General features: G+C 34.0%; 54 protein-coding genes (1 of these 54 only partly in view). 20 read left to right on the forward strand and 34 right to left on the reverse strand.

The features are described 5' to 3' along the window. The 3 genes from TD18_RS12945 to TD18_RS12955 form a co-directional block, all read right to left on the reverse strand. On the reverse strand, window positions 1–527 hold the 5' portion of the coding sequence (locus tag TD18_RS12945) for an anti-sigma factor (RefSeq protein ID WP_040253349.1). Its footprint begins 274 nt before the window's first position; the window shows 527 of its 801 coding nt (coding positions 1–527); its start codon is at window positions 525–527; its stop codon lies off the left edge, out of view. Window position 528: 1 nt separating this feature from the next. Continuing rightward, window positions 529–1062, reverse strand: a complete 534-nt coding sequence (locus TD18_RS12950; RefSeq protein WP_040253350.1) for an RNA polymerase sigma factor — start codon at window positions 1060–1062, stop codon at window positions 529–531. A gap of 89 nt (window positions 1063–1151) precedes the next feature. Continuing rightward, window positions 1152–1778: a superoxide dismutase family protein gene (locus tag TD18_RS12955; RefSeq protein WP_040253353.1), complete on the reverse strand. Its 627-nt coding sequence runs from the start codon at window positions 1776–1778 to the stop codon at window positions 1152–1154. 198 nt (window positions 1779–1976) lie between these two features. Between TD18_RS12955 and TD18_RS12960 the strand changes: the two genes are divergently transcribed. Next, complete coding sequence (locus TD18_RS12960; RefSeq protein WP_040253356.1) at window positions 1977–2810, forward strand: universal stress protein; 834 nt, start codon at window positions 1977–1979, stop codon at window positions 2808–2810. 61 nt (window positions 2811–2871) lie between these two features. Here TD18_RS12960 and TD18_RS12965 read toward each other — a convergent pair whose 3' ends face one another. Further along, the gene (locus TD18_RS12965; protein WP_040253358.1) at window positions 2872–3291 is read right to left on the reverse strand and encodes a CBS domain-containing protein; all 420 of its coding nucleotides are present in this window, start codon (window positions 3289–3291) and stop codon (window positions 2872–2874) included. A gap of 118 nt (window positions 3292–3409) precedes the next feature. On the opposite strand from TD18_RS12965, the gene TD18_RS12970 reads away from it, so the two are divergent. Beyond that, window positions 3410–5272 (forward strand): CBS domain-containing protein, encoded by a 1863-nt coding sequence (locus TD18_RS12970; RefSeq protein WP_040253359.1) that lies wholly within the window; start codon window positions 3410–3412, stop codon window positions 5270–5272. A gap of 3 nt (window positions 5273–5275) precedes the next feature. Continuing rightward, window positions 5276–6439, forward strand: coding sequence for a M14 family metallopeptidase (locus tag TD18_RS12975; RefSeq protein ID WP_052461180.1), 1164 nt, complete (start codon window positions 5276–5278; stop codon window positions 6437–6439). Window positions 6440–6441: 2 nt separating this feature from the next. On the opposite strand, the gene TD18_RS12980 is transcribed toward TD18_RS12975, so the two are convergent. The 11 genes from TD18_RS12980 to TD18_RS13030 all read right to left on the reverse strand — a co-directional run bounded on the left by TD18_RS12980 (window position 6442) and on the right by TD18_RS13030 (window position 18188). Continuing rightward, the gene (locus TD18_RS12980; protein ID WP_040253360.1) at window positions 6442–6891 is read right to left on the reverse strand and encodes a pyridoxamine 5'-phosphate oxidase family protein; all 450 of its coding nucleotides are present in this window, start codon (window positions 6889–6891) and stop codon (window positions 6442–6444) included. A 17-nt stretch (window positions 6892–6908) separates the two neighbouring features. After that, window positions 6909–7739, reverse strand: a complete 831-nt coding sequence (locus TD18_RS12985) for a universal stress protein (protein ID WP_052461181.1) — start codon at window positions 7737–7739, stop codon at window positions 6909–6911. 88 nt (window positions 7740–7827) lie between these two features. Beyond that, window positions 7828–8529, reverse strand: coding sequence for a sulfite exporter TauE/SafE family protein (locus tag TD18_RS12990; RefSeq protein WP_040253365.1), 702 nt, complete (start codon window positions 8527–8529; stop codon window positions 7828–7830). An 82-nt stretch (window positions 8530–8611) separates the two neighbouring features. Beyond that, on the reverse strand, window positions 8612–9058 hold the full coding sequence (locus tag TD18_RS12995; protein WP_040253368.1) for a FixH family protein: 447 nt from the start codon (window positions 9056–9058) through the stop codon (window positions 8612–8614). Between the two features lie 289 nt (window positions 9059–9347). After that, window positions 9348–10772: a cytochrome c oxidase accessory protein CcoG gene (gene ccoG / locus TD18_RS13000; protein ID WP_040253998.1), complete on the reverse strand. Its 1425-nt coding sequence runs from the start codon at window positions 10770–10772 to the stop codon at window positions 9348–9350. Window positions 10773–10824: 52 nt separating this feature from the next. Beyond that, the gene (locus TD18_RS13005; RefSeq protein WP_040253371.1) at window positions 10825–11793 is read right to left on the reverse strand and encodes a cbb3-type cytochrome c oxidase N-terminal domain-containing protein; all 969 of its coding nucleotides are present in this window, start codon (window positions 11791–11793) and stop codon (window positions 10825–10827) included. Then, the gene (locus tag TD18_RS13010; RefSeq protein ID WP_040253373.1) at window positions 11790–11975 is read right to left on the reverse strand and encodes a hypothetical protein; all 186 of its coding nucleotides are present in this window, start codon (window positions 11973–11975) and stop codon (window positions 11790–11792) included. The genes TD18_RS13005 and TD18_RS13010 overlap by 4 nt, the downstream gene beginning before the upstream one ends. Before the next feature lie 6 nt (window positions 11976–11981). Then, on the reverse strand, window positions 11982–14171 hold the full coding sequence (ccoN, locus tag TD18_RS13015; RefSeq protein WP_040253374.1) for a cytochrome-c oxidase, cbb3-type subunit I: 2190 nt from the start codon (window positions 14169–14171) through the stop codon (window positions 11982–11984). 10 nt (window positions 14172–14181) lie between these two features. Then, entirely contained in the window at window positions 14182–14367 is a 186-nt protein-coding gene (gene ccoS / locus TD18_RS13020) for a cbb3-type cytochrome oxidase assembly protein CcoS (RefSeq protein ID WP_040253375.1), read from the reverse strand. Window positions 14368–14442: 75 nt separating this feature from the next. Then, on the reverse strand, window positions 14443–15807 hold the full coding sequence (hemN, locus tag TD18_RS13025) for an oxygen-independent coproporphyrinogen III oxidase (protein WP_040253377.1): 1365 nt from the start codon (window positions 15805–15807) through the stop codon (window positions 14443–14445). Then, window positions 15804–18188 carry a heavy metal translocating P-type ATPase gene (locus TD18_RS13030; RefSeq protein WP_040253378.1) on the reverse strand — a complete coding sequence of 795 codons (2385 nt, stop codon included), beginning with the start codon at window positions 18186–18188 and terminating at the stop codon, window positions 15804–15806. The genes hemN and TD18_RS13030 overlap by 4 nt, the downstream gene beginning before the upstream one ends. Before the next feature lie 188 nt (window positions 18189–18376). Here TD18_RS13030 and TD18_RS13035 point away from each other — a divergent pair, with 188 nt between their 5' ends. Continuing rightward, a complete protein-coding gene (locus TD18_RS13035) occupies window positions 18377–19054 on the forward strand; it encodes a Crp/Fnr family transcriptional regulator (protein ID WP_040254001.1) in 678 nt (225 codons plus the stop codon). 46 nt (window positions 19055–19100) lie between these two features. On the opposite strand, the gene TD18_RS13040 is transcribed toward TD18_RS13035, so the two are convergent. Further along, window positions 19101–22319, reverse strand: a complete 3219-nt coding sequence (locus TD18_RS13040) for a VPS10 domain-containing protein (protein ID WP_040253379.1) — start codon at window positions 22317–22319, stop codon at window positions 19101–19103. Between the two features lie 212 nt (window positions 22320–22531). Here TD18_RS13040 and TD18_RS13045 point away from each other — a divergent pair, with 212 nt between their 5' ends. The 12 genes from TD18_RS13045 to TD18_RS13100 all read left to right on the forward strand — a co-directional run bounded on the left by TD18_RS13045 (window position 22532) and on the right by TD18_RS13100 (window position 33553). After that, window positions 22532–23032, forward strand: a complete 501-nt coding sequence (locus TD18_RS13045; RefSeq protein ID WP_040253381.1) for a cytochrome c — start codon at window positions 22532–22534, stop codon at window positions 23030–23032. A gap of 9 nt (window positions 23033–23041) precedes the next feature. Continuing rightward, entirely contained in the window at window positions 23042–23623 is a 582-nt protein-coding gene (locus tag TD18_RS13050) for a fasciclin domain-containing protein (protein ID WP_040253384.1), read from the forward strand. Between the two features lie 26 nt (window positions 23624–23649). Then, a complete protein-coding gene (nosZ, locus tag TD18_RS13055) occupies window positions 23650–25620 on the forward strand; it encodes a Sec-dependent nitrous-oxide reductase (RefSeq protein ID WP_040253387.1) in 1971 nt (656 codons plus the stop codon). 113 nt (window positions 25621–25733) lie between these two features. Beyond that, window positions 25734–26333: a hypothetical protein gene (locus TD18_RS13060; RefSeq protein ID WP_040253389.1), complete on the forward strand. Its 600-nt coding sequence runs from the start codon at window positions 25734–25736 to the stop codon at window positions 26331–26333. A 30-nt stretch (window positions 26334–26363) separates the two neighbouring features. Further along, window positions 26364–26801, forward strand: coding sequence for a nitrous oxide reductase accessory protein NosL (locus TD18_RS13065; protein ID WP_040253390.1), 438 nt, complete (start codon window positions 26364–26366; stop codon window positions 26799–26801). Between the two features lie 4 nt (window positions 26802–26805). Next, window positions 26806–28041, forward strand: coding sequence for a nitrous oxide reductase family maturation protein NosD (locus TD18_RS13070; protein WP_040253391.1), 1236 nt, complete (start codon window positions 26806–26808; stop codon window positions 28039–28041). Continuing rightward, entirely contained in the window at window positions 28035–28742 is a 708-nt protein-coding gene (locus TD18_RS13075) for an ABC transporter ATP-binding protein (RefSeq protein WP_040253399.1), read from the forward strand. Before TD18_RS13070 ends, TD18_RS13075 begins: the two co-directional genes overlap by 7 nt. Next, window positions 28735–29517, forward strand: coding sequence for an ABC transporter permease (locus TD18_RS13080; protein WP_040253404.1), 783 nt, complete (start codon window positions 28735–28737; stop codon window positions 29515–29517). The genes TD18_RS13075 and TD18_RS13080 overlap by 8 nt, the downstream gene beginning before the upstream one ends. Window positions 29518–29537: 20 nt before the next feature. After that, window positions 29538–29993 (forward strand): hypothetical protein, encoded by a 456-nt coding sequence (locus tag TD18_RS13085; RefSeq protein WP_040253407.1) that lies wholly within the window; start codon window positions 29538–29540, stop codon window positions 29991–29993. Between the two features lie 44 nt (window positions 29994–30037). Then, window positions 30038–30430: a hypothetical protein gene (locus TD18_RS13090; protein ID WP_040253409.1), complete on the forward strand. Its 393-nt coding sequence runs from the start codon at window positions 30038–30040 to the stop codon at window positions 30428–30430. Window positions 30431–30533: 103 nt separating this feature from the next. Next, on the forward strand, window positions 30534–31394 hold the full coding sequence (locus TD18_RS13095) for a hypothetical protein (protein ID WP_040253410.1): 861 nt from the start codon (window positions 30534–30536) through the stop codon (window positions 31392–31394). Window positions 31395–31552: 158 nt separating this feature from the next. Continuing rightward, the gene (locus tag TD18_RS13100) at window positions 31553–33553 is read left to right on the forward strand and encodes a TonB-copper family protein (protein WP_040253412.1); all 2001 of its coding nucleotides are present in this window, start codon (window positions 31553–31555) and stop codon (window positions 33551–33553) included. 1 nt (window position 33554) lies between these two features. Here TD18_RS13100 and TD18_RS13105 read toward each other — a convergent pair whose 3' ends face one another. The 4 genes from TD18_RS13105 to TD18_RS13120 all read right to left on the reverse strand — a co-directional run bounded on the left by TD18_RS13105 (window position 33555) and on the right by TD18_RS13120 (window position 36578). Further along, window positions 33555–34016: a hemerythrin domain-containing protein gene (locus TD18_RS13105; RefSeq protein WP_040253415.1), complete on the reverse strand. Its 462-nt coding sequence runs from the start codon at window positions 34014–34016 to the stop codon at window positions 33555–33557. Next, on the reverse strand, window positions 33988–35199 hold the full coding sequence (locus TD18_RS13110) for a hypothetical protein (protein WP_040253417.1): 1212 nt from the start codon (window positions 35197–35199) through the stop codon (window positions 33988–33990). The genes TD18_RS13105 and TD18_RS13110 overlap by 29 nt, the downstream gene beginning before the upstream one ends. Window positions 35200–35365: 166 nt before the next feature. Beyond that, a complete protein-coding gene (gene ric / locus TD18_RS13115) occupies window positions 35366–36097 on the reverse strand; it encodes an iron-sulfur cluster repair di-iron protein (protein ID WP_040253420.1) in 732 nt (243 codons plus the stop codon). A 46-nt stretch (window positions 36098–36143) separates the two neighbouring features. After that, window positions 36144–36578, reverse strand: coding sequence for an RrF2 family transcriptional regulator (locus TD18_RS13120; protein ID WP_040253423.1), 435 nt, complete (start codon window positions 36576–36578; stop codon window positions 36144–36146). Window positions 36579–36714: 136 nt separating this feature from the next. Between TD18_RS13120 and TD18_RS13125 the strand changes: the two genes are divergently transcribed. Together TD18_RS13125 and TD18_RS13130 are read left to right on the forward strand one after the other, a co-directional pair. Next, window positions 36715–37842 (forward strand): vWA domain-containing protein, encoded by a 1128-nt coding sequence (locus TD18_RS13125; protein ID WP_040253425.1) that lies wholly within the window; start codon window positions 36715–36717, stop codon window positions 37840–37842. A gap of 91 nt (window positions 37843–37933) precedes the next feature. After that, complete coding sequence (locus TD18_RS13130) at window positions 37934–39400, forward strand: MoxR family ATPase (RefSeq protein ID WP_040253427.1); 1467 nt, start codon at window positions 37934–37936, stop codon at window positions 39398–39400. Between the two features lie 33 nt (window positions 39401–39433). Here the strand turns inward: TD18_RS13130 and TD18_RS13135 are convergent, their stop codons facing one another. Then, on the reverse strand, window positions 39434–40075 hold the full coding sequence (locus TD18_RS13135) for a hypothetical protein (protein WP_040253430.1): 642 nt from the start codon (window positions 40073–40075) through the stop codon (window positions 39434–39436). 29 nt (window positions 40076–40104) lie between these two features. Continuing rightward, entirely contained in the window at window positions 40105–42504 is a 2400-nt protein-coding gene (locus TD18_RS13140; RefSeq protein WP_040253432.1) for a TonB-dependent receptor domain-containing protein, read from the reverse strand. Window positions 42505–42692: 188 nt separating this feature from the next. Between TD18_RS13140 and TD18_RS13145 the strand changes: the two genes are divergently transcribed. Then, a complete protein-coding gene (locus tag TD18_RS13145) occupies window positions 42693–43739 on the forward strand; it encodes a sensor histidine kinase (RefSeq protein WP_040253433.1) in 1047 nt (348 codons plus the stop codon). Further along, window positions 43736–44464 (forward strand): LytR/AlgR family response regulator transcription factor, encoded by a 729-nt coding sequence (locus TD18_RS13150; protein ID WP_040253435.1) that lies wholly within the window; start codon window positions 43736–43738, stop codon window positions 44462–44464. The genes TD18_RS13145 and TD18_RS13150 overlap by 4 nt, the downstream gene beginning before the upstream one ends. Here TD18_RS13150 and TD18_RS13155 read toward each other — a convergent pair. From TD18_RS13155 to TD18_RS13210, 12 genes are all read right to left on the reverse strand, one after another. Further along, on the reverse strand, window positions 44461–44946 hold the full coding sequence (locus TD18_RS13155; protein ID WP_040253437.1) for a YdeI/OmpD-associated family protein: 486 nt from the start codon (window positions 44944–44946) through the stop codon (window positions 44461–44463). The two genes, TD18_RS13150 and TD18_RS13155, sit on opposite strands and share 4 nt — an antisense overlap. 5 nt (window positions 44947–44951) lie before the next feature. Beyond that, complete coding sequence (locus TD18_RS13160; protein WP_040253439.1) at window positions 44952–45527, reverse strand: YdeI/OmpD-associated family protein; 576 nt, start codon at window positions 45525–45527, stop codon at window positions 44952–44954. Between the two features lie 3 nt (window positions 45528–45530). After that, window positions 45531–46859: a M28 family peptidase gene (locus TD18_RS13165; RefSeq protein WP_040254002.1), complete on the reverse strand. Its 1329-nt coding sequence runs from the start codon at window positions 46857–46859 to the stop codon at window positions 45531–45533. A gap of 2 nt (window positions 46860–46861) precedes the next feature. Further along, on the reverse strand, window positions 46862–47332 hold the full coding sequence (locus TD18_RS13170; RefSeq protein ID WP_040253441.1) for a DUF6265 family protein: 471 nt from the start codon (window positions 47330–47332) through the stop codon (window positions 46862–46864). 8 nt (window positions 47333–47340) lie between these two features. Beyond that, the gene (locus TD18_RS13175) at window positions 47341–48606 is read right to left on the reverse strand and encodes a nuclear transport factor 2 family protein (protein WP_040253444.1); all 1266 of its coding nucleotides are present in this window, start codon (window positions 48604–48606) and stop codon (window positions 47341–47343) included. A gap of 105 nt (window positions 48607–48711) precedes the next feature. Further along, complete coding sequence (locus TD18_RS13180; RefSeq protein ID WP_040253446.1) at window positions 48712–50520, reverse strand: acyl-CoA dehydrogenase family protein; 1809 nt, start codon at window positions 50518–50520, stop codon at window positions 48712–48714. Between the two features lie 43 nt (window positions 50521–50563). After that, window positions 50564–50809 (reverse strand): four helix bundle protein, encoded by a 246-nt coding sequence (locus TD18_RS13185; protein WP_316931635.1) that lies wholly within the window; start codon window positions 50807–50809, stop codon window positions 50564–50566. A gap of 138 nt (window positions 50810–50947) precedes the next feature. Then, window positions 50948–52141: an acetyl-CoA C-acyltransferase gene (locus tag TD18_RS13190; RefSeq protein WP_040253448.1), complete on the reverse strand. Its 1194-nt coding sequence runs from the start codon at window positions 52139–52141 to the stop codon at window positions 50948–50950. A gap of 5 nt (window positions 52142–52146) precedes the next feature. Further along, on the reverse strand, window positions 52147–54555 hold the full coding sequence (locus tag TD18_RS13195) for a 3-hydroxyacyl-CoA dehydrogenase/enoyl-CoA hydratase family protein (protein ID WP_040253450.1): 2409 nt from the start codon (window positions 54553–54555) through the stop codon (window positions 52147–52149). 1 nt (window position 54556) lies between these two features. Beyond that, on the reverse strand, window positions 54557–55012 hold the full coding sequence (locus tag TD18_RS13200) for a MarR family winged helix-turn-helix transcriptional regulator (RefSeq protein ID WP_040253454.1): 456 nt from the start codon (window positions 55010–55012) through the stop codon (window positions 54557–54559). 160 nt (window positions 55013–55172) lie between these two features. Next, window positions 55173–55571, reverse strand: coding sequence for a hypothetical protein (locus TD18_RS13205; protein ID WP_040253456.1), 399 nt, complete (start codon window positions 55569–55571; stop codon window positions 55173–55175). 103 nt (window positions 55572–55674) lie between these two features. Next, the gene (locus tag TD18_RS13210; RefSeq protein WP_040253459.1) at window positions 55675–57447 is read right to left on the reverse strand and encodes an AMP-dependent synthetase/ligase; all 1773 of its coding nucleotides are present in this window, start codon (window positions 57445–57447) and stop codon (window positions 55675–55677) included. Between the last annotated feature and the right edge of the window lie 224 nt (window positions 57448–57671).

Raw genomic sequence — 57671 nt, forward strand, 5'->3', positions numbered from 1 at the left:
TATACTTTGGCATAAGAGTTTGCAAAATTACCTTGACCACCTAGTGGCACTGATATGATATCTTTATCACGTAAGATGTTCAGTAAATTTTCTTTCGCAGCTAAATCGGTTTTAGCATCTTCAATTTGCGTTTCTAAATAAGCGTTTTCAAGATCAGCATCACTTAACTGAATTTCCAGTTGTTTATTTTGGTTAACAGTCCATAACAACCCAACTCCGGCAATAAGCGCTGCAGCCCAGCCTGTATAAGTAAACCAATTTGTTCTAGATTTTGGTAATTGCACAACTTTAGAACTTTCTGAAGTAAATTCAAGTTGTTGTTTTATTAATTGTATGGTTGTTTTACTAACACCAGGAGACACAGAAGCACCAAGCTTGATTAACGCAGCTTCAATAGCTAAAACTTCATCAAGTATTTCAGGATATTGTTGCATAAGCTCATAGACCTCCTGATTTTCTTGTTCAGAAAGCTGACCTGTAACGTATAGTTCCAAAATCCCAGAGTCTATATATGCTTTTATATCCATGTTATGAGCCTAATACCATTTGGCGTAATTCTTTTATACAGTTTCTATTTCGTGTTTTTATAGTGCCTATTGGCATATTTAAAGTTTCAGAAGCTTCCTTTTGAGTATATCCTTTAAAATAAAGGAGCTCTATAACTTCAATACATTTTTTTGCCAACTTCCCAACAAAATTTTTGATACCGATGGCATCAGTTTTGTCGTTTAAGCTTTCACTTGTTTCTAAAATATCTACGAAAAATTGGGCGTCAAGGTTTTTACCAGAATTTTTAAAAGCCTTTGAGCGTGTTTTGTCTATAGCTGCGTTTCTGGAAATATTGAGAATCCAAGTGAAAAACCGACCTTTACTGGCATCATAACTACTGGCTCTATGCCATATTTTGATAAAAACATCTTGCATGACTTCTTCTGCAATGTCATGATCTCTCACAATATTATATATCACACCATGCATACTATCACTATACATATTGTATAATTCCTCAAAAGCTTTCTCGTCTTTCTGTTGAAATCGAGAAATGAGTGTTTCTAGTTGCATGTAATAATTGTAATTAGTTGCGTAAATATATAAAGAAAAAAGCTACAATGTTATATTATAGCTTTTTTCATATTATTTCGTTAGTGGTATTATTCTATAATACCACCACAGCTCACTCTGGCACCAGCAGCACCTGAAGGCTGAGAAGTAAAGTCATCTGCACCTTGATGCACGATTATAGCTTTTCCAACAATATTTTTATTCGTGTCATCACAACCAATACACCATTCGTCAGTAATTTTAGTAATGGTTCCATGTCCGTTTTCGTCAGCTATAAAATTTCCTATATCACCTTTGTGATAACCTTTAGCATCTCCCCATTTTCCATGAGGTTCAGCGGTAGGATTCCAGTGTCCTCCAGATGATGAGCCATCATCAGCAGAACAATCTGCTTTTTCATGAATATGAATAGCATGTTCTCCAGGAGTCAATCCACTAAACACAGCTATCATAGTAACAATGCCATCCTCTTGTTTAAATACAACACTACCAGTTGCACTACTTCCACTTTTGGAATCTAAGCGCATAGTAAGTTTGCGGTTGTCTGAAAAGTGAGCTGGTTTTTCTCTTGTTTGAGTTGCTGTAGATGATTTAGTGGTTGCCTCAACTTCTGTAGTTTTATCTTCAACATCAGCTTTTGTTTCCTTTTTATCGCTTTTACAAGATACAAAAAGACATAACGTCATAATTGCAAGTCCTAAAATTTTGTGTTTCATTGTTTAGTGTTTTTAGTAGTTAATTTAAATTGAAAGGTAATGAATATTTAATTCGCATTAAAATAATTACCTTTAAAAATATGTATGAGAATTATCATTTTTATTCTGAGCTAAAGTCAATATCTTTACGGAATAATTAAAAGGTTAGTTTGCCGTTATTGGTAAATAACTTTAATACAAACCAATTAAAACCTAATCATGAATAAAATTATTGTACCAATTGATTTCTCCAAACATTCTGAATATGCGCTTGAAACAGCAGCAATTCTGGCAAAGAAAAATAATTCTGAAATTATCGCATTGCACATGTTGGAAATGGCTCATAATGTGCTCACAGATTCTGATGATGATCAACAAATGCAAACGGTATTCTTTTTAAAACTTGCCGAGACAAAGTTTCAAGAGTTTTTGGAACGAGATTACTTAAAAGGAATCAATGTTACTCCAGTTGTAAAGCACTTCAAAGTATTTCGAGAAGTTAATGATGTTGCCGAACAACACCATGCTGATTTAGTGGTTATGGGTTCTCATGGTTCTAGTGGTCTCACCGAGATTTTTGTTGGATCTAACACCGAAAAAGTTGTAAGACACTCAAATATACCAGTCCTTATTGTCAAAAAAGAGCCAGTTAATCTACAATTCGATACGGTTGTTTTTGCTTGTGATTTTTCTGAAGAAATGGTTGAGCCATATTTAAAGGCTTGTCAGTTTTTTGACAATTCAAGTTCTACCTTAAAACTGTTATATGTTAATTTGCCTGGCGAACGCTTCAAAAGTTCTACAGAAATGGAAGCTACTGTAGCAAAGTTTCTTGAAAAGGCAGATGGAAACTTAGATAAAATTAATGACATTCATTACATATCAGATTATACTGTGGAAGAAGGCGTGTTGACCTTTGCTAACATTGTTGGTGGTGATTTAATCGCTATTCCTACTCATGGACGACGAGGTATCTCTCATTTTTTTAGTGGAAGTATAGGTGAAGACATTGCTAATCATTCAACTTTGCCAGTGATTACTTTTAAGATTTAAATGGTATCGTATGTAGAATAAAAAAGAGAGTTACTCTCTTTTTTATTCTAATCTTTTGCCACTAAAATTGTTCAATTAAATAATTTATTAAGTCTGTAGATGTAACGATACCTACTAGTTGACCGTCATCCACAATTGGCAAGGCGTGAAATTCATTTTTAGTTATGATTTCTGCCACATCTTTAATAGTAGTTTCAGAACTTACAGTAACTACATTTTTCGTCATAACCTGATCAATAGTAAACATGTTATAAACTACAGTATCAACTTCTGTTTCATCTTCGTTTATAGCATCTGCAAAACTTATTCGTAGTAAATCGGTATAACTTAACATGCCAATAATTACATCTCCAGAAACTACAGGAATGTGTCTTATGTGGTGTTGTTTGAATAATCGTTCAGCAGTTTCTAAATCATCAGTTCTATTTACTGCAATAATATTCTTTGTCATAATTTGTGACACTGGGATACGCTTTCTCATAATGGTTTAGGTTTTGATTTCTTATTAAAGATAGCTATATACCATACTGAAAACTATGATAAATATCATATAACCTACGGAAGTAATAGCTTAAATTTGAGGATATTGCATAGATATCATGGGATCACAATCGGTAAAACCAATCACTAATAAAACTGAGCGGAAGGCCTTTATAAATCATTTATTAAATGATATCGAGGCTCTGGACATGATGATTAAAGCTGGCGTCTTCGAAAAAGGTATTCAGCGTATAGGTGCCGAACAGGAACTATGTATTGTTGATCGGTATTTCAGACCTTCATTTAATGCTTTAGAAATATTAGAGAAAATTAATGATTCTCATTTTACTACAGAATTAGGACTTTTTAATCTGGAAGCGAACTTAGATCCTTTGGAATTAAAAGGAAAATGTTTTTCTCAATTAGAAAGCGATCTCTATAACTTAATTGATAAGGCACACAAAGCCGCAGAATCAATAGATTTTAATAAAATCATACTAACGGGAATTCTACCCACATTTAAACGAAAAGATCTAGTATTTGAGAACATGACACCTCACCAGCGCTATAAGGTGCTCAACGATGTGATGAGAACTGTTAGAGGTGATGATTTCAGAGTTAAAGTTAGAGGCATTGATGAACTCATTTTAGATCATGAATCAATTCTTTTTGAAGCTTGCAATACCAGTTTTCAAGTGCATTTGCAAATAGATTTAGATCACATTATCGATCAGTATAACTGGTCTCAGGCAATAGCTGGTCCTGTGTTATCTGTAATGACCAATTCACCCATGTTATTGGGTAGAGAATTATGGAGTGAAACACGTATTGCCTTATTTCAGCAAAGTATAGATTTACGAAATACATCCCAATTACTAAGAGAGCAGAAAGCGCGTGTGAGCTTCGGAAATGATTGGGTAAGAGATTCAATTTTAGAGGTCTTTACAGATGATGTAGCACGTTATGCACCTTTAGTTACTGCAGATTTATCTGGCAATCCCATTGAAGATCTAAAAAAAGGAATTAAACCAGAATTGAAAGCCATCGGTTTGCACAACGGCACTTTGTATAAATGGAATAGAGTCTGCTATGGTGTTCATAATAATGTTGCTCATCTGAGAATAGAAAACCGATACATTCCATCGGGACCAAGCATTAAAGACGAAATTGCTAATGCTATGTTTTGGGTTGGTGTGATGTTAGGTATGCCAGATGATTGTAAATCCATATGGAAGCGTATGGCTTTTAAAGACGCCAAAGGAAATTTTATAAAAGCAGCAAGAACAGGAATGGATACTTATTTCAATTGGTTTGGCAGAGGAATTTCAGCAAAAAAACTGGTAAGACAAATTTTGTTACCTATGGCTCATGACGGACTCATAAAGGCTAATGTTGACCCTGTAGATATTGCATTTTACCTTAATATCATTAAACAACGTATCGAGAATAATATTTCTGGAAGCAAGTGGTTGGTGAGAAGCAGCAGAATGCTACAAGAAACCGTTTCCAGAGAAGAAGCAAATATTTTATTAGCCTATCACATGCATAAAAACCAAATGGAAGATTTGCCTGTGCATGATTGGGAATTAGCAAAACCTTTAGCAAGGAAAGAAGCCAGTTCCAATGATAAAGTCCATAAGGTAATGTCTACACAAATTTTTACCGTTGATGAGAATGACTCCATGAGACTCATTAAAAACATCATGCAATGGAAACGAATTCACCATATTCCTGTTATTAATTACAAGCATAAAATTGTTGGAATTATTTCAGCGAGTGATGTTTCTGATGTTGATAAATTTGATGACTACTCTGCAAGTCAAGTGATGCAGAGCGATATAAAAACTGGATATCCAGACATGTGTATCAAAGAAGCGAGTAACTTAATGCTTAAACATCACATTAAATGTTTACCAATAGTCGATCATGACGAATTGGTTGGGATACTAACCAAAACAGATTTGGAAAAACTTAATCTATAAGAAATGATAAAAGAAGCTGTCAAACCTATGACATATACGGATAAGGATAGAATTTTCTACAGCCAGAATAATGATGTCCATGCAACCACTTTAATCTGTATTGGAGGGATTCATGGTAATGAACCTGCAGGTGTTTATGGATTGCAAAAAGTTATCAGTGAAATTATTGTAAATGACATTACATTTAAAGGTAATTTTTATGCGCTGTTTGGCAATATGGATGCTCTAAAAGCTAATGTGAGATACAAAGATTTTGATTTGAACAGGCTCTGGACCAAAGAGGAAGTTGAATCATTGTGCAGTGCAGATGATAGTTATGAGTTTGATGAGCAAAAAGAACAATGTGAACTTTACGAAACGATTAAAGACATTTGTAATGCTAATAAAGGCGATTTTGTATTCGTAGATTTACATACCACATCATCACCAACTGTACCTTTTATAACCATAAGTGACTCGTTAAATAACAGAGCACTAGCAGATAAATTTAATATTCCAATTGTATTAGGTATTGAAGAATATCTCGACGGACCATTATTATCATTTATTAACGAATATGGCCATGTATCTATTGGTTTTGAAGCTGGACAACACAATGATGAAAAATCAGTACTGTATTGTGAGGCATTTATTTGGATGGTTATGGAAAAAACAGGTTTGGTATCAAAGCACGATTTTGAATATAAGGCTTTCAACCGAGTTCTGAATATTGAAAAAGGATTTTATGAAATTATTTACAGGCATTCTTTATCTGAATCCAATCAGTTTAAGATGAAGCCTGGTTTCAAAAATTTTAAGCCCATTCTGAAACATCAATCACTGGCTTTCGACGGCATTTGCGAAGTTAAAAGTCCGTTAAACGGATTGATATTTATGCCTTTATACCAAAAGCAAGGTGAAGATGGTTTCTTTGTGGTTAGAAAACTTTCCAGATTCTGGCTTGTGGTATCAGCAGTTCTAAGGCATTTAAAATTTCATCAACTCTTAAGATTACTTCCAGGAATTAAACGCCATCCAGAAAATGAATATTGCTTAGTTGCAAACCGAAGAATTGCCTTGTTTTTAACTACTAAAATATTCCATTTATTTGGTTACAGAAAAAAGATTATCGTAGATGATAAAATTCATTTTATAAAACGTGATCGTAAAGTTATACCATTTGGCTAAGCTTATCTGCGACGCATTTTTCCAGTGATGGCTTCAACGTTAATTACAAATACAATTGGCATATCGTTGTTTGCAATTTTTGCTGAAAACTCACTTATGAAGTTCAATCCTCTGTGTTCTTTTTTTAGAATAATATCTTTGATGCCCAAGGAAAACGCATGAAGCAAAGCCTTAGCAGAGCTGCCTTCAAATTCTTCATATGTCCCATGAACAGCAATAGATTGCCAATGGTCAACCGATTCAATATCTGAAACTTCAAGCGCAATTGGAGCATGTTTACGCATGGCATCAATTTTATGTCCTTCACCTGAATAACAAATAACTCTATTATCTTCGTAAAAATAAGTTATCGGAATCACATAAGGTCTGTCGTTATAGATATAGGCCAAATGGCCAATATAATTTTGTTTTAATAGGAGTTCGCAATCTCCTTTGTCTAAATTTTTAATCATAACACATCACATTTAAATTAATTTTTTCCACTATGAAATATCATTAAAGGTAATTTGATAACCTTGCTCAATTCAATGGTTGGGGATTCAGTAAAAAGACGTTGTATAAAGGATTTGTCATGTACAATTAAACCCGTCATATCAATAGTATTCGTTTTAAGGTAATTGGTAACCGCTTCATAAAATGTAGCTTCTTCTTCAGTAGCATAAGTACAATCAAAATCTTTTAATTTATCTTGATCATCGGCAAGATTTTGAGTAATATCATCTTTTTTTCCTACTCTCAAGACATGAAGTTTTAGTTTAAAGGTATTTACAAAGTTATTTATCACGCCTAATTCTTCGTTTTCAATAGTATCATCAGATTGTAAAGGCAACAAAAAATTGGAGATGGGTTTATAGTCATAACCAGCGGGAACTACAAGCGTTTTGCAAAACACTTGTCTGATTACATTAATAGTATTGCTTCCAAAAATCACTTCTGCAGCTCCTGTTTGTCCATTCGAACCAATTACTACGTAATCAATTGAATGCTGATTTATCGCTTGTTTGACAGCATCTGTAAACACATCAAAATCGACAATAACCTCGTAGAAATGCTTAGGATTAGGATACATTTTTTTTAAATCATTAATAAGCGTTTTAAGTCTTCTCTTAGGTTCTTTGGTGAATGATTCATATATGTTTTCCGTAGGAGACGTCATCAAATCATCTGAAATAAACGTACCAGCCTTATGAACATGCATAAGGTAAAAAACACATGATTCAGATTCAAAAAATCGCATGGCATAATGAATCGCATTAGTGGCACTTTTTGAAAAATCTGTAAGAATGAGTATCGATTTCATCTGTTTAGTTGTTATAAACTAAAAATACAGAAAATGACTTGAAAAAACTATGACGAATATCACTTTAATAAAAAGCAAAATAAATCATCTAATGGCAATCGATAGTACTGGTCGCTACGTCAATAATAGGAGAAGGAGAGAGGTATGGAATACCTAATCCCATGCCACGAATAATAAAGAGCAAGCCTATGATAATTACTGCGACAGGAATAGCTTTTTGAATACGTTGCTTAACTGATGCATTTAAAAATTTACCTACATAAATCGCAGTGGTCATAAGTGGTATAGTTCCTAATCCAAATAACATCATATACAAGCTACTTTCAAAAGCACTTGGCATGGCTAGAGATGCAAAAACAGCCATGTACACTAAACCACATGGCAAAAAACCATTCAAAAACCCTATAGTTAAAAAGGTGTCAGCTGTTTTCTTTTTAAGAGCTTTTCCTAAAGACGATTTTACGTTTGAAATGAGTCTGTACAACGGTTTTGAAAAGTTGTATTTATTAAATGTTTGCGCAGGAATAAGCACAACTACAATCATAAGGATTCCGATAATGATTGACAATTGCTGCTGGATTCCAAAAATGTAAAGACTTTTGCCTATAAGTCCGAAACATAAGCCTATAATCGCATAAGCGAGCAATCGACCAATATGGTAGGTTGAAATCTGAGATACTTTTTTTATAGAATTACTACGGTCAACAGGTAGCATAAAGGCAATAGGACCACACATACCAACGCAGTGGAAGCTTCCTAAAAGACCAAATATGAGTGCAGACCAAAGCATAGATTATTGTTGTTTATGTCAGGTCGAGCCCAGTCGAGACCTTGTTATTAAACTTTTGACTGAGTTCGAGGAGACATTCTATTTAGTAAACAATTTCTTTTTTGTATAGATATGAATTTCCATTATATTGCCAATCCACTTTAATGTTCCAACGACCATCCAACAAGCGTTTGTCAGGTATGAGCAAATTATGGTTAGACAGTGAAATTGAGCTTTCAAAGTCTACTTGCTTGTTAGATGGTCTATATAGGAACACTTTTCCTTCGATTTGTTCGACATTTAATTCTTTTGGAAACGAAATAACCAATCCTTCAGAGGTGCGTTTCCAAGTTATATTTGAGGCTAAATCTTTAGCATTTTCCTCTTTATTGATATCGGTTTGATATTCTAGTTCAGCTTTATAATAATCTTCGGTCACTAAATCATGGTCGTATTTGTCGTTAGTATTCATACGAATCACAAAAAACATGATAAAGCTTATAAAACCTATAAAAGCTAAAACAATTCCAGTTCCCCAGTTTATTTTCATAATATATTTATTTGTCTTCCTGAACTTGTGTATTCATAGATACTTATTTTGTATTAAAGTATTCATGAATCTTTGATTTCAAGATCTCATTTTTTTTTTTTTGCATTACCCTTTTTCATTACAATCAAAAGTGTCAGGCTTTCGGTAGTCGCTTTTCATGTTGTTATTTTTTCGTTACTCTCAATAAAACAACATAAAAGAGCTTCAACAATACCTCAATCCTTAATGCGCTTATTAGTTGTAATTTAAAACTCATATAATCTTAGTTTATCAATGTTTAACCAACAGCTTAGTTATAACTCCTAGGACCTAAAAAGTTAACCGTTGTCGTTTCAATCAACTCATCACCACTATACACATCAATCATCAATTTATTTTTATCGCTTTTGAGTTCTCTTTTATCAATTTCGATAAACATTGTGCCTTCGGCTAATCCTTGTTCAGGAACTTCAACTTCTCCTGTATTTGATACCAATTTAATTTCACCGTTATATTTACGCAATTTAAAGTTCACGTCTTCAATTTTTACAGTGGTCTTATTTATAAGCTTATAAGTGAACACATTACTAATAATGGTTTCTCCTTTGTGCTCATAAAGCTGACCAGGTAAACGTAATACACGAGCTTCAATATCATTACGTAACAGTAGCATACCGATTAAAACCCCAATTAAAATCACCAAAACTGCTGTGTAACCTTTTAATCTAGGCGTAAATTCGAATTTCTTTTTATTCTCAATATTCTCCTCACTTGCATAGCGAATCAAACCTTTAGGAAGGTTGATACTTTCCATAATATGATCACATTCGTCAATACAAGCCGTACAATTTACACACTCCAGTTGCGTACCATTTCTTATGTCGATACCTGTCGGACATACATGTACGCATTGCAAACAGTCAATACAATCGCCATGACCAAGAGCCTCGCGATCTTCGTTCTTTCTAAACTTCTTTCTTCCATTTTCACCTTCACCTCGTTTGTGATCGTAAGCTACAACAATAGATTTATTATCTAGCAACACGCCTTGTAATCTGCCATACGGACAAGCAATGATACATACTTGTTCTCTAAACCAGGCAAACACAAAATAGAATACTGCTGTAAAAATGAGGAGCGGAAATAAAGTTCCTAAATGCTCAGTTGGACCATCTGTGACGTATTTTAAAAGTTTATCGCTTCCTATTAAATAGGCTAAGAAGATGTTAGCAATTAAAAAAGAAATCACTAAAAAGATGAACCATTTTAAAACACGCTTTCTAATTTTCTCAGCGTCCCATTTTTGCTTTTGCAGTTTTCGTTGTTTATTTCTGTCACCATCAATCCAATATTCGATGCGTCTGAATACCATTTCCATGAAAATAGTCTGCGGACAAATCCATCCACAGAAAATACGACCGAAACCTACGGTAAATAAGGTGATAAAAATTACACCTATTAACATAGAGATCACGAACAAATGAAAATCCTGAGGCCAAAATGGAAATCCGAAAATATTGAAACGTCGTTCTAAGACATTAAACATTAAAAACTGATTACCATTAATTTTAATAAATGGCGCAGCAAATAAAAATGCCAATAGAATATAACTGACTAATTTTCGCTTTTCATAGAACCATCCACTTGGCTTTTTGGGAAAAATCCAAGCGCGCTTACCATCTTCATTAATTGTTCCTATGGAATCTCTAAATGTTTCGTTTTCAGGAGTATGCATGATAGTTTTGTTTTGAGGCTCAGCAGATTTCACTCTGTAAAGTCAATAAATATCAATCTTCTTTTAATTCAGGTATAACAATGTCAATAACAGAATCTGTTTTTACTTCCATAGCTTCTGTTGGGATATCTTCAGCTGGTGCATTTTCTGGGGTCCAAACGTCACCTTCAGCTTCTTTAGGTTCTGCAGGAGTTGTACCCTGAAACTGTAGTACATAACTAGCAACCTGAGCCATTTCAGAAGGTTTTAAACTTTGTTTCCAGGCAATCATACCTTTTCCATCACGTCCACCTTCAGAAATTGTTTTAAAGACGTTTTTAATTCCGCCTCCTAGAATCCAGTGTTTATCGGTTAAGTTAGGACCAATTCCACCACCACCATCAGCTTTATGGCAGGCCACACAGTTAGTTTCAAAAATTGCTTTTCCAGCTTTTAGGTCAGCAGCATCAGTTAAGACTTCAACCGTGTTAAAGTCAACTAAATCCTTAGCCGTTTTTTTGTATTCTTCAATATCAATTTTTGCCTGAGCTAAATCAGATTCAAGTTCATCGTATTGGTTCTCGCCATTGAAGACATGAAAACGTACCAGATAGACTGCCCCAAAAATGATACTAGCATAAAAGCCATATAACCACCAAGGCGGAAGATTATTATCTAATTCTTTGATTCCATCGTAATTGTGGTCTAAGATAATTTCGTGCTCTTCAGTTATTGGTTTAGAACCTAATAATTTTTTATACGTTTCATTCATCCATACAATGGCAGCAGGAGTTTTAGCTTTAGAAGCATCAAATCTTGCTTTGGCTTCTTCATCTAAACTTTGATATAATACATTTTTTATGGAAGCTACTATGGCTTCTATAGCAATGATAATTAATAGGACTAATACTAAGAATAAAAACACCATTGGTTCTTCAATAAATGCTGGCTTAGCACCAGAATCGATAGTGTATTCGACGATACCCATAATAATGAAGAATACAATAGGTACTCTTATCCAAGAAGGAATTGAATTTCTCATAATTCTGTTGTGTTTTGGTTGTCTAAAGGAAGGCTACTCACCTTGTTGATATAGTCTTTTTTTGCAGTAATAACCCACCAGAATAAGATGACGAAAAAACTGAAAAATATAAGTAAGGAGATCAAAGGATAAATTTCAATACCTGTGATGCTTTCCATATGGTTTTTTACAAATTTTAGCATGATAATTTAGTTTTGAGTTGTAGTGACTTCGGTATCTTTCACTTTAATATCTGTCCCTAAGCGTTGTAAGTACGCTATAATAGCAACGATTTCACGGTTACGCATTTCTATAAAATCTTGTCCGCCAGCTTGTTTGTCTGCTTCATAAGTAGCTGCGAAATCTGGATCTGAGTACAAATTTTTCTCAATTTGAGTACCTTGTTCCAACATGGATTGTTGTGCATTAGCAATGTCTTCATCTGTGTAAGGAACACCAAGTTTGACCATCACTTTCATTTTATCCTCTGTTTGAGATTTATCCAATTCATTTCGTACCAACCACTGGTAAGCTGGCATGATGGACCCAGATGAAGTACTTTGCGGATCATACATGTGGTTAAGATGCCAGTTATCTGAATATTTTCCACCGACACGGTGTAAATCTGGACCAGTTCGTTTACTTCCCCAAAGGAATGGATGATCGTATACAAATTCTCCTGCTTTTGAATATTCACCATAACGTTCAACCTCACTTCTAAAAGGTCTAACCATTTGAGAGTGGCAACCAACACAGCCTTCCCTTATATACAAATCTCTACCTTCAAGTTCTAAAGGCGAATAAGGTTTTACGCTACTAATAGTCGGTATGTTTGATTTAACCATTATGGTAGGTACAATTTGAACAATACCACCAATTAAAATAGCGACGGTTGCTAAAATTGTTAATTTAATAGGCTTACGCTCTAACCAGGTATGCCATCCTTCACCAGCAACACGTCTTTTAGACACATTTTGTAACGCTGGAGCTTCTGCTAATTCATCGGTAACAGCACTACCTTTTCTAATCGTCACTATAATATTGTATACTAAAATTAGCATACCAGTGATGTATAACGTACCACCAATAGCACGCATCCAGTACATTGGAATAATTTCAGAAACGGTTTCTAAGAAGTTTCCGTAAACTAAAGTTCCATCAGGATTAAATTGTTTCCACATACTTGCTTGAGTAAAGCCAGCAACATACATTGGTAAGGCATACATAATAATACCTAAAGTACCAATCCAAAAGTGGAGGTTAGCTAAAGCAGTAGAGTGTAATTTTGTTTTTACTAAACGCGGAATTAAATAATAAATCATACCAAAAGCCAGGAATCCATTCCAAGCTAAGGCTCCAACGTGAACGTGAGCAATAATCCAATCGGTAAAGTGTGCAATAGCATTAACATTCTTAAGCGAAAGCATCGGACCTTCAAAAGTTGCCATACCGTAACCAGTAATAGCCACGACCATAAATTTAAGAACAGGATCTGTACGAACTTTATCCCAAGCACCACGAAGCGTTAAGAGTCCGTTAATCATTCCTCCCCAAGATGGCATCAATAACATCACAGAAAACGCAACACCTAAATTTTGAGCCCATTCAGGTAAAGCAGTGTATAATAAATGGTGAGGGCCTGCCCAGATGTATATAAATATTAAAGACCAAAAGTGCACGATAGATAGACGATATGAGTACACAGGTCTGTTAGCAGCTTTAGGTACAAAGTAGTACATTAAACCTAAGAAAGGGGTTGTTAAGAAAAATGCAACCGCATTATGACCATACCACCATTGTACTAAGGCGTCTTGAACACCAGCATAAACGGAATAACTTTTTAAGCCACTTACTGGTAGCTCCAAACTATTAAATATATGAAGTACAGCAACGGTAACAAATGTTGCTAAATAGAACCAAATAGCAACATAAAGGTGACGTTGTCTTCTTTTAATCATGGTACCAATTAAATTCCAACCAAATACAACCCAAATAACAGCAATGGCAATATCAAAAGGCCATTCTAATTCGGCATATTCTTTAGAGGTCGTAAATCCTAAAGGAAGCGTAATAGCAGCTCCAACGATTATTAATTGCCAACCCCAAAAATTGATTTTACTTAACAAATCACTAAACATTCTGGCTTTAAGTAAACGCTGGGTAGAGTAGTAAACGCCTGCGAAAATAGCATTACCTACAAAGGCAAAGATAACCGCATTGGTGTGTAACGGTCTAAGTCGACCAAAACTCAACCACGAAATTCCGTCAGTGAGGTTAGGGAATAAAAACATAAATGCTAGCAGTAAACCCACTAACATTCCTACGACTCCCCAAAGCATTGTTGCATAGAGGAAATTTTTAACGATTTTGTTATCGTAATGAAATTGTTGGACTTCCATAATAATTTAATTAGTCTTGTTTGGTTTTAATAGATGGTTTAGGTTGCTCTTTTACGAGCTCGTCTTCAAAAAGCATTCTAACAGATGGTGTATAACTGTCATCATACTGCCCGCTTTTTACAGCCGTAATAAAGGCAATAAAAAAGAAGATAGCAACGATAATACTGATACTCAATAAAATATATATAACACTCATACCTATTAGAAGTTATGATTCAAAATTACGTTCGTTTTTACTTAAATAACATGACAAATGTCATATTTGAAAAAATTATATGGTCATTGAAAATACTTGAGTTTCTGGTTGGCTTTCATGAAGCCTTAAATCAAACCCCATACATATATTTCTGATAAATGGTTTTGCCGCTTCAGGTACTTTTAAAGAATCGTTATCAACTACTATCAAGCCATCTTTTTGAGCCTCTTTTAAAGCTTCTAAAACCGCATTAATTTTTGAAAATCTAAGATTTTTAGTCTTCCAAGAGGTTTCTGACTGGCACATAATATTAAGAATATGCTGTCGGATTACCAAATCTTCTTTTGTTAAAATGTGACCTCTAAACACAGGGATTTCACCTGACGCTACGATGCTTTCATATTCTTTTACTGTTTTTACATTCTGAGCAAATCCGTACCAACTATCACTAATAGCAGACATTCCTAAGCCTATCATAAGTTGCGTAGTATTGGCTGTATAGCCCATGAAATTGCGATGTAATGTTTTAGTTTTAGTTGCCTTATAAAGGTGATCACTTTTTAGAGCAAAATGATCCATCCCAATTTCTTCGTAACCTAAATCAGTAAGGAGTTGTTTTCCTGTTTCGTATAGCGCTCTTTTTTCACCACCTTTAGGTAAATCATCTTCATTAAACCCACGTTGACCAACTCCTTTGACCCATGGCACATGTGCATAACTGTAAAATGAAATACGATCAGGACGCAAAAGTTTCGTTTTATTGATGCTTTCGGTCATGGTTCCAATATTTTGAAAAGGTAATCCGAATATTAAATCGTGACTTATGGATGTGTAACCGATTGCTCTAGACCATTCGGTTACTTTTTTTACTTGCTCAAAAGACTGGATACGATGAATGGCTTTTTGAACAGTTGCATCATAGTCCTGAATTCCAAAGCTAACACGTGTGAATCCTAAATTATAAAGCGTTTGTAATTGTTCTTTTGTGGTGTTGTTTGGATGCCCTTCAAAGCTAAATTCGTAGTCACTATGTAATTCTGAAAGATTTAACAAGCCATTAATCAGTTTACTTAGATTTTCCGAAGAGAAAAACGTTGGTGTTCCACCTCCCAAATGAATTTCTTTTATGACAGGTTTTGAAGACATTAAATTCATGTATAAGCGCCATTCTTTCAAAACAGCATCTATATAAGTGTCTTCCATTGAATGGCGTTTGGTAATATGCTTGTGGCACGCGCAGAATGTACATAAGCTTTCGCAAAACGGAAGGTGAATGTATAAACTAATGCCTTGTTCTTTATTGCTTTCTGCAAACGATGTTTTAAAAGTTTCCAGCCATTTTTGTTTCGTAAATTGAGCTTCATCCCAAAACGGAACAGTTGGATAACTTGTATATCTTGGTCCTGGAATATTATATTTTTGTATTAAAGTGGTATTCATGATTTTGATAATTTTCTACCAACAATATTGGTAGCTATGGTTGTAAATACGACAATGCTAATGGAACTTAAAGGCATTAAAATAGCAGCTACAACAGGTGCTAGCTGACCAGTGACTGCGAAATAAAGTCCGATGATGTTATAAATAAACGATAACACAAAACTCCATTTTATGATGGTAATAGCACGTTTTGAAGCTTTTATAAACTTGTAAAGTTGGTTAAATTTTGAGGCATCTAAAATAGCGTCACAAGCAGGAGAAAAGACATTTACATTTTCAGAAATGGCAATACCTACATTACTTTGTGCTAATGCTCCAGCATCGTTAAGTCCGTCACCAATCATCAATACTTTTGCGCCTTCAGTTTGATGGTATTTGATGTATTCCAATTTGTCGTCTGGCCTTTGATTAAAGATGAGTTTAGTTTTTGAAGGTAAGAGCTTCTTTAAATTTTCAAATTCTCCTTCATTATCACCTGAAAGGATAACCAAGTCGTAATGTTTTTTTAATTTGTTGAATAGTTTAGACAGACCTTTTCTATAGCTGTTATAAAATGTATATTTTCCCTTATATTGATTATTTGTACTAATATGAACAGTTGTATTCAATACAGATGTTTCTTTCGCGCCAACAAAACTTGCAGAACCAATTTTGATATGTTCATTGTTGTGAGTCGCTTCAATCCCTTTGCCTAAATGTTCTTCAAAATGATTTAAGGTTATGATATTATGTTCTTCTAGAATGTCATATAAAGTTCGACTTAAAGGATGGTTAGAGCCTCGTAGTGTATTTTTTAGGAGTAATTCTTCGGAAGGAGTTAATGCGATTCCATCATAATTAGCTGAGCTGCTTTTATTCGATGTAATCGTTCCAGTTTTATCGAAAATAATGGTGTTTATTGCCGCTAATTGCTCAATAACAGAAGCATTCTTGACATAGAATTTTAATTTTCCGAAGATTCGAAGCAAATTTCCAAATGTAAACGGAGCAGATAGAGCGATGGCGCAAGGACAAGCGATGATGAGCACAGCAGTAAATACGTTCATAGCTTTTGAAGCATCCACAAACAACCAGAATGTTGTAGAAATAATAGCAATACTCAATACGATATAGGTAAATCGTTTGCTGATGGTATTGGTTAAAGTCGTAAAACCGTCTTCTTTATTTTTACTAAAGACATCATTACTCCATAATTGTGTGAGGTAACTTTGTTCAACAGATTTAATGGCTTCCATTTCTATAACACCAGAGGTTTGTTTTCCGCCAGCAAATAATTTGTCACCAGATTGTTTGCTAACAGATTCAGATTCTCCAGTAACGAAGCTGTAATCAATTTTTGCTTTTCCGTTGATTAGGATGCCATCTACAGGAATTAATTCTTCATTTCTAATGAGCAAACGATCTCCTTTTTCAATGTCGTAAACCTGAATAGGAGTTTCATTGCCTTTTGAATTTATTTTAGTTATAGCTATTGGGAAATACGATTTGTAATCACGCTCAAAGGAAAGAAACGTATAGGTTTTTTGTTGAAAAAACTTTCCGAGTAATAAAAAGAATACTAATCCTGTTAGGCTATCAAAAAATCCCGAACCTAAGTCAAATAGTATTTCAACAGTACTTCTGAGGAATAAAACGGCAATACCCAGTGCGATGGGAACATCAATATTTAATAAATTGGAGCGTAATCCTTTGTAAGCTGAAACGAAATAGTCACGACCAGCATAAAATACAACAGGAAGTGAGAATGCGAACATAAGCCATCTAAATAAGTGCTTATATTGTTCTAGCCAGAATTCACCCACTTCAAAATACTCTGGAAACGATAAAAACATGACATTTCCAAAAGCAAAACCTGCAATGCCTAATTTATAAATGAGACTGCGATTGACGTTTTGGTTGCCAGTTTTAAAATCATCTAACGAGATATAAGGTTCATAACCGATAGAACTTAAGAGCAAAACCACGTCTTTTAATGAACAAGTTTCAGATTTGTAGGTCACACGAATGGTTTTCTTGCCAAAATTGACTTGTGAAGAGGTGATATTTGGATTTAATTTGTTGAGGTTTTCTAAAATCCAGATGCAGGAGCTACAATGAATATGTGGTATGTATAAAGTTGCAATTTGAGTATTGCCATCATCAAACTCGGTTAATTTTTCAATGATATTTTTCTGAGAGAGAAAATCGTATTTTCCTTCAATCTCTTTAGGAATTGATCCAGGAGCGGCTTCTAAATCGTAATAACAGGTTAAATCATTTTCAGAAAATATTTCATACACAGTTTTGCAACCATTACAGCAGAACGTTTTATCATCAAATGATATTTCTGTTTTACATTCGTCACCACAATGGTAACAAGACGTTTGTTTTATCTGATCCATTTTAGTTGTTTTAAAACAGTCAGAAATAATATGCCGAAAGACAGCCGTTTTGGAATCAAAAAGTTTACTTGACTCATCTCAGAAAATTTGCTCATTTATACCTATTGCAAAGGTTGAAAATGAAGGTTGTTTAAAATATGATTTTTATCATGTTTTTTAGTACTTTTGAATATAAACATTTTATAGGTATGAGTAAATGCGAACAATGCATTATTAGGCAATTTAATTCTCTTAAAGCCTTAACAAAAGACGAGTTAATCAGGATTTCAGGTTGCAAAACCTCCAGAACTGTTAAGAAAGGAGACATTATTTTTGAGGAAGGTGACAGTATTAACGGTGTGTATTGTATTAAAGATGGTGTTTGCAAACTATCAAAATTGAGTGCTAACGGTAAAGATCAGATTGTGAAATTGGTTGTGAAAGGTGATTTGTTAGGACAGCGTTCACTTATAGGTGATGAGTCGGCAAATTTGAGTGCTGTTGCTCTAAATGACATGGAAGTTTGTTTTATTCCTAAGAGTGAAATTATGAGTGACTTAGAAAATAACCCTAAGTTTACATTAGATATGTTACAACAAATGGCTCATGATTTAAAAGAGTCAGATAATGTGATTGTTGATATGGCACAAAAATCTGTAAAGAACAGATTGGCCGATGTATTACTTTATATCAGTGAACATTTTGGTACTGATGATGCAGATTATTTATCCATTACACTGTCAAGAGAAGACTATGCCAGCATTGTTGGTACTGCTACGGAATCTGCGATTAGAATACTTTCACAATTTAAAAAAGAAGGCTTAATTTCTACAAAAGGCAAACAGATAAGAATAGAAGATCATGAGGGATTAAGACGAGTAGAATAAAAAAAGCTCTAATTATTTAGAGCTTTTTTTATACCTATATCTTATATTAATCTAGTTTAAAAGTGTTAATCTCTTTGAAAGGATTGGTTTGGAGAGCTTGTATTTGGTTTTGATATGCTTTCCATGTGTCATTAAAAAAGGTATTCGTTTTTTTAAGTGCATCATTGACCGCATCTTCTGCATGTTTAAGCAATGTATTTTCTGTTGTAGTTAATCCATTTTGCCTTGAACCTACATACCAATTTGCAATGTCTAATCGATCTATCACAGAAACCACTGAAGTATTGGTAATACCTTGTCGTTCATCTTGTTTACCTAAATATAAATCGATGAGGTTGTCAATGTTTTTGATGACTTCTTTAGAAGCTTTAATGTCGTCTTTGTATTGCGCTTTATCTAGTTTACTTAATTCTTCTTTATATTTATGGGCAATCTCTTTGCTTTCAACCAATTGTTTTACAGCATCAGAACATGTTTGCTCCATCTTCTCTAATCTTTTAGAGGCATTGTACACTTCATTAATGTTGGATTGAGAAACTTCTAATCTAGGATCAGATACTATGGTGATCATTTCTTCAGAAGTTAAATCACCATAATGTAAAACAACTTTGTATGTTCCAGGTTTTACACTAACACCACTAGGTTCTCTCGTTTGTTTTCTGAGAGTTCGTGATGGACTTAACACACCTGCTTCATCCATATTCCATGACCATTTGTAAATACCTGTAGCGTCAGGAGTTTTAGTTTTTAGAGTTCTTATTAATCGTTCTTGATCATATATTTTCATGGTTAAAGAGTCCCATTTGACCTTTGATTCGTCAATTACATCATTAGTGTCATCGTCATCGTCACTAGTCTTGTCATCATCGGCTGTCTGCTCCTCTTTTTTTGTTTCATCTATTTTTACAAAATAAGAAAAGATAGCACCATTATCTCGATTTTCACCATGATACATGGCATCTGCTCCAAAACGACTTCCTGTTGGTTGTTGATAAGCTGCTTGATATGCTGTAGGTGGTGTGAATAATTCTAATTTCTGATTAATAATTTCTTTGTTTTTAGCTATTTCTCTAAGTGGACGAATATCATCTAAAACCCAAGCAGCGCGACCAAAGGTTCCTATAATCAAATCGTGTTCTCTTGGGTGGATTACCAAATCTTTTACCGATACTGTTGGAAAACCTTGTGTCCATTTAGTCCAGGAATTTCCAGCATCTATTGAAATATACAAACCATCATCAGTACCTAGGAATAATAAGTTTTTTTCTACAGGATCTTCAACAATTGATAAGGTGTAGCTTTTTACATCTGTAGCATCAATAATTCGTTGCCAAGTTTTACCATAGTCTTTAGTTCGGTAAGCGTAAGGTGTGTAGTTAAATCGTCTGTAATCATTGGCAATAAGTAGAGCCTCACCTTTATTTTTATTAGAGGCTTTTATTTGTGGAATCCAACTTCCAGAAGGTAAACCTTTAATGTTTTTAGTAACGTCTGTATACGTTTGCCCACCATTTTGGGTGTAATGTACTTTGCCATCATCTGTTCCCACCCAAAACATATTACGTTCTAAAGGAGAAGGCTCAATGACTAAAATGGAACAGTGATTTTCGGCTCCAGTTGCATCCATAGTTAATCCGCCACTTTCATTTTGTTTTAGTTTTTCAGGATCATTTGTCGTTAAGTCTCCCGAAATCACAGTCCATGTTTGTCCTTTATCTGTCGATTTGTGAACAAATTGACTTCCGAAGTATAAGGTGTTGTTATCAAAAGGATCAATATTAATAGCGGCATTCCAATTAAATCGTAATTGCACTTCTGGATCGGGATGTGTTGGTCGCACAGTATAATTGTTTCCAGTTTGCCAATCATAACGACTTACGTAACCTTGCTGGCTCATAGACCATCCGAAACGAGTATTGTCCTTATCAGGAACAACATCAAAACCATCACCAAAACTTATTTCTTGCCAATAGCTATTTCTTATACCTTGAGTACGCCAAACGTAAGCCGGACCTCTCCAAGAGCCGTTATCTTGCATGCCACCATAAACATTGTAAGGAATCTCATTATCCACATTAATATGATAAAATTGAGCAACGGGCAAATTACCTATAAAACGCCAGTTTTTACCACCATCTTTAGTGATATTCATTCCACCATCATTTCCATCAATCATGAAGTTTCCATTGGTTGGATGAATCCACCAAGCATGATGATCAGGATGAACACCATTACTTACACCATAGGCTGGCATTAGTTGCGAAAAGTTTTTTCCACCATCTTCGGAAACATTCACATAAGTATAAATAGAATATACACGATTTTCATTTTGAGGATCGACATAGATTTCAGAATAGTAAAACGGACGATTACCAATATCACTTTTATCATTTACTTTTTCCCAGTTAAATCCACCATCTTCACTCTTATACAGTGCATTTTTTTTAGCTTCAACCAGCGCATAAACAATATTTGGTTTATTGGCAGCAATGGCGACACCAATACGACCTAAATTACCTTTTGGAAACCCTTCTTTTTCGGTTATTTTTTTCCACGAGTTACCACCATCATAGGTTATGTGTAATCCAGAGCCTTCACCACCTGAATTAAAAAACCATGGATCGCGTTTGTGTTCCCAAAGCGCAGCAATTAATTTATTGGGATTGGTTGGATCCATGACTAAATCGGCTGCTCCTGTTTTATTGTTTGCAAATAAAATTTTTGTCCATGACATTCCACCATCAGTCGTTTTATAAACACCACGTTCTGGATGTTCTCCCCAAGGAGAACCAATAGCAGCAACATAGACGATATCCGGATTTGTAGGATCAATAATCACACGATGAATATGTCGCGTTTTTTCCAATCCCATCAATTCCCAAGTCTTGCCTGCGTCAAGCGATTTGTAAATTCCATATCCACCATTCAGGCTATTTCTAGGATTGCCTTCTCCAGTTCCAACCCAAATGACACTAGGATTAGATTGTTGTATGGCAACTGCACCAATTGAGCTTGTCGTTTCTTTATCGAAAACAGGATTCCAGTTAATTCCACCAGAAGTGGATTTCCATAAACCACCTGAAGCAGTTCCTACATACATAATGTCAGTATTTTTATGGACAACATCAATAGCTGTAACTCGACCAGACATACCACCTGGGCCAATATTACGAGGTTTCATGCTCTTGACTACATCCATAGAAAGTTCTTGAGCAAATAATGAAAAAGATGCTAAGAGCATCAGAAAGTAAAGTGTTTTTTTCATGCCTAAAACGTTAGCGAATTTTTAAAGTTGCATAAAGATAATCAAAAGTTTTTGGGTGTATATTTTACTTACCAATCTTAAAATACTTTTAACAATTATAGGTTACAAAAATGTATTATTGTTTAAATAAGACAAAATTACCCGAAATATGATAATTATCATATTTTTTGCAGCTTTTGATCCATACTTTTGTTTCATAAAATCCAATAAAAATGAAAATAACACTAAAACTCATGACCGTATTATTTGTAACACTACTATTAAGTTGTGGAGGCAAAGAAGAAAAGAAAAAAGAGCCTATCTCTTATGGTAGAAAAGAAGCTCCAGTAAAAACAGAGACACCTAAGGGAACTACAACACCAGCGTCCAAAAGAATAGACTTGACTAATAAAGGTGTTGGTCCTATTTCATCTGTAACATTAGAACCACAAATTGACCAAAATATGGCTACTAAAGGCGCTGAAGTTTTTAAAAACATGTGCACTGCATGTCATAGAACAGACAAGAAATTTATAGGACCACCACCAACGGGAATTTTGGAGCGTAGAACGCCGGAATGGGTTATGAATATGATTTTAGATCCAGAAGGGATGGTTAAAAATGATCCTTTAGCAAAAGAATTATTAATGGAGTTTAATGGTTCACCAATGGCTAATCAAAATCTTACAGAAGAGGAAGCAAGATCTGTGCTAGAATATTTTAGAACACTATAAAAACCAATTATGAAAACAACCAAAACAATCATTTTAGTTTTTACACTTATGGCATTTATATGGTCGTGCAAAAACGACAACAAAGAAAATGCCTCAACGAGCCCTACAGCTTCAGAACAAGAATCTGTATCTAATGAAAAAACAGGACAAGCCTTTATAGAGGATGATGAAGGGAAACCAACAGTGTTAAATATAGCAATTGGATCTAAAGATCACACAACATTAGTGGCAGCAGTACAAGCCGCCAGTCTTGAAAATGCTTTAGTTAATGCTGGTCCATTGATGGTTTTTGCTCCAACTAATGAAGCATTTGCTGCTTTACCTGAAGGGACTGTTGACAATTTATTGAAACCTGAAAACAAAGACGCATTAGCTAACATCTTAAAGTATCATGTAACTCCAGGGAACTATTCCAAAGAATTTTTGACCAAATTTAAAAAATTAGGTCAAGCAAACAATCAATATGTCATGGTGGAAGTTGTCGATGGTGAACCTATGATTGGAGGTGCTAAAATACTTGCCAGTGTGAAAGCAGGTAATGGAATTGTACATGTTATTGATAAGGTATTATTACCTCCAACAGAAGAATAAAAACACTAATTTAAATTTATAAACTAATGAAGAATGTAATCAAATCAACTCTAGCAATCCTAACTGTTTTTGCTGTAATTACGAGTTGTAATAATTCAAAAACATCCAATAACAAATCAGGTGCACTGGCAAGTAATGTCGCAGAGAAAGTGTATGTAGCTCCTGGCGAACATGACGAGTTTTATGCATTTATATCAGGTGGATATAGTGGTAATTTAACTGTGTATGGATTGCCATCAGGAAGAATGTTTAAAGAAATTCCTGTATTCTCTCAATTTCCAACTTCTGGTTACGGTTATTCTGAAGAAACAAAACCAATGCTAAATACATCTCACGGATTTATTCCTTGGGGAGATTCGCATCATCCAGACATTTCACAGACTAATGGAGAAATAGATGGTCGTTTTATTTTTATAAATGAAAATAATACACCAAGAATCGCTAAGATTGATTTAAAAACCTTTGAGACCACTGAAATTATTGAAGTTCCAAATAGTGCTGGTAATCACAGTTCTTCTTTTGTAACAGAAAACACAGAATATGTTGTGGCAGGTACGCGCTTTTCAGTGCCAATTCCGCAACGTGATATGCCAATTAAGGATTATAAAGGTAATTTTAAAGGCGCGTTATCGTTTATTAGCGTAGAGCCAGAGCATGGTCATATGGATATAAAATTTCAAGTGCTTATGCCAGGTTTTAACTATGATTTAGCGCATCCAGGACGTGGCGCTTCTCATGGTTGGTTTTTCTTCTCCACATATAATTCAGAAGAAGCAAGTACATTATTAGAGGTAAATGCATCTCAAAATGATAAAGATTTTATTGCAGCCGTAAACTGGAAAAAAATTGAAGAGTACGTCAATAATGGAGGTGGAACTATGATGCCAGCAGATTACGCACACAATGTTTATGATGAGGCTACACACTCTGCAACATCTACGATGATCAAAGAAGTGCTTGTGGTTAATCCTTCTGAAGTTCCTGGTGCCGTTTACTTACTACCAACACCTAAATCACCTCATGGATGTGATGTTGATCCTTCAGGTGAATACATTATTGGTAACGGTAAGTTATCAGCAAATTTAACAGTGCATTCATTTACTAAAATGCTAGACGCAATTAAAAATGAAAAGTTTGATGGAGATGCTTACGGCATACCTATCTTAAAATTTGAAGATGTTCTAGCAGGTTCTGTTGAGCAACCAGGCTTAGGACCTTTGCATACTGAATTCGATGATAAAGGAAACGCGTATACTACGTTCTTTATTTCTTCAGAAGTTGTAAAATGGAAGCTTGGTACATGGGAAGTGTTAGACAGACAACCTACCTACTACTCTGTAGGTCACTTGACAATTCCTGGTGGAAACTCTAGAAAACCTCAAGGTAAGTATATGTTTGCGATGAATAAAATCACAAAAGATCGTTATTTACCAACAGGTCCAGAATTAGAACATTCAGCCCAGTTATATGATATTTCAGGAGATAAAATGGAATTACTTTTAGATTTTCCTACACATGGTGAGCCTCACTATGCAGCAGCAATGCGCGCAGATATCATAAAAGAACGTTCTCAAAAAATATATAATTTAGAAGATAATAAACATCCATATGCTGCAAAATCTGATGCCGAGAGTAGAGTGGTTCGAAAAGGTAATGAAGTACATATTTATATGTCAACAATAAGAAGTCACTTCTCACCAGATAATATTGAAGGTGTTAAACTGGGAGATAAAGTGTTTTTCCACGTGACTAATTTGGAGCAAGATTTTGATGTGCCTCACGGATTTGCTGTCTTAGGTCAAAATACATCTGAATTATTAATCATGCCAGGACAAACGAAAACCTCGGTATGGGAACCTACGAAAGTTGGTGTATGGCCATTTTATTGTACAGATTTCTGTTCAGCACTACACCAGGAAATGCAAGGTTACATTAGAGTTTCTTCTGCCAATAGCGATACACCACTTAAATGGTCGCTGGGAGAGGATATTGAATAAACAATCTAGGAAAATTTTGTTTTAGTGTTTATTTTCCTATAAAAAGGCGAGGGTCAATTATTCGCTCTCGCCTTTCTTTTTAAAACACTAAAAAATCACTAAAAATTTTAAAGATGAAAAAGTCAAACATCATCATGCTGCTTGCAGCGATTCTACCCTTGGGATTATTTTTGTTTCCACTATGGAAAATCACCCTAGAAGCGCCTCAGTATCCGACACCTTTGGGAATGTATATACATATCAATGACTTTTCTGATGCCAATCCGCATGATATCAAAAATATAAATTTGATGAATCATTATGTGGGCATGAAATATATACCAGATGCTATTCCTGAGTTTAAAATTTTTCCATTAGGCATAATAATCACAAGTGTTATTGGTCTTCTAATTGCATTCAAAGGAAATTACAAATGGTTTTTAGGTTGGTTTATATTAATGATTGTTTTGAGTTCAGCAGGAATGTACGACTTTTACTTATGGGAACATGATTATGGTCACAATCTAGATCCTAAAGCTATTATGAAATTTACCAATCCAGATGGTACGCAAATGGGCTTTCAACCACCACTTTTTGGAAGTAGAGATATTTTAAACTTTAGAGCGCATTCCTATCCACAATTAGGTGCTTTATTCCTAACTTTAGGAATTGCTATGGGATTTATAGCTTACTTACTTGGAAAGAAAAATCATAAAACGTCTCAGGTTACTTAGCTGCCATCAAAACACTAAAACACTAAAATCATGCAAATACTCAAACATTATTCATTTATTGCATTGCTATGGCTTTTATTTAGCTGTAATGTATCACCAAAACCCATAGATTATGGTAGTGATGGTTGCCATTATTGTAAGATGACCATTGTAGATAAAGTCCATGCAGCCGAAATTGTAACTCTAAAAGGTAAAGTTTATAAATTTGATGCAACCGAATGTATGATTAATTTTATGGAAGAGTTTGAAACTTCCGAAATCGCGTTGTATTTATCTAACAATTATACTGAGCCTGAAACATTAATTGATGCTACCAAAGCGACATTCTTGATTAGTAAAAATATTCCAAGTCCGATGGGAGCGTTTTTATCAGCCTTTAAATCTAAATCTGAAGCGAAAAAAATACAGTCTCAAAAAGGTGGTAACTTATATACATGGAACGAATTACTAGCACATTTTAAAGACTAGTAATATGAAAACGAGATTCACTCTTTTCTTGGTCATTTTAATGACCAGCACCACTTATGCATCTCCATTAGAAGTTTGTAAACGTTGTCCTGTTTCCACATTAGAGGAAGCGATAAGTCAATCAAAAGATTTTGACACGATAGTCGTTAAAAAAGGAACTTATAAAGAACATGCTATTTTGGTGAATAAACCATTGACTATCATTGGTGAAAATTATCCAGTTATTGATGGCGAATTAAAAGGTGAAATTATAACTATTACAGCTGATAATGTTACAGTCGATGGTTTATTTATCATTAACGTTGGTACCAGTTATACTGAAGACTTTGCAGCTATTCGAGTGAAAAAAAGTAAACATTTTCTAATCCAAAATTTAGTTTTAGAAAAGTTGTTCTTCGGAATATATATTGAAAAATCAAGTTACGGAAAAATCTTTCACAATAAAGTTATTGGTGATGCTGTTGAAGAGTATAACTCTGGAAATGGCATACAATTATGGTATAGTAATCATATCGAAATTGAACATAATTATGTAGAGCATGTTCGTGATGGCATATATTTAGAATTTTCTGATGACTGTATCATCAAAAATAATGTGAGTGCTTTAAATATTAGATATGGACTTCATTTTATGTTTTCAAACGATGATACGTATCAAGACAATACGTTCGAAAATAATGGCGCAGGAGTTGCTGTGATGTTTTCTAAAAAAATTAAAATGTATAACAATATTTTTAAAGAAAACTGGGGAACAGCTTCCTATGGGATGTTATTGAAAGAGATCAACGATGCTGAAATTATTGGCAATACGTTTGAAGATAATACCATCGCAATTAATATTGAAGGTTCTAACCGAATCATCTATAAACATAACAATTTCATGAATAATGGTTGGGCAATTAAAGTGAAAGGTGCTTGTTATACCAATACATTTGTAGAAAACAATTTCTTATATAATTCATTTGATATTGCCTACAATAGTAAGATTAATGACAACAAATTTGATCGTAATTACTGGAGCAGTTACACAGGTTATGACTTGGATAAAGATGGAGTAGGAGATGTGCCTTATCGTCCTGTAAAACTGTTTTCCTATATCGTAAATCGCACACCAGAAACGATCATTTTATTACGTAGTATGTTTATAGATATAATTGATTTTTCTGAAAAAGTTTCACCTGTGTTTACGCCAGATAATCTATTGGATGCTAATCCTCTAACAAAACAAATCAAATGGTAAGTATTGAAGGTTTATATAAAAAATTTGGAAAAAACCATGTATTAAGTGGTTTGGATCTCAACATAAATAATGGTGGAATTTTTGCAGTTCTTGGTCCGAACGGATCTGGTAAAACAACATTAATAAAGTCTATTTTAGGGATGGTTATTCCCGATAAAGGTGTCATTCATGTGCTGGGTGAAAATATCAAGAAAAACCCTGAATATCGTCATAAAATTGATTATCTCCCACAGATTGCTAATTTCCCTAGTAATCTAAAAGTTAAGGAATTAATTAAGATGATTAAAGATTTGCGTCAATATACAAATGAGGAAGATCGTTTAATCGAACTTTTTAAACTAACACCTTTTTTAGATAAAAAACTAGGTAACCTTTCAGGAGGTACGAAGCAAAAAGTAAATATCGTTTTAACCTTCATGTTTAATAGTCCGTTAATAATTTTAGATGAACCAACCACAGGACTCGATCCCATTTCATTAATACGCTTAAAAGATTTAATCCAAACCGAAAAAGCTAAAGGAAAAACAATTTTAATTACGTCTCATATTATGAGTTTTGTAGAAGAAGTTTCAGATGAAATTGTCTTTTTACTAGAAGGTAAAATTTACTTTAAAGGCTCAATTTCAGAATTAAAAACCAAGACCAATCAGCCAGATTTTGAACATGCTATAGCGTCTATATTAACCGACAACCATGCTTAAAATACTAAAATATAGTTTTTTCGATTTAATGCGAAGCCGCTGGAGTTACGTCTATTTTGCATTCTATTTATTGTTAGGTATTGTACTTTTGTTCTTAAATAATGATTTATCTAAAGCAGTCATTACATTGATGAATGTCATAATTGTATTAGTGCCATTAATAGGTACCATTTTTGGTGTGATGTATTATTATAATTCTAAAGAATTTACAGAATTACTTTTAGCACAACCCTTAAAACGGTCGTCTATATTTCTCGGGCAATATTTGGGTGTGGCCTTATCACTCTCTATTAGTTTGATTTTGGGTCTAGGAATCCCGTTTGTGTTTTATGGTTTATTTGAGAGTAGTGCGATCTGGGATTTTTCACTTTTACTTATCACAGGAACATTTTTGACCTTAATTTTTACAGCTTTAGCCTTCAACATTGCGTTGTCAAACGAAAATAAAATTAAAGGATTTGGTTATGCCATCTTGCTTTGGTTGTTTTTAGCAATTATATATGATGGTTTGTTTTTAATGACATTAATTATGTTTGAAGAATACCCTTTAGATAAATTGTCTTTGGTTGGAACCATGCTAAATCCCATTGATTTATCTCGAACGCTCATCCTTTTAAAACTCGATATTTCAGCTTTATTGGGTTATACAGGAGCAGTTTTTAAGCAATTCTTCGGTACAAATTTCGGACTAGTAATATCATTCGTGATGCTTACAATTTGGGTGATTTTGCCAGTTCTACGAATTGTATTTAAATCGAAAAAGAAAGATTTTTAAATCCTTTTAATATGTTTAAAATGAATAAATATTTTGTGATTCTAGTTCTATTCAGTACAGTTGTAAGCTGTAAATCTGAATCAAAGCAAACGACTTCTAATCAGGATGCTGTAAAAGAAACCATTTCAATTGTTGATACGTTGCCTCTTAAATTAAATGTAAACAAAAAATGGATTGCGAATGTTGAAACTCATAAAGGTGTATCTAAGATGGATTCAATTTTGTCATCATTTAAGAGTAATTCAAAAAAAGATTATAAAGTATTAGGTGATCTCCTTTCGAAACAAACAAGTTATATTATTCAAAACTGTAGCATGACTGGAGAACCACACGACCAGTTACATGTGGTTTTAATTCCTATGCTTGATGAAATTTCAATATTGAGAGAAGAAAACAACGAGGTTAAAGCAGAGTTGTCAATTACTAATTTGGAAGCATTAATTAAAGCTTATTTTAAGTTTTTTGAAGAAAGATAATAGTCATCTTTTATGTCTCATCTTAGGTTTAGATTTGTTACACTATGACCATAGTAGTTCAAAAAATAACGGCAATTATTTTGGTGTTTATATTATTTGCACATAATATAAATACACTAACTATTATTGGAGATTTTGTAATTAATCAAGACTTTATCGCAAAAACGCTATGTATCCAAAAAGAAGCTCAAAATGGTTGTAATGGGAAATGCCAATTGCGTAAAGAACTCTCGGAGAGTACGACCAATTCACATTCTGAAACACCATTTCAAGAAAGCAAACAACGTGTACTAGATGCATTCTTTATTTCAAGTTTAAGTCAAATTGAAACATCCAATTTAAATCTGCAATCGCAACGACATAAGATAATTACAAGCACACCAAGAATTATCAAAATGTATCTCGACATAGATACACCTCCTCCAAATTTCTGTTAGTTTTTTAGATCCTAAAATCAGTTTGGTTTTACTCTAATTCTTACTTGAATCTACAAGTGAGCAAGGAGTTTTAAGTCCTATTTTAAACATAAAAATTAACATTATGAAATCAATTAAATTTATATACGTACTGCTACCAATATTGTTTTTATCCTTAGTAACAAGTTCTTGCTCTAAAGATGATGATGATAACCCAATAATTTTGAGCGAAGTTGACGGCCTTATTAAAATTCAGGAATTGACTAATTCAACACATACTATCGAATTGTTTAATAAAGAAGGCAATTTTTACACAGGTTATAATTCTGTAAGCATTAGGTTGAAAAATAATGCTTCAGATTTATATGTTGAAGACGCCTCGTTCTCATGGATGCCAATGATGCAAATGCCAACCATGCAACATTCTTGCCCAAGATCTGCTATTTCAAAAGTTTTAGGAAAAAATACAGTTTTTGAAGGTTATATCATCTATCAAATGACTAATACAGATGGTTCGGGATGGTCTTTAACAATAGATTACACTGTTGATGGCATAGATTATACAATGGCTGATACGATTGTAGTGAGACAAAACAACAATCAAAACGTTACTAGTTTTATGGGAAGCGATGCTACTCGTTATATCATTGCACGTATCCAACCGAATACTCCAATTATCGGTATTAATGATTTAATGGTTAGTGTACATAAAATGGAAAATATGATGACATTTCCAGTAGCAGAAAACTATACGATCACTCTCGATCCTAGAATGCCAGGCATGGGAAATCATAGCTCACCTAATAATACAGATTTAAACTACAGTTCGTCTGATGAGATGTATCATGGCGATTTATCATTAACAATGACAGGTTATTGGGTTCTAAACCTAAAACTAATGAATGCTAATGATGAAGTGCTCAAAGGTGAAGACGTAACCGATGAGAACAACCAAAGTTCATTGTATCTAGAATTAGAGTTTTAAATTAAAAAAATTAGACTATTTGAAAAGTGTCATTCTGAATAAAATGATGAATCTATTAGAATTGTATGTAATCAGTTTTAAAACAATTAAGATTTATTGCTTTACTCTTAATGACACTATACATCACTTTACAGATAAGCTTGTTAAAACATACACTTATGAAAAAGTTCCTCATCTATAGTTTTTGTATGCTTCTTAGCGGAATTACTGTCGCTCAAGAAGATGAAACTGATGTTAAAAAAGATACGACACGATTAACTGAGGTAATCGTTCTAAGTAGACGTAAATTAAGTAATCATCGACAAGAAAAAACCTTATCAAGTATTGATGATTACTTAGAAAAATCGAATAAGGTCGCCATGATAAAACGTGGTAATTACGCTTGGGAACCAACTTTGAATAATATGAATAGTGAACGATTAAGCGTCACTATTGATGGCATGCAGATTTTTGGAGCATGCACAGATAAAATGGATCCTATTACATCGTATGTAGATGTTTCAAATCTGGAAAAAGTCAGTATCGGCTCAGGTCAAACAGGTACCGAAAATGGTCATTGTGTTGGAGGAGGAATTGATTTGCAACTAGCGTCAAGTAAATTTTATCAATCTAGACTAAAAACCAATGTCGATTTAGGCTATGAAACAAATGGAAACTATAGAGTAGCTGGTTTAGATTTAGAATATTCTGGAAATACTTTTTATATGAATGCTGATGGTGTTTTTAGAAAATCATATAATTATGATGCTGGTGGATCTAATGAAGTCCTGTTTTCTCAGTTCCAAAAGTATAACGTGTCAATACAAACAGGCTTTAAGCTATCCGAAAAACATACACTAGACGCTAATATTATTTATGATAAAGCGACTGATGTTGGGTATCCTGCTTTGCCAATGGATGTGTCTCTGGCTGAAGCGTTAATTACTTCTGTAACACATAACTATGCTAATGATTCTACATTTATTAAATCGTTAGAAACAAAGCTGTATTTTAATACCATCACACATATTATGGATGATTCCAAACGACCTGATGTACCAATAAGAATGGATATGCCAGGTTGGAGTGATACTTTCGGTTTTTATTCTAAAGCAACGACAACAATTAAAAATCATCATATATTGTTTAATGTCAATGCGTATTATAACCGATCTTTAGCAGAAATGACCATGTATCCTAACGATTCGAATCAGCCCGCAATGTTTATGTACACTTGGCCTGATATCAGAACATTTTATTCTGGAATTTTCGCAAAGGATAAAGTCGTTTTGAGTGAAAAGGAACAACTTTCAGGATCTTTACGCATGGGATTTCAAAATAACAGAATTGCAGAAAACGTAGGCTTAGAAAGCCTTAAAATATTTTATCCTGATCTTACAGATTCAAAAAGTAGATTTTTAATAAGTGTAGCTTCCAATTATACTTATAATATTTCTAACTACGATTTTTCATTTGGTTTAGGTTATGGTGAACGAGCACCTTCGGTTAGTGAAGGGTATGGCTTCTTCTTATTTAATAGTTTTGATAATTATGACTACATTGGTAATCCAACGCTCAATAATGAAAAAGCCATTGAAGTAAATACCAAAGCTAATTATCATAAAAACAGATTTCATATCGGAGTTGAGGCTGCCTATTTCTATATCGAGGATTATATTATTGGTGAAATAGATGAAACATTAAGTGCGATGACTATTGGTGCTAATGGTGTTAGAATTTACAAAGCCTTATCAAATGCATCTATATTTGATGTCTATATAAATTCATCTTATAAAATATCTAATTCATTTTCGGTTAATGGTACTGTTGGCTATAATTATGGACGAGGAAGTAACAACGAGAATTTACCATTTATTAGACCCTTTACATATCTAGCTGAACTTAACTATAAAGCGAAACAATTTAATGCAGCAATACAGTTAGAAGGTAATGCGAACCAAAGTAGATATAGTAGTTTTTATGGTGAAGATGAAACGGCTGCTTATGGTGTTTTAAATTTGAATTTCGGAAATGTAATGTATGCCAACGATACAAAATTTATTGTAAAATATGGAATAGAAAATCTCTTAGATACCAACTATTCTACCTTTGCAGATTGGAATAATATTCCGAGACAAGGACGTAATTTTTATTTGAATTTGTCTGTAGTGTTACAATAAATTATACCCAAAAGGCATCAACAAAATGGTCTTTGAAATCATCAGGTTGGTGTATGTTTTCGATATGAAGTAGTTGTGCTTCAGTAGCTACTTTTTGAATTTCTGGAAAAAGAACGCGTTCTTCAAATCGGATATGTTGTTCTAATTCTTCTTCAATTTTACTTAATGTTTTGGTGTCGTTTTCAGTTTCAGTAAAAATACGTCTTAAGCGTCTGTGTTCAGCTAAAGCTCGTTTAATGAGTTCATGATCTGGTTCTAAAATTGGAAAAATAAGAGTTTCCTCTATTTCGAAATGTGGAATAAGATGATTTTGATAAAACCAATTAGCATAAGCTCTTATTCGTTCGGGTTCAATCTCTTTGTTAAAACCCGTTCTAATTTTCCATGACAACAGCAAACCATGATGATGCTCTCTACTTAAGGATTGTAAGGCTTTATGTCGTTTTAGTGGTTTGTGAGGCATGTGTTTTATGTTTAAAAATGTTTATAATTATGAGTAAAATTCCAAGAGGTAATAAGATACTGCTTGTAAACAGGATTTGATGATAATTTGATAGCATGCCGCTTCCAATGTAAAATTTTATTCCTTGAATTAATATAATGATTTCAGTTGAGAGAAAGCCTAATAGGAATATGAAACTACCAATATCCAAGGTTTTGTTAAAGACCGCCAGTTCATTTTTCAAAATAAATACAAACAAAAATCCAGTTATGACACCTAGCATAAGCAAATGGATAAAGCCAATCACAAAATTTCGATGCAGGTATATGTTTTCAGCAAATTCAGGAATTATGGAGACCAATTGTAGTATAGTTTTCATAGCTAAACTAAAAATGGCGAATCCAAGACTATAGGTTAAGAGCGGAGAAGACGATTTATTTAAATGTCTTATTGGTTGTATGGTAAGTTTAAAAAAATAGAACATGGCTACTAATTGTAAAAGTACACCAAAAGCATTCACTACCAATAAAATATTATTAGGCACAAACCATTGAATTGGCATGGCTAGTGTAAGTAGTGTTGATACTATTAAGAGCTTAAAAAAACGTCTGAATAATAAACTGTCTTTGATGTGTAATAGATGAAAAAAGACAGCTACTGCAGCAAATATAAACCAACCATTAAATTGAAAATGTAAAAAGTGCTGAATGGCAATTTGATAAAAACCTGAAGCTTTACCTAACATTCCAACGGCTGGTCCTAAACACCAGACACCAAATGTTGATAAGAGCATAAATAGGAGTGATGCTTTTAACAGCAAAGTTGTTGCTTTTGATGTTGCTTTGTGATGCTTCCAAATGAGATACACAAAATAGTAACTACATAAGATGTGTAGTGTAGAAAAAGAGATAGAAATTGCCCCATAACCTTGAAATGGAAAACTTAATATCATGCCAATTACGGCAAATTGCGTTAACCAAAATAAGCGATTATAAATTGGTTTTTGCTCAGGTACAAAATAGTGAACAATGCATGTGTACAGCATTAAATACATCCAACCTAACATGGCAACATGAGAATGAGCATGTGTTAAAAAACGATAGTTTACACCTATAGATTCAATAAAAGAATAACGTAATGCCAAACCCATTAACGCGGCTACTAAAAAATTTAGAAGACAAACAATAACGAGTTTTTTTTGCATTAAATATCTAAATATTGATACGATTAAAGGTATAAAAAAAAGAACACTTCTCTTGGTTTAAATTAATGTAATTCTGTTGTTTCCCTCGTAAAAATAACAGTATTTACAGTAGGTTAAGTAACTCAAGAGAAGTGTAACTTCGACTTAAAACCAAACTATTAATCTATTAACTAAATAACGTTTCTAGTTCTATCGCTTTTGGGAAAAGAATGTTGTTTTCTAAATGAATATGTAAATGCAGATCCTTTTCAAATTCCTTCAGCATTGCAAAAGTGACTTTGTAAGTGTTGCAAGCATCAGCTGGCGGATTATATTGATCTGTTAGTGCTTCAATTTTTCTAAAGCGTTCCCCTTCATTACCATGCTCATCCTTCATCATAGCTATCGGATTTTCTACTGTTCCAAACTGAGGAGGTTTCACAGCACCACAGTTTAATTTAGCTTTCACCAATTGTTTAATAAATGGAAACAGAACCAGTTCTTCTTTTTTCATATGTGAAGCTAAATCACCTGCAGAACTTGTAAATAATTCATTAATTTCATACAACTCAGGATGACGTTCACCATGCACACGACATAATTTATTTAAAAATTGTCGAAGAATAGGAATTTTTTCTTCAACGTACCTGTGATGCTTTTTTTCAATATAATCTACTAACAAATCTAAAGGCCAAGATTTGTAGTCAGTAGTTCCTCCTCGCTTCTCATTTAAAATGGTATTGATTTCATTCATTAAGATGGTCCTGTCAATTCCTTTTTTATCGCAAGCGTCATCAACCGTTCTGTTGCCATTGCAACAAAAATCAATATTGTATTTTGAAAATACTGCTGCAGTTCTGTAGTCTTCTGCAACAAATTCACCTATTTCTTTTAATGTCTTTTTTTCTATTGTCTCCATAATATTTTTATTTCGGATAAATATATCCTATTTATATTCAAATTTTTTAAACTTTCAAAAATGCCTCTCCATTTTTGATGCCAGTTGCTAATTCTTCTAAATTTGTAGTCTCTAACATATCTCTTAAATCATTGCGAATGGATTTGAATTTATCGTGCATCGGACAAGGATGTTGTTCATTACATTCTCTTAAACCTAAACCACAACCTGAATATATCCCATTACCATCTATGGCTTCAACAATTTGAGACAATTTGATGGTTGCAATAGTATCTTTATCAATTTCAAAACCACCATAGGCTCCTTGAACTGATTTGATGACATCATGCCTTACTAAATCTTGTAAAATTTTTGCCGTGAAAGCTTGAGGAGAATCAATTTCTTTAGAAATCTCCCTAGGACTAACGCGTCTTCCTTCACGAGAATTTTTTGCTATAAATATTGAAGCTCTAATTCCGTATTCACAAGCTTTAGAAAACATAAATTGTAATTTTATACAAATATCTGAATAATTATTTAAATAAGATATGTTTGTCTTATATAAAATTTCAATAACTTAAATATTTTATAATTGCTTTAATATATTTCAGTTTTAAAAGCCTTATTTTTATAGAGCTATGAAACACACTGAAAATTTTAAAAAGGGCTTCGTTTTTAAACCTTATGAAGCTCCAAATCAATCTCCTTTTGACAAACTCTTTGAAATTTTTAAAGAGCTCATCACGCATACATCAGGAGATTTTGATGAAGCCATATCTTGGTTGAGAGAATTAGATAAGGAATATGAGCTAACCACAGCAGAATATACCATTGACGATTTTATTGAAGACCTAAAAAAGAAAGGTTATATCAAAGAAGAAATAGATCCTGATGGAAAAGGTGGTATGGCTATAACAGCTAAAACAGAACGTGCTATCCGACAGCAAGCTTTAGAACATATCTTTGGAAAAATTAAGCGAAGCGGACAAGGTAACCATAAAAGTAAAAGTCCGGGAATAGGTGATGAACACACTGGAGATTTTAGAAATTATCAGTTTGGAGATGCTTTAGATAAAGTGTCTATGACCGAAAGTTTGCGAAATGCGCAAATTAACCATGGTATTGGAGATTTCAGTATTACTGAAGACGATTTGGTTGTTGAAGAAACTTTGCACAAATCTCAAATGAGTACCGTTTTGATGATCGATATAAGTCATAGTATGATACTGTATGGTGAAGATCGTATTACGCCTGCAAAACGCGTGGCCATGGCTTTGGCTGAATTAATTACAACGCGTTATCCTAAAGATACACTTGATATTATTGTCTTCGGAAATGATTCTTGGCAAATCGAAATTAGAGATTTACCATATCTAAAAGTTGGTCCGTACCATACCAACACTGTTGCTGGTTTGCAATTGGCAATGGATTTACTCCGAAGAAAACGCAATACCAACAAGCAGATTTTTATGATTACCGATGGAAAACCAAGTTGCTTGCGATTACCTGACGGACAATACTACAAGGACAGTAACGGATTAAATCCGTATATCACTAATAAGTGCTATGCCATGGCGCAACAAGCCAGAAAATTACACATACCAATTACGACCTTTATGATTGCCCAAGATCGTTATCTCATGCAATTTGTTCAAGAATTCACACGAGCAAATCAAGGAAAAGCCTTTTATACAGGATTAAAAGGATTAGGAGAAATGATTTTTGAAGATTATGAAACAAACCGAAAAAAAAGAATTAAAGGATAATTAAAAAAAGTTTAAAATCGTTAGGTTTTACTTGACTAAAAAAAAAATACTGTCATATCGAGCGTAGCCGAGATATCTCAAACTAAAACATATGAAAATAGAAACAATAAAAACATTAGGTGAACTAAAAAAAGCAGGTTATCAGTCAAAATCTATTAAAGATGAGTTAAGAGACAACCTGATTTCTAAAATAAAGAACAAAGAAACAGCCTTTGAAGGTGTGCATGGTTATGAAAACACGGTAATTCCTGAATTAGAACGAGCCATATTATCAAGACATAACATCAATTTACTCGGACTTCGAGGACAGGCGAAAACGCGTTTAGCACGCTTGATGCTTAATCTGTTAGATGAATATATTCCATATGTAGAAGGTTCAGAGATCAATGACGATCCTTTTAATCCTATGTCTCGCTTTGCGACCGAATTGATTTCAGAAAAAGGAGATGATACACCCATAACTTGGTTGCATAGAAGTGATCGTTTTTCTGAAAAACTAGCAACTCCAGATGTGACTGTAGCTGATTTGATTGGTGATGTTGATCCTATTAAGGCTGCGAATTTGAAACTCAGCTATGCCGATGATCGCGTGATTCACTACGGCATGATTCCGAGAGCAAATCGTTGTATTTTCGTCATTAATGAATTGCCAGATTTACAAGCCAGAATTCAAGTAGCTTTATTCAATATTTTACAAGAAGGTGATATTCAAATTAGAGGATTTAAATTACGTTTGCCTTTAGATGTTCAATTTTTGTTTACAGCAAATCCAGAGGATTATACTAACAGAGGAAGCATTGTCACACCCTTAAAAGATAGAATCGGAAGTCAGATTTTAACGCATTATCCAGTCGATATTGAAACGGCACGTTTAATTACTGAACAAGAAGCGAAGATTGTCGAAAATCAAAAAAATACTGTAATAATTCCAGATTTAGCTAGAGATTTATTAGAACAAATTGTTTTTGAAGCTCGCGAAAGTGAATTTATTGATGCTAAGAGTGGTGTAAGTGCCAGATTGAGTATAACGGCTTTAGAAAATCTATTAAGTACTGCTGAACGAAGAGCATTGTTAGCTGGTGATGATAAAACAATGCTCCGTCTAAGTGATTTTGTTGGGATCATTCCTGCAATCACAGGAAAGGTAGAATTGGTATATGAAGGCGAACAAGAAGGTGCTGCTGTGGTTGCTTATAACTTAATTGGCGAAGCTGTTAAAAGTTTATTTCCTGAATTCTTTCCGAAGATAGAAAAGTTAAAAAAGGACACTGATGAAACACCTTACGATGATGTCATATCATGGTTTTTTAATCAAAAAGATGGTTTTGAAATTTTAGACGATTTGCGAGATAAAGAATATAAGAGTTTATTGGATGCGATTTCACCTCTTGATGATCTCATTGGCAAATACCAACCAAATCTAAAAAAAGAAGAAAGTTATTTTGTAAAAGAATTTGTGCTTTGGGCTTTAGTAGAATTTAAGCAATTGAGTAAATATCGATTTACAAAAGGGATTCAGTTTAAAGATCCTTATGGCAGTTTTATTAGTGGTATTTAAAAAAAAAGGGAAGCTTTTGGCTTCCCTTTTTGATTACTCCTTAGGTTCAAAAACCCACCAGGTTTCTCCATTTGAAGGTCTAAAACTCAATTTAATTAATCCATAGTTGGAATAAATCAAATAATGGCCTTCTACTTGAAGTTGCTTATTATTTAAAGTTGCAACAAATTTACCATCCAGATAAGATGCTGAAATACCATTATTAAACTCGAAGGTCGCATTGTATAATTCCGGATTTACGGCTGATGGATACATGATTTTTTTCATGGTAAGGCCGTTTGTAAATTGAGTTTCATCATACGAATAAGCACCATAATTATTGGTTTGGTTTTTTGAATGCTCAGATAAGGCCTTAAAATATGCCGAATTATCAACTTGTTCTACTTTACCATTTGTAATCTTAAAAGTATCAGTGGTGTCTTTCCAGCTAGGATATACGACCAAGGTATGCATCGTATCAATTTTATACATATCTATTCGCTCTGAATTACTATATACTTTGGTGTCTGTGGCATCAAAAAGTTCAAATTTTGTGTTGGGAGGAAAACTTACATAATCATTTTTTTGATCACTTAAAGTTATTTTGAGATAAGTGTTCTGAGCTTCGGCAAAATGCGATATCAAAAGTAAAATTAGGATTACTAGTGATGTGAATGTGTTTTGTTTTGTGTTCATTATTGTAGTGTTTAAAATTAATATCTAATTTATATTCTGTTTTTTTCGTCTTCTATACTAGTTTTTCGACTTCTTGCTTTTTTGATTTCGTTATTGCCAAAATTGTAAGTCAAATTAAATCGTATTTGTCGGCTATCGCTTCCTCCATTTCCATCAATAAAAAGTGTTCCAAATTGCGTTGTTCCTCTCCAGGGAATGGTGTATAAGATATCATTAAAGCTAAGTCTTGCATTTAGTTTGTCGTTCAAAAAGGTTTTCTGAAACGCAATATTTAAAGCACCTAAACTTTCAGTTTCGTAAGTTCCTCCCCAAACAGTGGGAGAGCTGTACCATCCAGAGATTTCTGCTCTAAATGTATTGGTAATTTTAAAGGTGTTTTGCACATACAGACTTAAGGTATTTTGTGAGGTAGAGACAAAATCGGGATTTGTAGCTTCATAAATACTTCTGAAGGCATTAACGCTCGCGTAATAAGACCACCAATCATTAAATTTTGATGGGAATGATATACCCAAATTGATGATCTTTTGATTGGCAACATTTCGTGTGGTGATAAAATTTTGATTCCCGTTTACAGCCTCTGTTATTTGAGCAAAAAAGTCTTCAATAAAGCTGTAACTAATTGCTATTGTTAGTCGGTAATTATAGGTATGTGAGAGTTTGATATTATCCGTGTATTGTGGTTGTAAAAACGGATTCCCTTGTCTGAAAGAAAGTTCATCCAACTTGTATTCAAAAGGGTTTAAACTTTGATAATTTGGTCGCTGAATGCGTTTACTATAAATTAAGGCCAGAGAATTTTTCTGATTCAATTGATAAGTAATTCCTCCACTTGGAAACCAATCTGTATAATCTCGTTTTACTTGGTTGTTCGTGTTTTGTTGCAAGCTCTCTAATTGTCCGTCAGAAATGGTATGTTCTAGTCGTATACCGAACTGCAAATTGAATTTACTAAGCGTTTTATTAAAATTAATGTAAGCAGCTATGATTTGTTCCTTGTATAGAAAATCATTGGTTCTTTCGGTATTTATAATGTCTTGACCATTAATTCTATCGAAAAAATCAAATTGATTATCGGTTTTAATTTTTGAGTATTTTCCACCAATACTAAAAATGCCCTTTATCAAAGGTTGTTCATAATCAATTCTGGTAGTGAAAATGTCAATATCTACAGGTGTCACCATATAATTGATGGTTTCATCTAAGATTTGAGTTTCCTCTCCATTGAAATATCTGTTTGGTTGAAGATTAGTTCGGTCATTTTTAAATTTTCCAAAATCAACATCAATATTCAAAGCATGCCCAAGCGTGTCTTTAAATTTATAATTCAAATTAGTATATAAATTTGAAGTTTTTGTAGCTGTGTCGCTTCCAGCTACTAATACTTGTGAAGGTGAATTATTTCCAGAGAGAATGATGGGAGTTCTAGTATCTGAAACTGAAAGCGACTTATTAAAATTTCCATTTACAATGATTCCAAAGGTAGATGTCGAATTGGCATAAACATCAAAACCTAGGCGAATGTTATTACTGTTATTATCAAATACCGATTCGGTTTGGGCATCAAAAATGGTATTATTTTGAATTCTGAAGAGATTGATAAAACTCGAACTCTTACCTGTAGCATTACTATAAGTTCCATACAAGTTGGTTTTTTTGTTTCTGGTGTTAAAGGAAAGCGAATGGTTATATCTGGCAAAATCACCAATGGTAAGTCCGGAAGCGATACTTCCATTGGTTCCTAATGATTTATCACGTTTGAATTTAATATTGATGATACCTGCATTGCCTTCGGCATCAAATCGGGAAGACGGTTGTGTCATAATTTCGACTGCTTCAATATCGCTTGCTTGAATAGTTTTCAAGTAAATCACAAGATCCTGACCTCTTAGTACGGATGGTCTGTCGTCAATATAAATGAGTACACCTGTTTTTCCTTCGACTACAAAATTATCGTTATTGTCGATGATTACTCCTGGTGCTTTCCTTAGCAATTCAAAACCTGAGTCTCCAGTGGCATTAATTGTATTTTGAACATTAAAAACGGTTTTATCTGCCAAAACTTGAATCATTGGTTTTTCTGCAGTAATGGTCACTTTGTCAAGTGATTCGGTCTTTGGTGCTAATGATATTGTACCTAGGTCAATATTGGAGTTTGTTACTGTAACTATCTCGCTATTATAATCTTCAAAACCTAAGCTAGTGATGAAGAGTTTATACGTTCCTTCAGAAATATTTGAAATATTGAAACGGCCATTTGCCTTAGTAAGTGATGCTTTAACAAAGGTGTTATTTTCTACTGTAATAATAGACACAATAGCTGCTTCGATAGGCTTATTCTCTTGATCTGTAATACGTCCAATAATGGTTTGCTGCCCAAAAACAGATTGGAAGATTAGAAATAATACGAGCACATATTTAAATTTCATAAGTGTTGTTTATTTTATTTACTGATACAAATGTTTGAAATATCAGTACACTAAACACTTCAGAACAGTTGAATCGTCTTATAGAGCGATGAGTTGGAAAAGACTACTCGTCTGTAAATAGGTCAACTCGTCGATTAGCGTAATTAAAAGAGATAATGTATTTTTAAATTTGTAGAAATTGTTTAGACGTGAAAGACTTCAGAAAAAAAGACATTTTATATGTGTTTCTATTTTACTTGTTTTTTTCATACATATACCGAATCGTATTATGGTGGAACAGTGGTGCGTATAAAGATGAAGGTTATTTTGGCTGGATAGATTTGAAAGGTTATTGGTTAACTTCAGGTATGCAGTATTTATTTTACCTTATAATTTCTGTGCTTATTTGGTTTCTCGGAATACGACTCTTAAGACATCAAAAGACGAAATTTCAGATTATTGTGGTTGCCATTTTAATTCCAATAGCAGTATATGTGGTTAGGGAATTTCGGTACGAATTGATTGATTATTTAGGGCAAGGTCGGTTACGAGGAAATGGTGAAGTTTGGGATTGGTACATACCAACTCTTTTTATGATGACGCAATTTGGTTTTTATTTCGCATATCAATATTTCCGAGAAAATCAGAAAAAACTTAAACTGGAAGGTGAACTCAGAACTGCTGCTTTGAAAAGTGAACTTTCAGCTATAAAAGCACAACTTAATCCTCATTTTTTATACAATATTTTTAATACGATAAGTGCTTCTGTTCCTGCTGAAAATGAAAAAACAAGACATTTAATTGCGGAGTTATCAGATTTGTTTCGTTATCAGTTGAAAGCCTCGCAAACCGAAAAAGTGACCTTAAGAGAAGAATTAGACTTTGTGAAAAAGTACCTGGCTCTCGAAAAGGAACGCTTTCAAGAACGATTAACAGTGCATGTTGATGTAGATGAATCAATTTTGAACGAAATGATTCCACCTATGTTATTACAACCTTTAGTGGAAAATTCAATAAAACATGGCTTGGCATCTTTAGTTGAAGGTGGTTCTATCACGATACGTATTCAGAAGAAAAATAATCAATTGGCTTTTGAAATTTCAGATACAGGAGTAGGTGTGAAAGATAAAAAGAAGGTATTTGAAAAAGGTATCGGACTAACAAATACGAAATTACGACTCGAAAAAATGTATCAAACGACATTAGAACTTTCAGATAATTTGCCTCAAGGATTAAAAATTAATTTTTCTATATGAGAAAAGTACTAATCATTGATGATGAAGCTTCCGGACGCCAATTAATAAAAGAATATATTTCTGATTTTAGTGATTTGGTCGTCTTAGGCGAGGCTAATAATGGCGTTGATGCTGTTAAGTTAATTAATGAGTTTAAACCAGACTTGGTATTTCTCGATATTCAAATGCCAGGCATGACAGGTTTTGATGTGTTAACTCATTTAGAAGAATTACCACAAATTATTTTTTCTACGGCTTATGATCAATATGCTTTAAAAGCTTTTGAAGTGCATGCTGTCGATTATCTTTTAAAGCCATATACCAAAGAACGATTTAAAATAGCGGTTGAAAAATCAAATCAAAATATTGAAAATAATAAAGCCAGACCACTTGCTGAAAGTTTATTAATGGACAAACCCAAGTTTCCTGAACGCATTTTAGTGCAAAGTCTGAATAAACTGGTCACTATTTTAGTAAAGAATGTCATTAGAATTGAAGCATATGGCGATTATTCAAAACTAATTACAAACGATAAAACCTATTTAAGTAATTACGGAATTTCTACTTTAGAAGAAAAGTTAGACAATTCAATATTTATACGAGTGCATCGATCATCAATTATTAATTTAAATAAGGTTAAAGAGCTAAATAAGTATACTAAAAGTTACGATGTCACAATGGTCAATGAGGACGTTGTGAGAGTGAGTCGAGGTTATATGGATAATATCAAAAAACTCATGTTTTAAATTTTAAAAAGGGTCATTGGATTGGTCTCACCTCGTTTTAAATTTTCGCACATAATTAAAGCTTTGTCTATTCGTGACTGTGTGTTTTTAATCCTAATGATAGCGTAGATAATACTTCGTTTTTTACCAGCTGTCAGACCTTCAAAAATTGTAAATGCTTCATGATCTGACTTAAATACAGCATCTAATTCTTCTGGCATATCAACACCATATTTTGAGGTATCTTCAAATAATTGTATCTGGAAATAATCATTTTGAAATACACCTAATTCCTGTTGAAGACGTTTTCCAAACATCATTTTATAATCATTAGTGTTGTTATCTTTCTTTATCGCAGCATAGAATTCAATATTGTTTTGTTTAAACGTAGCTTTTACCTTTACACGACTTTGCTTTGAAGCTGTAAAAGGTTCGGCAATCTCACAGGGAATATATAGGTGATATTGGTCTAATAGGCCTATCGAAAACTCTTTACTTTTCATACGCTTTACCAGTTACTTCTACTTTTGATGTTATTTGCACAACACGCTATGATTTCAGCAATACGTTTTTCTCGTGTTACTTGGCGTTTGGCTTGATGTAGCCAATACAAATATCCTTTTCTATAGGAAGGCGCAAAATTGTTATAATGTTCAAATGCTTCCTGATTTTTATCAAATGCTTTTTGTAAGTCTGAAGGTATCATGCCATTTTCAACATCATCAAGAGCAGTCCAGCTCCCGTTTTGCTTTGCAATCTCAATTTTCGACCAACCGCTCTCATGCATCAGTCCTGCTTTTGTAAGTTCTTGTATATAGTTTTTATTCAAAGCACTCCAAACACTTTTTTCATTTCTCTGGCAAAAGTATTGTCTGCGTTTTCCGTTGCCTAAACTTTTCACTGTAGAGTCAATCCAACCATAACATAATGCCACTTTTACAGCTTCTTCCCAACGCATCGACTGTCTTTCGTGATCTACTTTATAAAATATTAAGTACACGCCTTCCGATTGGTAATGGTTATTATGCAACCATTCTCGCCATTGCGAATCGGTGTCAAAATAAAGAGCTTCAATATCAGGCATAAACTATCGCATTATTTCATTAGGAAACACAACAACGCTTTCATAGCCTTCTTCATCTACGGAAGCTATTCCGAAGTAAAAGTTGTCAATTACAATACCTTCTAAAGTAAATATGGTAACATTACCTACAAATCGACTATAATCCCAAGTAGGTGAAGTAGTATCTCTCCAATAAATTTTATAACCCTTGGCACCTTCAACAGGATCCCATTTCAATTTTGCAGAAGGTTCTACAATGCCTCCAATGCCTACAGTTGATGGAGCAGGAGGAGCAGAAGCTAAATTAGCCATGGTAATAGCATTTACTGCTGTGAGTTTTTTAGCATAATCGAAATTTACATGTTCAAAAGTATCACCGTAGGAAATACCATTTTCTGTACGAATATCTTGATGTTGCTGCGTGTAATTTTCATGAGCTTCCATAATCCGAATCCCTGGAAAACCAACATCATTAAACGGTCTGTGATGACCACCTCGACCAAAGCGATCTAATCTGTACACTAACATTGGGTTCATTTCAGGCATGTAAGTAGTTACAGTTTTATGGACGTATCTTGCCAACTGCCGGGAAATACCATCAACTTCTCCACCATAAAAACGTCTTGATTTCCGTTCTTTTTCAGTTTCAGTTGGAGGTACAGGTTCTGAAAATATTCTGAAGGTTCGATTATCAATAACACCATCAACACCCTGAATATTTCCAATCATATCATTGTTTAGCACACCAATAATGCTCCAGTTCTGGTTTTTTGCATATTCAGCCAATCCCTTTCCTCCAAACAGGCCTTGTTCTTCGCCAGATAAACCAACATACATAATACTATTTTCAAATTGATATTTAGAGAGTACACGAGCGGCTTCTATAGCGCCAGCCATTCCCGAAGCATTATCATTAGCTCCTGGAGCGTCTGAAGTAAAATCGTTAGGATCTGAAACTCTTGAATCGATATCTCCACTCATAATAATGTAGCGGTTTGGGTAGGTTGTTCCTTTTTGAATAGCGACAACATTCACGACCCAAACATCATTTGTGATGCGATCGTTTTCTCCTTTTTTAACGAGGTTTTTTTGATAAAATACATTTAAACAATTATCACAATCTTTGGAAATGGTTTCAAATTCTTTTTTAATCCATCGTCTTGCAGCTCCAATGCCTCTTGTATTTGAAACCGTATCGCTTAATGTGTGTCTGGTTCCGAAATCGACTAACGTTTTTATGTCTTTTTTTATGCGTTTTGCTGAAACACTATCTATAATATCATAAATCTTTTGATGATTTTGAGCTTCTGAAACTGTAGTAAATAATAAAACAGCTATAATTATATATTTCATCATTATTGCTTCTTATAATTAAATTGTACAATTTGAATCTCGCCATCTTCATTTTCAATATCTACAAAAACGTTCATTTCCGTATCACTGACTTTTTCAAAGGTCATGCCTTCAAAAACAACTTTATTTTCAGTGATTTCTTTTAAGGGAAAGTCAACCGTTTCATTTTTTGTTTCCCAACTTTTTAGATCATTATCAAAATGCTTTAATTGAAGAATTAAGGTGTTTTCAACTTCTCTAATGATTTCGATTTCATAAAATGATACTTTTCCATCATTAATTAATTTAAAAGTTGCCATCATTGAACCTGCTGATGGTTCGCTCCAGTTTTCTTCCGTTTGTCCACCAAAAGCTTCACCTTTCCAGTTGCCAGAAATCCAGGCACAGTTTTCTAATTTAGGTTCTACTTGCATGTTGTTCTGGGCTCCTGAAGACCATGTAAATACGAAACAAAGGATAATAAGATATTTCATAATAGTGTTTATTGAATGAATGTCACTTTAATAATTTTTCCATTTTCAACTTCATAAATGGCAACGGCTTCTAAAATTTTACCATTAGCTGTAACTTGTTCTTCATCTATGACTTTATTACCTATGACAATTCGTTTTTTAACGAAGGCTCTAAGGTCTGGTGTGCGTTCAAACCAATTTTGATAACTTTCTCTCATTTTTGTTTTACCTTCTGTTTGTAAGGTGTTTGGGTATGCATATAATTTAATAGCATCTGCATAATCATTCATAAAGGCATCAATATCTCTGGCATTATAAGCATCCAGATTACGCTGAACAACAGCTTCAATGGCTTTGGCAGAAGTTGATACTTCTGTATTTGTGTTTGTAGTTTCAGAAGTTTCTTCAGTCGTTTCAGAGATTTCAGTTTTTAGACTAACATCGGCTGCGATGAGTAGTTTGTTTGATTCTGAATTCACTGCCAGTCGTGTAATTTGAGTGATGTTGTTCGATGATAAATCGGTTATTTGCTTCCAATTATTATCCCTTTGAAGCCTAAGTTTAAATAATGTACTTTCTTTTCCTGAGAGTAAAGTTTTACCGTCAAGCCAACAAATATCTTCAACGCCTTCTATGGTATTTGCAATGACTTTAATAGCACCAGTTTCTGGATTTAAAGATTTTATTTGCCATTGATTCTTATTTTCTTTTGAAATAAAACTCACCAGATTAGAATTCGGAATTCTGTGAAAGGATCGACCAACGTTGCTTGCATATTTTCTGTTTGTTCCATCCTGAAGATTGCTAACATATAAGTTTAAATTCTCTTCTTCGATGATAGCCGAAACAATCGTGTGGTCGTCATACCACGTATAATATGCTACAACTAAATTTTCAATGAGTTCTTGAGATTCGCCATTACTTGCATTATAACTATATAGACGTTGTTTGCCATCTGTATCTAAACGAACTGCAGAGATTTCATTTCTATTAGGAATTTTCAATGGTGTGTATTCTCCACCTTCTGTAAAATTCATCCATGATTTTGAGTCGTATCGCGTATCGTATTTGGCAATATCAGTTTGACCATTTCTTGTTGAAGCAAATAGAATGTATCTATCATTTAGAAACGAAGGTTGATTATCATAACCCTCATTATTTGAAATGTTTTTGCCATTTTTAACTTCTATTTTTGAAGGACTGACTTCAAGATCAAACAGAAAAACTTCAGTATTAGATTGTGAAAAACTAAAATTGTAAATAAGGCAGAATAAGAGAAGTGAGTAAAATTTCATTGTGATATTTTATAATTAGTTGCCTAAAGATACTAAAAAACGAAAGCCAATCCCGTTAGGGGATTGGCTTTCTATTGTTAAGAAAATTTTGAATTAGCCTAAATTTTAAAAACAATATTTATTTTCGGCTTTAACTTTTTCTGCGATTTCGATACGTAAATCTACGATGTCTGGATAGTTAACGTATTTCGTGAAACGTTTTAGTCCCATTAACATCATACGTTGCTCGTCGCCTTCAGCAAATGAAATAATACTTTCTTTTCCTTTTTCTTCAACAATATCAACAGCATGATACAAGTATAATTTAGCCATAGCAATTTGAGCAGATTGTGCATCTTCGCCAAAACGTTTTGCATTTTTCTCAGTTCTTAAAATTGCAGATTCAGCCATGTAAATTTCAATTAATATATCTGCAGCAGCAATTAATAACTGTTGGTGTTCTTCTAATTGCGGACCAAATTTTTGAACGGCTCCACCAGCAACCATTAAGAATGCCTTTTTTAACTTTTTGATCATGTCCTTTTCTTCTGAAAATAATTCAGAATAGTCTGGAGTTTCAAACGAAGGAATTCCCATAAGTTCTTCTTGAACAGCTTGTGCTGGACCGAGTAAATCAACATGACCTTTCATGGCTTTTTTAACTAACATGCCAACAGAAAGCATGCGATTAATTTCGTTGGTGCCTTCATAAATTCGAGCGATACGTGCATCTCTCCAGGCAGCTTCCATTGGTGTTTCTTCAGAGAATCCCATACCACCAAAAATCTGGATGCCTTCATCTGCACAATTTTGTACATCTTCAGAAACAGCTACTTTAAGGATAGAACATTCAATAGCATATTCTTCAACACCTTTAAGTTCAGCTTCCTGATGCGAATTACCAGAAGCTTCACGAATTGCTATGCGATCTTCGATATTTTTTGCAGCTCTATACGTTGCAGATTCTCCAGCATAAGCACTGGCAGCCATTTCTGCTAATTTGGTTTTTATAGCACCAAAATCGGCAATAGGTGTTTTAAATTGCTTACGTTCGTTTGCATAATTAACTGCAATGGTTAAAATTCGTCTTTGAGAATCTAAACAAGCAGCAGCCAGTTTAATTCGACCAACATTAAGTGCATTCATAGCGATTTTAAAACCTTCACCACGACCTGCAAGCATGTTTTCAACAGGAACAACAGTGTCATTAAAAAAGACCTGACGTGTAGAACTAGCACGAATTCCTAATTTGTGTTCTTCTTCACCTAATGTAATTCCGTTAGGATTGTCTTTATCGTATTCTACAATAAATCCAGTAATGTTTTTATCATCTTCAATACGAGCAAAAACGATCATCAAACGACAGAAACCTGCGTTTGAAATCCACATTTTTTGTCCGTTAATTTTATAGGATTTTCCATCCGCAGACAATTCCGCAGTTGTTTTTCCGGAGTTGGCATCAGATCCTGCTCCTGGTTCGGTTAAGCAATAGGCTCCAAACCATTCGCCAGTAGCTAATTTAGGAACGTATTTTTGTTTTTGTTCTTCAGTACCATAAAGGGTTATTGGCATAGTTCCAATACCTGTATGTGCTCCAAAAGCTGTACTAAAAGAACCTGTCCCAGATGAAATGTAATCACAGGTTAAACATGTTGAAACGAATCCCATTCCGAGTCCACCATAGGCTTCAGGAACAGCGACTCCAAGAAAACCAAGTTCTCCTGCTTTACGCATTACGTCTTCAGTAAGCGCATAATCTTTGGCTTCAAAGCGAGGTTTATAAGGAATGATTTCACGATCGTTAAATTCGATAACAGCATCCTTCATCATTTTCTGTTCTTCCGAAAAATCTTCAGGAGTAAATACGTCTTCGCATTTTGTTTCTTTTACTAAGAATTGACCTCCACGTAGGATATCTTTTTCAGTTGCTTCCATTGTTTTCTTTTAGATTTAAAGATTCAAGAGTCAGGAGTCAAGACTATTTAAGTCCAGATTTGAAACTTGTAATCATTTTTTGTATTTGTTTTATTTTGTCTTCTAATTCTTCAAATTTATCTTCTGAAATGTAGTCTTCATTCAAAGCTACATTTAGTTGTGTTTCCCATTCAAAAGCAGAACCTAAACTATGCTCTAAATAATTAGCAAAGTGTTTGTTCGAACTTTTACTTGATCCTTCGGATATGTTTGAGGGAATTGAAACAGCACATCTATTCATCTGACTTATTAATCCTTAAGTTTCATACTTAGGGAATGTTCGTGTAATTTTATAAGATTCAGACACAAGCTCCATACTTTCAGACCAAATTTTTAATTTCTTGAAATTATGCATAGTCTTGTCTCTTGCTTCTATTCGTCTTTATTCTTAATTAAGAAACTCAAATATGCCACAAGCACCTTGACCAGTTCCTACACACATAGTTACCGCTCCATATTTACCTTTCATTTCACGCTTACGCATTTCATCAAATAACTGCACAGAAAGTTTTGCTCCTGTACAACCTAATGGATGACCAAGTGCAATAGCTCCTCCATTCACATTAATAATGTCTGGATTTAAATTCAACTCACGAATAACAGCTAAGGATTGTGAAGCAAAGGCTTCATTCAATTCAATAAGTGCTAAATCATCTTGTTTCAAACCAGCTTGTTTTAACGCTTTTGGAATAGCTTTTACTGGACCAATTCCCATAATACGAGGTTCAACACCTGCAGCAGCATAATTTACCATTCTAGCAATAGGCTGTAATCCTAATTCTTTAACCATATCTTCACTCATAACCATAACGAAAGCTGCACCATCACTCATTTGCGATGAATTTCCTGCAGTTACGCTTCCTCCAGCAGCAAATACAGGACGTAATTTTGCTAACGCTTCTTTGCTAGTTCCTGCTCGAGGTCCTTCATCCTTAGTTACTGTGTACGATTTTGTGGTTTTTTTACCGTTGGAATCGATATAAGTTTGTTCAACTTCTATAGGTACGATTTGATCTTGAAAGCGATTTTCAGCTTGGGCTTTTAAGGCTTTCATGTGAGAATTGTATGCAAATTCGTCTTGATCTTCACGAGACACTTTAAACTGGTTTGCGACTGCTTCAGCAGTATTTCCCATTCCCCAATAATAGTCTTCGTGACCAGCTTTTACAATGGCATCGTAATTTAATTCTGGTTTAAAACCAGTCATTGGAACACTGCTCATGCTTTCTGCTCCACCTGCAATGATGCAATCTGCCATTCCTGCTTGAATTTTTGCTGTTGCCATTCCAATAGTTTCTACTCCTGAAGAGCAAAACCGGTTGACAGTAACACCAGGAACATCAATCACTTCCAATCCCATTAAAGAAATTAAGCGAGCCATATTTAATCCTTGAGAACCTTCAGGCATGGCGTTACCAACAATAACATCGTCAATACGTTTTGGATCTAAATTTGGCAATTCTTTCATCATGTATTTGATGGTTTCTGCTGCCAACTCATCTGTTCTTTTAAAACGGAACACGCCTTTTGGTGCTTTACCAACGGCTGTTCTATATGCTTTTACTATATATGCTGTTTTCATTTTTCTTAGTTTCTTAACGGTTTTCCTGTTTTTAACATGTGCTGAATTCTTTCTAACGTTTTACGTTCAGTACAAAGTGACAAGAAGGCTTCGCGTTCTAAATCCAATAAGTATTGCTCGCTTACTAAAGTTGGTTCAGATAAATCGCCACCAGCCATAACATAAGCTAACTTGTTTGCGATTTTCTTATCATGTTCACTGATGTAATGACTCGCTTGCATAGAATCAGTTCCTACTAAAAACATACTCAACGCTTGCTTGCCCAGTACTTTAATATCATTTCGTTTTACAGGTTGGGTATATCCAGCATCTGCCATTAATTTAGCATGTGCTTTTGCCGTTGCAATTTGTCTATCTTTATTAACAACCACTATGTCTTTCCCTTCCTGAAGAATTCCTAAATCGAATGCTTCATAAGCAGACGTCGCAACTTTTGCCATACCAATAGTCAGGAAATAATCTTGAAGTACATTAAGTTCGACATCACCTTTTCTAAACGTATCTTGAGCTCTTAGCGCCATCTCTTTAGAACCTCCACCACCTGGAATCACACCAACACCAAACTCTACAAGTCCGATATACGTTTCAGCAGCAGCAACCACTTTATCTGCATGCATTGATAACTCACAACCACCACCAAGTGCCATTCCATGAGGAGCAGAAACTGTTGGAATTGCTGAGTAACGCATACGCATCATAGTGTCCTGGAAGTATTTAATCGCCATATTAAGCTCATCATATTCTTGTTCGGCAGCCATCATGAAAATCATTCCGATGTTTGCACCAACAGAGAAATTAGCAGCTTGATTACCAACAACCAATCCTGCGAAATCTTTTTCAGCCAAATCAATTGCTTTATTTAATCCAGCTAGAACGTCGCCACCAATGGTATTCATTTTAGATTGGAATTCTACATTTAATATGCCATCACCTAAATCTTCAACAACAACACCAGAGTTTTTAAATACTTCATTAGATTTTCTGATATTATCTAATATGATAAAGCTGTCTTGTCCAGGAATTTTTTCTTGTGATTTCTTCGGAATATCATACGCATAGGTCGCTCCATCTTTAACCGAATAGAATGAGGTACTTCCAGAAGCTAACATGTCGTTTACCCAAGCATTAGGTTCTAAACCTTCAGCTTTCATCATTTCGATTCCTTTTTCAACTCCAATAGCATCCCAAATTTGGAAAGGTCCATGTTCCCAACCAAATCCGGCTTTCATCGCATCATCAATTTTGTATAAATCATTAGTGATTTCAGGAATACGATTGGATACATAGGCAAATAAGGCAGCGAAACTCTTTCTGTAGAATTCACCAGCTTTATCTTTTCCACTAACCAGTATTTTAAAACGATCAACAACTTTATCTACCGTTTTTGTCAATTCCAGAGTTGCAAATTTTGCTTTTTGAGCAGAACGATACTCTAATGTATTAAGGTCTAATGATAGAATTTCAGAAGAACCATCGTCTTTTCTTACTTTTTTATAAAAACCTTGACCGGTTTTACTTCCTAGCCATTTGTTCTCCATCATTTTATTGATGAAATCTGGTAGCTGAAACAACTCATGACGTTCATCATTTGGACAATTTTCTCTAATTCCGTTAGCTACGTGAACTAAAGTGTCTAATCCAACAACATCAACCGTTCTGAAAGTAGCCGATTTCGGACGACCAATAACTGGTCCTGATAACTTATCGACTTCTTCAATAGTAAGATCTAAATCTTTAACAGCGTGAAACAAGCTCATGATGCTAAAAATTCCGATTCGGTTTCCTATAAAAGCAGGTGTGTCTTTAGCAATGACCGATGTTTTTCCGAGGAATTGTTCACCATATCCATTGAGGAACTCTAAAACAGAAGCTTCCGTTTTTGGGCCTGGAATGATTTCAAATAATTTAAGGTAACGCGCAGGATTAAAGAAGTGTGTTCCGCAGAAATGTTTCTGAAAATCTTCGCTACGACCTTCACTCATAAATTTAATAGGAATACCAGACGTATTTGAAGTAATTAACGTTCCTGGAGTTCTGTATTTTTCTAGTTTTTCAAAAACTTGTTGTTTGATATCTAAACGTTCAACAACAACTTCCATAATCCAATCCACATCTTTTACTTTCGAAATATCATCATCAAGATTTCCTGTAGTGATACGATTAGCAAAAGAAGGATGATAGAGTGGTGCAGGTTTAGATTTTATAGATGCAGCTAAAGCATCATTTACCAATCTGTTTCTTACAATCTTGTCTTCTAAAGTTAAACCTTTAGCTTTTTCTTTATCGTTGAGTTCTCTTGGTACAATGTCTAGTAAAAGGACCTCGACTCCAATATTAGCAAAATGGCAAGCAATTCCGCTTCCCATAATTCCTGAACCAATAATGGCTATTTTTTTTATTCTACGTTTACTCATCTTATTTTAAAATGTGTTCTTTTTGTTTGTATATCTGTTTATTTGAAATCATATTGTTAATGACTTCAGCTACTTTATAGAAGTTAGTAAGTTCCTCATGAGAAACATTATTTTTAATGGTTTCATTAAAAGTAAGTACTTTTTCTCTGGAGTATGCTCTTTTTTCTCTGCCAAATTCCGTCAGGTATATTAAAACACCTCTGCCATCTTCAGGGTTTGGTTTACGTTCAATTAAACCTTTCTCTTCCATTGTTTTCAAGGTGCGAGATAAACTTGTCGCTTCCATTCCCATTTTAGGTCCAAGAGAAGTTGAGGGGGTTCCATTTTCCGGATCAATACTTAAGAGTGCAAAACCAGTTGCCATCGTTGTTCCAAACTGGGATGCCTCTTCGTTATACATTTTATTTACTGCTAACCAGGTGGTTCTTAAGATGTAGTCAATAGTTTTATCTTTCATACAGCATGATTTGAAATCCAAATATACTAAAAAAATACTATGCATGCATAGTATTTAAGATAAAATTATGCATGCATAGTACATTGAATGTGAAAACTAGGTTTAAATGAAAAACGCTTCATGTAAATGAAGCGTCTTAAATATGTCTTTTTAATAGTGTTTAATCTGAATTCAGTTTACCTATCAATAATCCTATGACTGCACCAGTTATAGTTGCCATAATAATAGTAATGATTACGTCTGCAGCAAACATAGCATAGGTTAAACCTTTTACAAAAGCCATGTTAAATAGATTGGCTATAAGTCCCATGAAAATTCCAATTATGGCACCAGCTTTTGCACCATTTTTAGCAGTAGAAATTCGTGCCCATCTATTGAAAATATAGGAGATAAACAAACCAACAGTTATACAACCAGATAAAATAGAAACCATTGTTTTGATAGTGTCTTTGGGTTGTGTGTAAAAATCTTCAGGTAAAATTCCATAAAAAAACCAGCCCAATAGCCAGTTAACTATACCACCGACGATGCCAGCAACTAAAAAAGATTTTGTGTTCATTTTATAAAATGTATTAGTTAGTAGTATAAATATACTTTTTTTAACACAAAAAATTAAAAATTAGTAAATTTTGTAGAAAAATTTTAACAAAAATGCAATGAGATTAATGTCTGTAAATCTTATCGTAGAGGTTTTGATAAATTCCTTTAATTACTTCTCGTTTCATTTTCATAGTTGGTGTAAGATGTCCAGCATCGATAGTCCATGCTTCTGGAGTAAGTTCAAATCGCTTAATTTGTTCCCACTTTCCAAATCTTTTATTGTATTTGTCAACTTCTTTTTGAATTCTTTGAATGATGATCTCAGAATTTGCTATATCTTTTTCGGAAGTTCCAACAGCATGTCCTTTATGTTTAATCCAATCCCGTATAAATTCGAAATTTGGTTGAATGATAGCTGCAGGCATTTTTTCACCTTCACCAATAACCATGATTTGCTCAATAAAAAGAGATTGTTTTAATTCATTTTCCAGTAGTGTAGGAATGATATATTTTCCTCCAGAAGTTTTAAACATTTCTTTTTTCCGACCCGTAATTTTGAGAAAGCCATCCTTATCAATTTCGCCTTTGTCACCTGTATGGAAGTAATCATCAGTCATAACGCTAGCCGTTTTTTCAGGATCTTTATAGTAGCCCATCATTACATTTGGTCCTTTAATTAGAATTTCTCCATCTTCAGCAATTTTTACTTCTACGTTTCTAATCGGTTTACCAACAGTTCCTACTTTGTAATGCTTTTCTCTGTACATTCCAACGGAAACGACAGGAGACGTTTCAGTAAGGCCATAACCTTCCATAACTTGCATGCCACCAGCAGAAAAAACTCTCGACAGACGCGGTTGCAGCGCTGCACTACCAGAAACCATTGTATTTAGTTCACCACCTAAAGCTTCTCTCCATTTGCTGAAAATTAACTTATTAGCAATTTTTAGTTTAAACTCATACCAGGCTCCATTGGCTCCATAAGGTTCCCATTGTTCTCCTAAACTCACGGCCCAATAAAATAATTTCTGTTTAATTCCAGTTAGATCATCGGCTTTAAGCATGATTTTATCAAATACTTTTTCAAGTAAACGAGGTACAACACTCATTAAGTGAGGCTTCACTTCTTTAGCATTCTCACCAATTTTATCTAGAGCTTCTGCAAAATAGATACTTGTGCCAGCATATTGATAAATATATATAAGGACACGCTCAAAAATATGGCATATAGGAAGAAAACTTAATATTCTCGTTTCGCCATCAATTAGTGGTAATCTAGGGACACTATCTAAAGCGTTACTAGTGATGTTATGATGAGACAACATGACGCCTTTTGGAGTACCAGTAGTTCCAGAAGTATAGATGATTGTGGCTAAATCTTCAGGTTTTACGTCGGCTTTACGAGCTTCAACTTCAGCTTGATTGCTTTCATCTTTACCAAGTTCAAACAATTCTGAATAATGTTTGCAGCTTTTTATATCATCAAAGGAAAATACGTCTTTCAATTGCGTCTTTGCTTTGATTTTATTCACTTTTTGCAGAACATCTTCATCGGAGATAAAACAGTAAATTGATTCACTATGATTTAAAACGTACTCATAATCTTCAGCACTGATGGTTGGATAAATTGGAATATTTTGTGCTCCTATTTGGAGTATTCCTATATCCATAATATTCCACTCTGTTCTATTAGTTGAAGAAATGACAGCAATTTTATCATTTTTTTTAACACCTAATTTCAATAGTGCTCTACTCACAGCATTTGCTTTGTCAACATATTCTTGGGTAGATGTTGGTATCCATTTTCCATTATATTTGGTGACCAAAGCAGTAGGATTTGGTTTGTTTTCTAACTGGTAATATGGAAAATCAAAAAGGCGTGTAACATTTGTCATTAGTAATTTTTTATAAGGATATGCAAAATAGTTAATTAATCAAGATATCGCAAATACATACTTTATTGTTTGGAATGGGAGTATAAAAAAAGAAGCTATCGTGACATAGCTTCTCATTTAAATTTATCTAACTATAAATAATACTAACTAAAAAACTTAAATATAACCCTATAATTAAATTGATCTTAATATAGCTGATAAGTAGATGATAAACTTAATAACAA

Source organism: Psychroserpens mesophilus (genome assembly GCF_000826645.1).
Lineage (GTDB): Bacteria > Bacteroidota > Bacteroidia > Flavobacteriales > Flavobacteriaceae > Psychroserpens > Psychroserpens mesophilus.

Bases quoted from the DNA above. Each gene is read 5' to 3' on its own strand.
- TD18_RS13205 (WP_040253456.1), bottom strand. From the start codon at position 55,571: ATGAACACAAAATCTTTTTTAGTTGCTGGCATCGTCGGTGGTATAGTT.
- hemN (WP_040253377.1), bottom strand. From the start codon at position 15,807: ATGAATACCACTTTAATACAAAAATATAATATTCCAGGACCAAGATAT.
- TD18_RS12950 (WP_040253350.1), bottom strand. From the start codon at position 1,062: ATGCAACTAGAAACACTCATTTCTCGATTTCAACAGAAAGACGAGAAA.
- ric (WP_040253420.1), bottom strand. From the start codon at position 36,097: ATGGAGACAATAGAAAAAAAGACATTAAAAGAAATAGGTGAATTTGTT.
- TD18_RS13135 (WP_040253430.1), bottom strand. From the start codon at position 40,075: ATGAACACAAAACAAAACACATTCACATCACTAGTAATCCTAATTTTA.
- TD18_RS13180 (WP_040253446.1), bottom strand. From the start codon at position 50,520: ATGGAAGCAACTGAAAAAGATATCCTACGTGGAGGTCAATTCTTAGTA.
- ccoS (WP_040253375.1), bottom strand. From the start codon at position 14,367: ATGAGTGTTATATATATTTTATTGAGTATCAGTATTATCGTTGCTATC.
- TD18_RS12990 (WP_040253365.1), bottom strand. From the start codon at position 8,529: ATGCTTTGGTCTGCACTCATATTTGGTCTTTTAGGAAGCTTCCACTGC.
- TD18_RS13080 (WP_040253404.1), top strand. From the start codon at position 28,735: ATGCTTAAAATACTAAAATATAGTTTTTTCGATTTAATGCGAAGCCGC.
- TD18_RS13040 (WP_040253379.1), bottom strand. From the start codon at position 22,319: ATGAAAAAAACACTTTACTTTCTGATGCTCTTAGCATCTTTTTCATTA.
- ccoN (WP_040253374.1), bottom strand. From the start codon at position 14,171: ATGGAAGTCCAACAATTTCATTACGATAACAAAATCGTTAAAAATTTC.
- TD18_RS12995 (WP_040253368.1), bottom strand. From the start codon at position 9,058: ATGAAAATAAACTGGGGAACTGGAATTGTTTTAGCTTTTATAGGTTTT.
- TD18_RS13175 (WP_040253444.1), bottom strand. From the start codon at position 48,606: ATGAAATTTTACTCACTTCTCTTATTCTGCCTTATTTACAATTTTAGT.
- TD18_RS13090 (WP_040253409.1), top strand. From the start codon at position 30,038: ATGACCATAGTAGTTCAAAAAATAACGGCAATTATTTTGGTGTTTATA.
- TD18_RS13075 (WP_040253399.1), top strand. From the start codon at position 28,035: ATGGTAAGTATTGAAGGTTTATATAAAAAATTTGGAAAAAACCATGTA.
- TD18_RS12970 (WP_040253359.1), top strand. From the start codon at position 3,410: ATGGGATCACAATCGGTAAAACCAATCACTAATAAAACTGAGCGGAAG.
- TD18_RS13010 (WP_040253373.1), bottom strand. From the start codon at position 11,975: ATGCTAAAATTTGTAAAAAACCATATGGAAAGCATCACAGGTATTGAA.
- TD18_RS13050 (WP_040253384.1), top strand. From the start codon at position 23,042: ATGAAAACAACCAAAACAATCATTTTAGTTTTTACACTTATGGCATTT.
- TD18_RS13110 (WP_040253417.1), bottom strand. From the start codon at position 35,199: ATGCAAAAAAAACTCGTTATTGTTTGTCTTCTAAATTTTTTAGTAGCC.
- TD18_RS12965 (WP_040253358.1), bottom strand. From the start codon at position 3,291: ATGAGAAAGCGTATCCCAGTGTCACAAATTATGACAAAGAATATTATT.
- TD18_RS13200 (WP_040253454.1), bottom strand. From the start codon at position 55,012: ATGAAAGATAAAACTATTGACTACATCTTAAGAACCACCTGGTTAGCA.
- TD18_RS13045 (WP_040253381.1), top strand. From the start codon at position 22,532: ATGAAAATAACACTAAAACTCATGACCGTATTATTTGTAACACTACTA.
- TD18_RS12975 (WP_052461180.1), top strand. From the start codon at position 5,276: ATGATAAAAGAAGCTGTCAAACCTATGACATATACGGATAAGGATAGA.
- TD18_RS13100 (WP_040253412.1), top strand. From the start codon at position 31,553: ATGAAAAAGTTCCTCATCTATAGTTTTTGTATGCTTCTTAGCGGAATT.
- TD18_RS13130 (WP_040253427.1), top strand. From the start codon at position 37,934: ATGAAAATAGAAACAATAAAAACATTAGGTGAACTAAAAAAAGCAGGT.
- TD18_RS13160 (WP_040253439.1), bottom strand. From the start codon at position 45,527: ATGCCTGATATTGAAGCTCTTTATTTTGACACCGATTCGCAATGGCGA.
- TD18_RS13105 (WP_040253415.1), bottom strand. From the start codon at position 34,016: ATGCCTCACAAACCACTAAAACGACATAAAGCCTTACAATCCTTAAGT.
- TD18_RS13060 (WP_040253389.1), top strand. From the start codon at position 25,734: ATGAAAAAGTCAAACATCATCATGCTGCTTGCAGCGATTCTACCCTTG.
- TD18_RS13190 (WP_040253448.1), bottom strand. From the start codon at position 52,141: ATGAAAACAGCATATATAGTAAAAGCATATAGAACAGCCGTTGGTAAA.
- TD18_RS13095 (WP_040253410.1), top strand. From the start codon at position 30,534: ATGAAATCAATTAAATTTATATACGTACTGCTACCAATATTGTTTTTA.
- TD18_RS13170 (WP_040253441.1), bottom strand. From the start codon at position 47,332: ATGAAATATCTTATTATCCTTTGTTTCGTATTTACATGGTCTTCAGGA.
- TD18_RS13150 (WP_040253435.1), top strand. From the start codon at position 43,736: ATGAGAAAAGTACTAATCATTGATGATGAAGCTTCCGGACGCCAATTA.
- TD18_RS12985 (WP_052461181.1), bottom strand. From the start codon at position 7,739: ATGAAATCGATACTCATTCTTACAGATTTTTCAAAAAGTGCCACTAAT.
- TD18_RS13155 (WP_040253437.1), bottom strand. From the start codon at position 44,946: ATGAAAAGTAAAGAGTTTTCGATAGGCCTATTAGACCAATATCACCTA.
- TD18_RS13005 (WP_040253371.1), bottom strand. From the start codon at position 11,793: ATGAGAAATTCAATTCCTTCTTGGATAAGAGTACCTATTGTATTCTTC.
- TD18_RS13125 (WP_040253425.1), top strand. From the start codon at position 36,715: ATGAAACACACTGAAAATTTTAAAAAGGGCTTCGTTTTTAAACCTTAT.
- nosZ (WP_040253387.1), top strand. From the start codon at position 23,650: ATGAAGAATGTAATCAAATCAACTCTAGCAATCCTAACTGTTTTTGCT.
- TD18_RS13035 (WP_040254001.1), top strand. From the start codon at position 18,377: ATGAGTAAATGCGAACAATGCATTATTAGGCAATTTAATTCTCTTAAA.
- TD18_RS13065 (WP_040253390.1), top strand. From the start codon at position 26,364: ATGCAAATACTCAAACATTATTCATTTATTGCATTGCTATGGCTTTTA.
- TD18_RS13140 (WP_040253432.1), bottom strand. From the start codon at position 42,504: ATGAAATTTAAATATGTGCTCGTATTATTTCTAATCTTCCAATCTGTT.
- TD18_RS13120 (WP_040253423.1), bottom strand. From the start codon at position 36,578: ATGTTTTCTAAAGCTTGTGAATACGGAATTAGAGCTTCAATATTTATA.
- ccoG (WP_040253998.1), bottom strand. From the start codon at position 10,772: ATGCATACTCCTGAAAACGAAACATTTAGAGATTCCATAGGAACAATT.
- TD18_RS12980 (WP_040253360.1), bottom strand. From the start codon at position 6,891: ATGATTAAAAATTTAGACAAAGGAGATTGCGAACTCCTATTAAAACAA.
- TD18_RS13210 (WP_040253459.1), bottom strand. From the start codon at position 57,447: ATGACAAATGTTACACGCCTTTTTGATTTTCCATATTACCAGTTAGAA.
- TD18_RS13195 (WP_040253450.1), bottom strand. From the start codon at position 54,555: ATGAGTAAACGTAGAATAAAAAAAATAGCCATTATTGGTTCAGGAATT.
- TD18_RS13165 (WP_040254002.1), bottom strand. From the start codon at position 46,859: ATGAAATATATAATTATAGCTGTTTTATTATTTACTACAGTTTCAGAA.
- TD18_RS12960 (WP_040253356.1), top strand. From the start codon at position 1,977: ATGAATAAAATTATTGTACCAATTGATTTCTCCAAACATTCTGAATAT.
- TD18_RS13070 (WP_040253391.1), top strand. From the start codon at position 26,806: ATGAAAACGAGATTCACTCTTTTCTTGGTCATTTTAATGACCAGCACC.
- TD18_RS13030 (WP_040253378.1), bottom strand. From the start codon at position 18,188: ATGGATCAGATAAAACAAACGTCTTGTTACCATTGTGGTGACGAATGT.
- TD18_RS12955 (WP_040253353.1), bottom strand. From the start codon at position 1,778: ATGAAACACAAAATTTTAGGACTTGCAATTATGACGTTATGTCTTTTT.
- TD18_RS13085 (WP_040253407.1), top strand. From the start codon at position 29,538: ATGAATAAATATTTTGTGATTCTAGTTCTATTCAGTACAGTTGTAAGC.